Raw genomic sequence first — 57,671 nt, 5'->3', positions numbered from 1 at the left:
AGCTCTTTGCAGGCGGTGACGATGGCCTTGCTCTGCCCTTCGGAGATTTGCTTCAGCTCAAGGTTGGCCTGCGCGGCAGCGGCTTTGGCCAGCAGCAGCGCACGGACAAACTGGCGTGGCATGCGCAACTGGCTGATCGGGAAGTTGTTCACCGCACGCTGGGTTTGCGCGCCATAGAGGGCGTCAGTCGGGACCTGCAACTCGCCCATGCTGTCGCGTTCAATACGGGTATTGCTCATCGGTAGATCCTTGCATCAGTTCAGCGAGAGAAATCGAGGGCTGCAACACGCAGGTCGCCAGTTGATGGGCGAAGGCCTGCCAGCGTTGGCGTTGCGAGGAGGAGTGCGCGAGGACCTGCAAATCCCGTAACGGCCGCCAGGCCTGATCCAGACACAGGCAGCGCCAATGCCAGGGCAGGACGGTGTCGCGAGCGGTGTCGATCAGCAGTCGAAACGTGCTTTCGGCGATCAGTACGTGTGGGGTGGCCGTGAAACGCGCGAGATAGCGGCCTTCGGCGAGGTAATGCTCAATGGCCCGCGGCTCGTCGGGATGCAGGGCACAGCGAATCCGCAGACTCAGCGCACGCCAGTTTTCCAGATAGGGGGACTCGTGCAGAACTGTCGCCATGACCTCAGGCTCACTTAACGAATGAGATTCATTATTAAATGAGTTTAAGAATCAAAACAACCCCGACATTGGAGTCGGCTTGAGGGGATGATGTTGATTTCGCAGTCGCTGATGAGCTTTTTGTGGGAGCTTCTGGAGGTTACGACAGTGGCGAAACCGGTGTGTCAGAAGGACCGCATTCAGCCCATTCGTCACCGTCGTAACCTCCGGAAGCTCCCACAGGGTTAAGCAGTGTGTTTAAAAGCGCGGTAAAAAAAGGCCTGCGCGTGGCAGGCCCTTGGGGTGATGCTATGAAGTGGGGAAATCAGCTCCCTGCCACCATCATCTTCTCGATCAACACCGACCCCGTGCGGATATTGCTGCGCATCTCAAGATCGCTGCCAACGGCGACGATCTGCTTGAACATGTCGCGCATGTTGCCGGCAATGGTCACTTCCTGAACCGGGAATTGAATCTCGCCGTTCTCGACCCAGAAACCCGCCGCGCCGCGCGAATAATCGCCGGTGACCATGTTCAGGCCGCTGCCCATCAGTTCGGTGACCAACAGGCCGCGTCCCATGCGACGGATCAGTGCGGCCTGGTCTTCAGTGCCGTGGGAAACGAACAGGTTGTGCACGCCGCCCGCGTTGGCGGTGCTTGGCAGACCCAGTTTGCGGCCCGAATACGTGCTGAGGATGTAGGACACCAAGTCACCGTTCTCGACGAACGGCTTGGCGTAGGTCGCCAGGCCATCGCCGTCGAAGGCCGAGCTGCCCATGGCGCGCATCAAGTGTGGACGCTCGTCGATGGTCATCCACTCCGGGAACAGACGCTGGCCAATAGCGCCTTCAAGGAAGGACGATTTGCGGTACAAGTTGCCGCCGGAAATCGCCCCCAAGAAGCTGCCGAACAGACCGCCCGCCAGTTCCGCCGAAAACAGCACTGGCACTTCGCAAGTCGGCACCGGGCGTGCGCCCAAACGGCTCGCGGCGCGCTCGGCGGCTTTCTGGCCAATGAGTTTTGCGTCCATCAGCAGCTCGCCCTGACGATTGACGTCGTACCAATAATCGCGCTGCATCTGGCCGTCTTTTTCGGCGATCATCACGCAACTGAGGCTATGGCGGGTGGATGCGTAGCCGCCAATGAAGCCGTGACTGTTGCCATAGACGCGGCAGCCCTGATGCACGTTCAAGGTCGTGCCATCGGCGTTTTTTATCAGGCTGTTGGCATCGAACGCCGCCGCTTCGCAGATCAACGCGCGCTCGATCGCCTCTTCCGGCGTGATCGCCCACGGGTGAAACAGGTCGAAATCCGGCTGCTCCCGGGCCATCAGCGCGGCATCGGCGAGGCCCGAACTTTCGTCTTCCGAGGTGTGTTTGGCGATGGCGAGTGCCGCCGCGACGGTTTCGCGAATGGCGTCCGGGCCACTGGCCGAGGTGCTGGCCGAGCCTTTGCGGTGGCCGACGTACAAGGTGATGCCGAAGCCCTGATCGCGGTTGAACTCGACGGTTTCGACTTCGCGCTGACGAACCGACGTCGACAGCCCCTGATCCACAGACACTGCCACTTCGCAGGCGGTCGCGCCTTGGCGTTTGGCTTCGGCGACGATCTGCTCGACCTGCTGTTGCAGTGCCGGGAGGGCCTGTGGGCCGACGCTTTCTGATGCACTCATGACTTACTCCATCAAATTCCGATTTCGGCAGCCAGGCCGGACATTTGGCCCCTGACTGGTTATCATGGCGGCGTTTATTTGCGGACTGCCCCCATGGTTGATTCTTACGACGACTCCTTCGACGGAGAGAAAAGCAAAACCCAGATCAAGAAAGAGCTTCACGCTCTGGTGGACCTGGGCGAACGCTTGACGACATTCAAGCCCGATGTGCTGGCCAAGCTGCCGCTGACCGACGAATTGCGTCGGGCACTGGCCGATGCGCCCAAGCACACCGCGCACATTGCGCGTAAGCGCCACATCTCGTTCATTGGCCGGCTGATGCGCGACCAGAACCTGGACGAAATCCTGGTCCTGCTCGATCAACTCGACGCCTCCACGCGCCAGTACAACGAGCGCTTTCACAATCTGGAACGCTGGCGCGACCGGTTGGTGGGCGGCACTGACGACGTGCTCGAACAGTTCGTCAATGAGTACCCGGAAGCCGACCGTCAGCAACTGCGTTCGCTGATCCGTCAGGCTCAGCACGAGGCCAAGCAAAACAAGGCCCCGACCGCGACCCGCAAAATCTTCAAATACATCCGCGAACTGGACGAAACCAAGCGCGGATTGCGTTAAAACAGTCGCGCCGGGTGGGCATCCCAACCCGGCGCAACGACCTTCAGATCAGCCGCCTGTGCCGCCGACTGTGATCGCATCGATCTTCAGCGTTGGCTGACCGACGCCCACGGGCACCGACTGCCCATCCTTGCCGCATGTGCCCACGCCACTGTCCAGCGACAGGTCGTTGCCGACCATGGACACCCGGCTCATGCACTCCGGACCGTTACCGATCAGTGTCGCGCCTTTGACCGGGGCAGTGATTTTGCCGTCTTCGATCAAATAGGCTTCGCTGGTAGAGAACACGAACTTGCCGCTGGTGATATCGACCTGACCGCCGCCGAGGTTGGCGCAGTAGATGCCCTTCTTCACCGAAGCGATGATTTCTGCCGGATCGCTCTGGCCGCCGAGCATGTAGGTGTTGGTCATGCGCGGCATCGGCAGGTGCGCGTAGGACTCGCGACGACCGTTACCGGTACGGGCAACGCCCATCAGCCGTGCGTTGAGCTTGTCCTGCATGTAGCCCTTGAGCACGCCGTTCTCGATCAGCGTGGTGCATTCGGTCTGGGTGCCTTCGTCGTCCACGCTCAGCGAGCCGCGACGACCGGCCAAGGTGCCATCATCGACAATGGTGCAGAGTTTGGAAGCGACCATTTCGCCCATGCGACCGCTGTAGGCCGAACTGCCCTTACGGTTGAAGTCGCCTTCCAGACCGTGGCCCACTGCTTCGTGCAGCAGCACGCCGGACCAGCCGGAACCCAGTACGACTGGCAGCGTCCCCGCTGGCGCAGGAATCGCTTCCAGGTTGACCAGCGCCTGGCGCAACGCCTCGCGGGCGTAGCCCATGGCGCGGTCTTCCTGAAGGAAATAGCGGTAGTCGGTACGTCCGCCACCGCCATGGCCGCCGCGCTCGCGACGGCCATTCTGTTCGACGATCACGCTGACGTTGAAACGCACCAGAGGGCGCACGTCCGCGGCCAGACCGCCATCGGTCGACGCCACCAGAATGCGCTCCCAGACCCCGGCCATGCTCACGGTGACTTGCTGAATGCGCGGGTCCAGCGCACGGGTGGCCACGTCGATGCGCTTGAGCAACTCGACCTTTTCGGCGCGGGTCAGGACCTCCAGCGGATTATCGGGCGCATAGAGCTGGGCGACGTCCTGTGTGGTGAACGCTTGCACGCGGCCATTCTGACCGGCGCGAGAAATCGAGCGGGCGGCGCGGGCAGCCTGGCTCAATGCTTCAGGGGTGATCGCATTGCTGTAAGCGAAGCCGGTCTTTTCACCGGACTGCGCACGAACGCCGACGCCTTGATCGAGATTGAAGCTGCCTTCCTTGACGATGCCGTCTTCCAGCGCCCAGGACTCGGAAATCTGGCCCTGGAAATACAGGTCAGCGGCGTCGATTCCAGGACCGGCCAGCTCACCCAGCACCGATTGCAGGCTGTCGATGCTCAGGCCGCCGGGGGCCAGAAGGTGTTCGCTGACAGAGGACAAGTCGCTCATATTCACTCCGGGGTGTTGGCAGGCCGCAAAGCGTCCTGCGAAAAAAATCGCCGATGGTTCGTCACCGGCATTCGCGCCCGTATGGACGCTTGTTCTTCACTGTCTCGTTCGGCCAGCAGCACGGCTTCACCCTGTGCCTGCTCAGCCAGTACGCGGCCCCATGGATCTATGATCGCCGCGTGTCCAAATGTTTCCCTTGGCCCCGGATGAACCCCGCCCTGCGCGGCCGCCAGCACGTAGCACTGGGTTTCGATGGCTCGCGCGCGCAGCAGGATTTCCCAGTGCGCCGCGCCGGTCACGGCGGTAAAGGCCGACGGCGCGGTAATCAATTCGGCGCCCGCGTGTCGCAAGGCGGTGTACAGCTCGGGGAAGCGCAGGTCGTAACAGACCGTCAGCCCCAGTTTTCCAACGGGTGTATCAGCGACCACGACGTTGTTGCCATGAGCATAGTCGTCGGATTCGCGATAACGCCCGCGAGCATCCGCTACGTCCACGTCGAACAGGTGCAGCTTGTCGTAGCGCGCCACCTGTTCGCCCTGATCGTCGACCAACAGTGAACACGCCGTGACTTTGCCCTCTGGCCGGTCTCTCGGCGGCAGCGGCAATGTCCCGGCGACAATCCATAACTTGAGGTCGCGAGCGGCAAGTTTCAACCACGGCAGGATCGGACCTTCGCCAAACGCTTCGGCGCGGCCAATGGCAGCGATGTCACGACGGCCCATGGCGGCGAAGTTTTCCGGCAGCACCGCCAGCCTGGCGCCCGAGGCAGCGGCCTGTTCCAGCAGCTTGCGCGCTTGAACGAGATTGCCCGCGACATCGCTCTGACTGACCATCTGAATCACTGCGAAGGACATGAAACGCTCCTTGATCGGTAGGCTTCGTACTCTACTCCAAGCGTAGACATTGGGGTTGCCTGGAACGCGATTTGAAGGTCTACCGCGACCTGCTTCTGCCGAAGGCGTGGGAGCTGGCTTGCCTGCGATCGGCCCGGGGTCGCGTCCGACCGCAGCGGCAGTAAAACCTGTACAGGCGGTGTATCAGACAGATTGAATCCTCAGGTTTTACGACTGCTTCGCAGCCGATCGCAGGCAAGCCAGCTCCTACGGCCTCCGGCCAGAATCGAAAGCAGGAACCCCGCCGCGACCTGCTTCTGCTGCAGGCCGTCGGAGTGCCAGCCCGCTCACTGCGGCTTCTCAAACGGCTTGTCGAAGGTGATTTTGGGCTCTTTCCACGGGCCTTCGACCTTGTATTGCACACTCGCGAAACGCGCGACGCGGTCACCCAGCAGCTTGTCGACCAGGAACAACGCGCCGCCAATCGCAGGGGCGCCAACGATCAACGCGGCAATTGGCAGGTTGTTGGTCACCGGCAGGGTCACCAGCAATTTGGCATCGACCCGATCACGCACCATGTCCAGTGTACCGTTGAGCTCCAGGTTGCTTGACGGACCAATCATGGTGATCGGGTCGCGGGTCACGTACACCCCATCGCTGGCCACCAACAGGCCTTTGACACGGTCGTAACTCAGCCCTTTGTTCAGCAAGTCCGAGAAATCCAGTCGCAAACGACGGCCGATGGAGTTGAAGTTGAGCAGGCCGAACACCCGCAACGCCTGCGCCCCACCCTCCACTTCAACGAACTGGCCATTTTTGAGCGTGGCGTCGAGGCTGCCGGAATACCGCTTGAGCCCCACCCAAGCAGGCGAACCCGGCCAGCGGCCATCGGCATTCATCTCGAATTCCTGACTGGTCACCGTCGGCGCAAAACCCCATGCCTTCAGCACATCGGCGAGGTTTTTCCCCGCCACCTGGCCTTTGAACCAACTGCTCGTCGAACCCGGAGTGCCTTCCCAGCCGCCGTTGCCCACCAGGGAAATGCCCTTAAGACCCAGGTCCATGTCATTCAGTTGAAGGCCTGCAGGCGTGGGCCGAGCCTTCAATGTCCAGGCCCCCACCAGTTGATCCCCCTGAAACAGCTGGGTGATCTTGATGTTCATCGCAGGAATATTGTGCGGATCGACGTCCGCCAACGGGTCAGGCGCGTTTTCCACCACGGCGGCGTTCGGGTCCGGCGCGGGCAAACGGACGTACAGCAGGTTGATGTCAGCGGGTGTTGTCTTGTCGTCTGGCAGCGTCGCCGTGCCCTTGATCTTCGCGCTGTCCAGCGACAGGCCCCAACTGGCGTCATTGCGCTTGAGCTGCACGTTGGCTTGATCCAGCGTCGTGCCCATGGCGGTCAGCTTGCCAATCTGCAGATCAACGCTGTTGACCAACTGTTTGGCGCTGCCCCCCGGATCGTTACCCGCATAGCGCTGAACCATCGCCTGCCACGGCGCGATGTCCAGTTCGGGCAGCGAGCCGCGTACACGCAGGCCCTTGCTGTCCGGAATGATCGCCCCGCCCTCGCCAATGAACAGCTCACCACGGCCGTCCTCGAACTTGCCGCCGGGGGCCGCGAAGGCAAAATTGGCCAGGTTGCCATAGCCCACGCCGATGCGCCGTTCGGCCCCTTGCAGGTTCATACGGAAATCGGTGTCGCGGGTTTCATCGGCGGTTTTGCCGAACGGCGCAGGCAAGTCAATGGCCACGCCCTTGAGGTTGGAATTGATCAGCAGCGGGCTGTCGGCGCCATTCAGCGTCAGTTGCAACTGGTACGGCAGATCCCCGGACACTGGCAGCGGTTGGGTGACGTTCAGCCAGTCCGTCAGGCGTTTGGTCGCGATCTGGCTGCTGGCCGTGATGCGCGTCAGCGGCGCTCCCGGCTTGCCTTCGGCGAAGATTTCGGCATTGACGGGCTTGTCGAACGCCATGGCCTTGATGTTCTTGCCGCTCAGGCCTTTGGCGTAATCGAAACGGAAATTGCCCTTGAGTTGGGTCAGATCAAGCACCGGGTCAGGCAACCGCAAACGGGCACTGTCGGTGTTGAAATCCACAGCGACCTTGGGCTCCTGGCCCTTGACCAACGGGATGTCCAGATTGATATGCCCTTGCAGCGGCCCTTCCGCTTGCCAGCCGTTGAAGGTCTGGGCGGTGCCGATGGGCGCTTCCTGCAGAATCTTCATGCCGTCTTGCAGACTGCCGTTGAAGTCACCGTCCACCAGCAGATGACTCGATTGTCCCGACGGCACGTGAGGCACGTCCACCGCCACGTTGCTCACCTGAGTGCCGAGCAACTGGCCTTTGGTGGCTCGAATACGCACCCCGCTGTTCTCGACGAACACGTTGCCATCGACACCGGTGAGCTGCGGCCAGCCGGGCTGGAACGCGAGATTGGCGTTCCGCACCTTGAAGAACAGGCTGATGACCCGCGCCACGTCCTGCGCGTCGTGATTCAGCGAGCCCTGATACTGGAAGAAGCTCTGTTCGACGTTGCCGCTGAGAATGGCCGTGCGCAGCCAATGATCAAGCGACGGGCTGAGCACCGCAGGCAGGTATTTGGACGTGTAGCGACCATCGGCATCCACCAGCCCGACGCGCAGGTCCATGTAGTCTTCCTGAGCCTGATCGAAATGCAGTCGAATCAGGAAATCGCTGGCGATCTTGCCCTCGTCACCGACCACCTTGATGTACGGGGCGATCAGCGTGAAACCCTGATCGTCCAACGCCCAGGTCAGGCGTGCATCGGCGTGGTGATAATTCCATTCGTTCTTGAAGATCGGGTCCAGGTGCAGCATGAAATCGTCGGTGTTCAGGCGCAGTTCGCCCTGCCCCAAGTCGCCACTGATGGCGCCGCTGACATTTCCGGCCGCAGGCGCGCCGTGATAGGCGTCGAAACCGACCTTGTCCAGATTGGCAGCAAAGCTCAGACGCTTGGCGCTCTCGGCCTGCGGACGATAATCGACCAGCACGTTGCGCAGGCCGCCGGTGACGTTCAGGTGATCGAGCACCACCATCAGCTTGTCAGGCAACGGTGCGAGCGAATCGAGCAGCGGCGTCACCGGCGTCAGATCCAGCCGATCAGCCTGTACGTTCCATAGCTCCTGGGCGTCGGACGTCGCCGCCGTCTGCTTGAGCTGGAGTCGGCTTTCCCAGCGTTTGCCGCCAAGGTCCATGGCCAGGGAACTCACCGACACATTGAAGCCGGCGTCATCGCGCTGAAGCCATGCGTTGAGTGCCAGGTTGTCGATCTTCGTGGCCTTGCGGTCGGCATACGCACCTTTGAACTGTGGCGCATTGAGTCGGACCACGGCGGATTGCAGCGTGCCCTTGCCCCACGTCAACCAGAACTCGCCACCGGCCTTGAGGGTCTTGATCTTCCAGTCCCGTGTCAGGCTTTTTGGCAGCCACTTTGCCCACTCGCTTTGGGGCAGGCTCAGGTAAGCCTCGGCCTCCGCGTCTCGCCATGCATTGGCGCGAACTTTAGAGCGTACGTTCAGCGACAGCGGCTGGCCATCCGGCAGCGTCACCTTGGCGTCAAGACGCTGATGGAAGCGCCCGGTCTTGAGGGTCATGCTGGCGTAAGTCAGGGTCAGCGGGGCTTGCTCATAGGGCTGTAAGGTGATCTGACTGTCGAACAGCGACAGGGTCGAGATCATCTGCATCTGCGTCAGCACCTGTTCAGGGTCGAACGGCTTGTCATCCTGCACCGGTAACCCCTGGAGGGCCCAGTGCCCGTCCTTGTCTTCTTTGAGCCCCACTTGCAGCCCATCGAGTTCAAGCCGCGCAATACGCACCTGCCGCGCCTTGAGGGTGGCCCACAGGTCCGGCACCGCACGCACATGGTCCAGACGCACCGAGGCAGAACCCTGGCCTACCATGACGTCCCGCGCTGTGAAAATCGGCGCAAAGTCGCTCCAACTGCCTTCGAGACGGCCGATGCTGACCGGCATACCCACCGCGGCCTGCGCCTTGACCTCAACATCTGCACGGTACTCGGCGACCATCGGTACCAGTTGGCGGCCGAGGCTGACGTACAGCGCGATCAACACCAAAACCAGCGCGCACACGCTCAGCCCCCAACGCGTCAGGGTCGCGATGAAACGTGTCAGACGCTCCATGTCGCCGAACCTCCAGGCAGCGCGCCCTTCAATGGCATCCGGCTCAGTCGTGCGGTTACGGGTAGGTCCGGGAAGTGCTCATTCGCCACGCAAAATTCTCTTTGAAAGGCATCCTTGCCATCCGCCCGTCAATAGGCTCGGTTGTCTGGTCAACGACCGCGCGGCGCAAGGCGCGGCGGTTCAAGCGGTGTTTTGAGCCCAATCAGAGCAGCACAACGTCATATTGTTCCTGGGAATACATGGTTTCGACCTGAAAACGAATGGTCCGGCCAATGAATACTTCCAGCTCGGCGACGTTGCCAGACTCCTCGTCAAGCAGCCGATCCACCACTTTCTGGTTGGCCAGCACCCGATACCCCAAGGCCTGATAGGCCCGCGCTTCGCGCAAGATTTCGCGGAAAATCTCGTAGCAGATGGTTTCGGGCGTTTTCAGCTTGCCGCGCCCCTGACAGCTGCTGCACGGCTCGCACAGCACCTGCTCCAGGCTCTCGCGGGTACGCTTGCGGGTCATCTGCACCAGGCCCAGCTCGGTGATGCCGATGATGTTGGTTTTCGCGTGATCGCGCTCCAGCTGCTTCTCCAGCGTGCGCAACACCTGACGCTGATGTTCACCGTCTTCCATGTCGATGAAATCGATGATGATGATCCCGCCGATATTGCGCAGGCGCAGTTGCCGGGCAATGGCCGTGGCCGCTTCCAGGTTGGTCTTGAAAATCGTCTCTTCGAGATTGCGATGGCCAACGAACGCGCCCGTATTGACGTCGATGGTGGTCATCGCTTCGGCCGGGTCGATCACCAGATAGCCACCGGACTTCAGCGGCACCTTGCGCTCCAGCGCTTTCTGGATTTCGTCTTCGACGCCATACAGGTCGAAAATCGGCCGCTCGCCGGGGTAGTGTTCGAGACGGTCGGCAATTTCCGGCATCAACTCGGCCACGAACTGCGTGGTCTTCTGGAAGGTTTCCCGGGAGTCGATGCGGATTTTTTCAATTCGCGGGCTGACCAGATCGCGCAACGTGCGCAGGGCCAGACCCAAATCTTCGTAAATGACGCTGGCCGGGCCGATGGTCTTGATCTGCTCGCCAATCTGGTCCCAGAGGCGGCGCAGATAGCGGATGTCCATCATGATCTCATCGGCCCCGGCGCCCTCGGCTGCCGTGCGCAGGATGAAACCGCCCTTCTCCTTGATCCCTTCCTTGGCCACGCAATCGCTGACGACCTGTTTGAGCCGCTCGCGCTCGACTTCGTCTTCGATTTTCAGGGAAATCCCGACGTGGGCCGTGCGCGGCATGTACACCAGATAGCGGGAGGGAATCGACAGCTGAGTGGTCAGGCGTGCGCCTTTGCTGCCGATCGGGTCTTTGGTGACCTGCACCACCAGGCTCTGGCCTTCGTGGACAAGCGAACTGATGGTTTCCACCGCCGGGCCTTCGCGCATGGAGATTTCCGAGGCGTGAATGAACGCCGCGCGGTCCAGGCCAATGTCGATGAACGCCGCCTGCATACCCGGCAGCACGCGCACAACTTTGCCTTTGTAAATGTTGCCGACGATCCCGCGACGCTGGGTGCGCTCGACATGGACTTCCTGCAAAACCCCGTTCTCAACGACGGCCACGCGCGACTCCATCGGCGTGATGTTGATCAGAATCTCTTCACTCATGGTTTTTCACCTTCCAGGCATTGCCAGCAGGGTATGCCAAAACGCTGGAGGATTTCTGCGGTTTCGCACAAGGGCAGGCCGACGACGGCGGAATAACTGCCACTGAGGTTTTCCACGAACACGGCGCCCAGCCCTTGAATGCCGTAACTGCCGGCTTTGTCCCGTGGCTCACCACTGGCCCAGTAGGCACGGGCCTCTTCGGGGGAAATCGGACGAAAACGCACGCGACTGCTGACGATACGTGTTTCACAGTGCTGCTCATCGACCACCGCAATGGCGGTCAACACCTCGTGTTCGCGATTGGACAGCGCAGCGAGCATGGCCAGAGATTCGGCTTCGTCAGCGGGTTTGCCGAGAATACGACCGTCAAGAACCACCGCCGTGTCAGCGCCGAGAACGCAGGCGGTGGGGTAGGCGGGGTCATTGGCCAGTTGCAGCAAACCGGCGTCAGCCTTGCCACGGGCCAAGCGCTCGACATAAGCCGTCGGGGTTTCGTTGGGGAGCGGGGTTTCATCGATGTCGGCGCTGAGCGTGGTGAACGGCACGCCGATCTGCGTCAGCAATTCACGACGGCGCGGGGAGCCGGAGGCGAGAAGAAGTTGGGGCATGGGACGTCTCCGTGTCAGTGATCTTCAGCTTAGGCGTTGCGTGAAAACGGGTGACACTTGCTCTGAGACTCCACGCAGATCCCGCTTCTGCCCGGAGGGCGTAGGAGCAAGCTTGCTCGCGATCTGGCGCGTAGCGGCAGCAAAACCATACGACCTGGTTTTATCAGACAAACCGTATTCACCGGTTTTCCTGCCGCTACGCGCCAGATCGCAGGCAAGGTGGAGCGCCACCCCGGCAGCTCCTACGGCCTGCGGCCAGAATCAAAGGCAGTCCGGGGGCGACTCTTCAATTAATCTTCAAACGCAATCGCAACCCGCGCAAGCCGTAGCTCACCCACGGCCAGAGCAAGGCGCTGACCAGCGCGGGCAATACCAGCGCAAGGGTCGGCTGGCGGTTGCCGGTCAGGGCGCTGAGCCACAGCTGCACCAACTGCGCCAGGCCGAAGATCACCAGAATCACCAGGCATTGCTGCCACATCGGGAACATCCGCAAGCGTTGTTGCAACGACAGGACGAGGAAGGTAATCAGCGTCAGGATCAACGCGTTTTGCCCCAGCAACGTCCCGTAGAGTACGTCTTCGGCCAGGCCCAGCATCCACGCCGTGACCATGCCGATCTTGTGCGGCAAGGCCAAGGCCCAGAACGCCAGCAGCAACGCGAGCCACAGCGGGCGAAAGATTTCCATGAATTGCGGCAGCGGCGAAACGCTGAGCAGCAGGCCGATGGCGAAGGTCAACCAGACCACCCAGCCATTACGTGCAGGGGCATGACGCGCCATTATTCTTCCCTCTCATGCGTTGCGGCAGGGGCAGGCGCTGGCGTGGCCGGTCTGGTCGCAGCGGGCTTGGCGGGCGGCTTGGCCGGTGGTTTGCTCGCGGGCTTGGCCGGGGTGGCGGCTGGCGTCGCAACGGGCGTCGTTGCAGGCGCCGCGGCCGGGGCTGACGACGTGCTGTGGCCAGTCGCAGCGGGTTTCGGCACGGTCGCTGGGACAACGGGTTTGTTCGGGGTCGCAACCGGCGCAACGCCTGGCACGGTGGCAGACGGCACGGCAGACGGATCAGCAGCCTGACGGTCCAGCGACTCCTGCTGTTGCGCAGCGTCGGCGGCGCGCTCTTCCGGCGAACGGCCATCGGAGAACACCAGCAGCAGGTAGCGGCTGCGGTTCAGCGCAGCAGTCGGGACGGCGCGAACGATCGCGAATGGCTGGCCGGAGTCGTGAATCACCTCCTTGACCGTCGCCACCGGGTAGCCCGCCGGGAAGCGCTGACCCAGACCGGAACTCACCAGCAGATCGCCTTCCTTGATGTCGGCGGTGTCCGCCACGTGCCGCAGCTCAAGGCGCTCCGGGTTGCCGGTGCCGCTGGCAATCGCTCGCAGGCCGTTGCGATTCACTTGCACCGGAATACTGTGGGTGGTGTCGGTCAGCAGCAACACGCGGGAGGTGTATGGCATCAACTCGACCACCTGCCCCATCAGGCCACGGGCATCGAGCACCGGTTGACCCAGCACCACGCCGTCGCGCTCACCCTTGTTGATGATGATGCGATGAGTGAAAGGGTTCGGGTCCATGCCGATCAGCTCGGCGACTTCGACCTTCTCGTTGACCAGCGCGGATGAGTTCAACAGTTCGCGCAGGCGAACGTTCTGCTCGGTCAGTGCGGCCAGCTTCTGCAGGCGCCCCTGGAGCAGCAGGTTTTCAGTCTTGAGTTTTTCGTTTTCGGCAGCGAGTTCGGTGCGGCTGCCAAACTGGCTGGCAACGCCTTGATACAAACGTTCAGGCAAGTCGGCAATCCAGTAGGACTGCATCAGCACCAGCGACATCTGGCTGCGAACAGGCTTGAGCAGAGTGAAACGTGCGTCCACGACCATGACGGCCACGGAGAGGACGACCAGCACCAACAGACGAACGCCCAGCGACGGGCCCTTTGAGAAAAGCGGTTTAATGGGCCGCTCCTTCCAGGGATGCTTGTGTTTGGCTGTGCTTATTCATGCGACATGAAACCGGCCTGGTGCGGATTGACGGAAAGAAGGTGTGCAAGCCTTGCAGCGTCAAGAGAAGACGTCAACAGGTCAGGCACAAACGGGCAGCGCCGGAAGCGCCACCCGTTCGACAGCATGGGGCCATCCGGCGACTTATTCGCTGGAGAGCAGATCCATAGTGTGCTTGTCCATCATTTCCAGCGCACGACCACCACCGCGAGCGACGCAGGTCAGCGGATCTTCGGCGACGATCACCGGCAGACCGGTTTCCTGGGCCAGCAGCTTGTCCAGGTCACGCAGCAAGGCGCCACCACCGGTCAGCACCAGACCGCGCTCGGCGATGTCCGATGCCAGTTCCGGAGGGGATTGCTCCAGCGCGCTTTTCACGGCCTGAACGATGGTTGCCAGGGATTCCTGCAACGCTTCCAGCACTTCGTTGGAGTTCAGGGTGAAGGCTCGTGGGACACCTTCGGCCAGGTTACGGCCGCGTACGTCGACTTCGCGCACTTCACCACCTGGATAGGCGGTGCCGATTTCCTGCTTGATGCGCTCTGCGGTGGATTCACCGATCAGGCTGCCGTAGTTACGGCGCACGTAAGTGATGATCGCTTCGTCGAAACGGTCGCCGCCCACACGTACGGATTCGGCGTAAACCACACCGTTCAGCGAGATCAAGGCGATTTCAGTGGTACCACCACCGATGTCGACGACCATCGAACCACGGGCTTCTTCGACCGGCAGACCGGCACCGATGGCAGCGGCCATTGGCTCTTCGATCAGGAACACTTCACGTGCGCCAGCGCCCAGGGCCGATTCGCGAATGGCGCGACGCTCAACCTGGGTGGACTTGCACGGCACGCAAATCAATACGCGAGGGCTTGGCTGCAGGAAGCTGTTTTCGTGCACTTTGTTGATGAAATACTGGAGCATCTTTTCGCACACGCTGAAATCGGCGATGACGCCGTCTTTCATCGGACGAATGGCAGCGATGTTGCCCGGGGTACGGCCCAGCATACGCTTGGCTTCCATCCCGACAGCAACGACGCTCTTCTGATTTCCGTGGGTCCGAATGGCCACAACCGATGGCTCGTTCAGGACAATACCGCGCTCACGCACGTAAATAAGGGTGTTGGCAGTGCCCAGGTCGATGGAAAGATCGCTGGAAAACATGCCACGCAGTTTCTTGAACATGGGAAAGGGACCCTAGGGAACGCGTGGGTAAAAAAGTGCGGCAAACTCTAACAACGACAGGGATTTTGGGCAAGGAGCCAATATGCTAAATTGGCTGTTTTTCCGAGCACTACCCTCGACGATCGCGGCCTTATGACCGTCAAAATCGCGTAGTGTTCCGCAATCTGACGTACGGCTCATTCCGTGCGCCTTCCACTGGAGAACCCCATGGCGCTTGATCGCTCCGACGTGGAAAAAATCGCTCATCTGGCCCGACTGGGGCTCAATGACGCCGATATCCCGCGTACTACCGAAGCACTGAACAGCATTCTTGGGCTGGTTGACCAGATGCAAGCGGTGGACACCACCGGCATCGAACCACTGGCGCACCCGCTCGAAGCCTCGCAACGCCTGCGTGTAGACGCGGTCACCGAGGTCAATCACCGCGAAGCCTATCAAGCCATCGCACCAGCGGTCGAAGACGGCCTTTATCTGGTTCCGAAAGTCATCGACTAAGGGAATGAGCCTGCAATGCATCATATGACTCTGGCCGAGATCGCTCGCGGACTCGCCGACAAACAGTTTTCTTCCGAAGAACTGACCCGCTCCCTGCTTGCGCGTATCGCCCAGCTGGACCCGCAGATCAACAGCTTCATTACCGTCACCGAAGACCTGGCCATCACCCAGGCCCAGGCCGCTGACGCCCGCCGCGCCGCTGGCGAGAACGGCGCCCTGCTGGGCGCCCCGCTGGCGCACAAGGACCTGTTCTGCACCCAGGGCATCCGCACCAGCTGCGCCTCGAAGATGCTCGACAATTTCAAGGCCCCGTACGACGCCACCATCGTCGCCAAGCTGGCCGCCGCCGGCACCGTGACCCTGGGCAAGACCAACATGGACGAATTCGCCATGGGGTCGGCCAACGAATCCAGCCACTACGGCGCCGTAAAGAACCCGTGGAACCTCGAACACGTGCCGGGCGGTTCGTCTGGCGGTTCGGCGGCTGCGGTGGCTGCGCGCCTGTTGCCTGCCGCCACCGGCACCGACACTGGCGGTTCGATTCGCCAGCCTGCCGCGCTGACCAACCTGACCGGCCTGAAACCGACCTACGGTCGTGTGTCGCGCTGGGGCATGATCGCCTACGCGTCGAGCCTGGACCAGGCAGGCCCGATGGCGCGCACGGCCGAAGACTGCGCCCTGCTGCTGCAAGGCATGGCCGGTTTCGACATCAATGACTCCACCAGCATCGACGAACCCGTGCCGGATTACAGCGCCAGTCTGAATGGCTCGCTGCAAGGCCTGCGCATTGGCGTGCCGAAGGAATACTTCAGCGCGGGCCTCGACTCGCGTATCGCCGATCTGGTCATGGCCAGCGTCGAAGCGCTGAAAAAGCTCGGTGCCGTGGTCAAGGAAGTCAGCCTGCCGAACCTGCAACACGCGATCCCTGCTTACTACGTGATCGCCCCGGCAGAAGCCTCTTCCAACCTGTCGCGTTTCGACGGCGTGCGTTTCGGCTACCGCTGCGAAGACCCTAAAGACCTGACCGACCTGTACAAACGCTCCCGTGGCGAAGGCTTCGGCCCGGAAGTGCAGCGCCGGATAATGGTCGGTGCCTACGCGCTGTCCGCCGGTTACTACGACGCTTACTACCTGCAAGCGCAGAAGATCCGTCGCCTGATCAAGAACGACTTCATGAACGCATTCAAGGACGTTGACGTCATTCTCGGCCCGACCACGCCAAACCCGGCCTGGAAAATCGGTGCCAAGAACGCCGACCCGATTTCCGCCTACCTGGAAGACTTCTACACCATCACCGCCAACCTCGCGGGCCTGCCGGGCCTGTCGATGCCAGCCGGTTTCGCCGATGGCTTGCCGGTGGGCGTGCAACTGCTCGCGCCGTACTTCCAGGAAGGCCGCTTGCTGAACGTTGCTCATCAATACCAGCAAGTCACTGACTGGCATCTGCGTTCACCTGCAGGCTTCTAAGGAGAAAACACATGCAATGGGAAGTCGTCATCGGGCTGGAGATTCACACCCAGCTCACCACCCAATCGAAGATTTTCTCCGGTAGCGCCACCACGTTCGGCTCCGAGCCGAACACGCAGGCCAGCCTGGTGGACTTGGGCATGCCCGGTACTCTGCCGGTGCTGAATAAGGAAGCCGTACAAATGGCGGTCAAGTTCGGCCTCGCCATTGACGCCGAAATCGGCCAGCACAACGTGTTCGCCCGCAAGAACTACTTCTACCCGGACCTGCCGAAGGGCTATCAGATCAGCCAGATGGAATTGCCGATCGTCGGCAAGGGCCACCTGGACATCACCCTTGAAGACGGGACCATCAAGCGTATCGGCGTGACCCGTGCCCACCTGGAAGAAGATGCGGGCAAAAGCCTGCACGAAGACTTCAGCGGCATGACCGGCATCGACCTGAACCGTGCGGGCACCCCGCTGCTGGAAATCGTTTCCGAGCCGGACATGCGTTCGGCCAAGGAAGCGGTGGCCTACGTCAAGGCGATGCACGCGCTGGTTCGCTACCTCGGCATCTGCGACGGCAACATGGCCGAAGGCTCGCTGCGCTGCGACTGCAACGTGTCGATTCGCCCGAAAGGCCAGGTCGAGTTCGGCACCCGCTGCGAGATCAAGAACGTCAACTCGTTCCGTTTCATCGAGAAGGCGATCAACAGCGAAATCGAACGCCAGATCGAGCTGATCGAAGACGGTGGCAAGGTCATTCAGCAAACGCGCCTGTACGACCCGAACACCAACGAAACCCGCGCCATGCGTAGCAAGGAAGAAGCCAACGACTACCGTTACTTCCCCGACCCAGACTTGCTGCCGGTGATCATCGAGGACGCGTTCCTCGAACAGACACGCGCCACCCTGCCGGAGCTTCCGCCGCAGAAACGCGAGCGCTTCCAGTCGCAGTTCGGCCTGTCGCTGTACGACGCCAGCGTGCTGGCTTCCAGCCGCGAGCAAGCGGACTACTTCGAGAAGGTCGTGAGCATCGCGGGTGACGCGAAGCTGGCGGCCAACTGGGTCATGGTCGAGCTGGGTTCTCTGCTCAACAAGCAAGGCGTTGAAATCGACGAATCGCCGGTCAGCGCCGAGCAACTGGGCGGCATGCTGCAACGCATCACCGACAACACCATCTCGGGCAAGATCGCCAAAATGGTCTTCGAGGCGATGGCCAACGGTGAAGGCAGCGCGGACGAGATCATCGAGAAGCGCGGCCTGAAGCAAGTGACCGACAGCGGCGCCATCGAGTCGATTCTTGACGACATGCTGGCGGCCAATGCCGAGCAGGTCGAACAGTACCGCGCGGCGGATGAAGCCAAACGCGGCAAGATGTTCGGCTTCTTTGTCGGGCAGGCCATGAAAGCGTCGAAAGGCAAGGCCAACCCGGGTCAGGTCAACGAACTGCTGAAGCGCAAGCTGGAAGGCTGATTGCAGCGCTCTCTGGGGGGGCGGATTTATTCACGACTGGATGTGTCTGACACATCGCCATCGCGAATGAATTCGCTCCCACAGGGGTTCACGTCGCCGCCGATGTCGGAGCCTGGCTTTTGCCGTCTGTGGGAGAGAACCTATTCTGGGCGGCACCCCGACGAGGCATCATCCCAGGCAACGCAGAATTGCCAAAAAAAACACACACCAAAGGAATGCACCCCATGTGGCGGCTCTTCGGCGCTTGCGCCCTGCTCTCCCTGCTGGTCGGTTGTGCCAGCGAAGGCGTCATCGATCCCCACGGCTATAACGCCACCGGCGGAGCCTCGTATTACGGCTCTCGCCACCAAGGCAAGCGCACCGCCAGCGGTGAACGCTTCGACCAGAATTCCCTGACCGCGGCGCACCGCCAACTGCCGTTCGGCACCCGCGTGCAAGTCACCAACCTCGACAACGACCGCAAGGTCATCGTCCGCATCAACGATCGCGGGCCGCATACCCGTGGCCGATTGATCGACGTATCGCGCGCTGCCGCTGAACAATTGGGTATGCTGCGCAGCGGAACCGCCCAAGTGCGGGTGCAAGCTCTCGACGACTGACTCAGTGGTGCCCTGAATTCTCGCCCTCTCGACCCTGCCGCTGCCCACGCTGATCGAACTGATCGGTGGCCTGCTGATGATGATCGTCGGCGCCGAACTGTCGGTGCGCGCGGCGGTGGCCCTGGCTGCCCTGCTGAAAACCCGGCCGCTGTTTCTCGGCCTCACCGTCGTCGCCCTCGGCAGCAGCGCGCCGCAAATGGCCGTAGGCCTGCAAGCTGCGCTGACGGACAGCACCGACATCGCGGTGGGCAGCGTCATCGGCAGCAACATCTTCAACATTCTGGTGACCCTCGGCTTGTCGGCGTTGATCATCCCGTTGCGGGTGGCGCGGCAGTTGGTGCGCGTGGACCTGCCGCTGATGATCGGCGCCACGGCGTTGGTTGCCGGGCTGGCGTGGAATGGGGTGTTGAGCGGACTGGACGGCGTGGTGCTGTTGATCGCCATGGCCGGTTATCTGGTCGTGGTCGTGCGCCAGTTCGCCCACGGCGCCCGGCATTTCAACCCCACTGACGAAACACCAAAACGCAAAGTCTGGCAGATCCTTGGCCGCCTGGCGGTGATGTCCTGCGGGTTGGCCTTGATGATCTTTGGCAGTCATTTGCTGGTGGGCGCGGCCGCCGTTGTCGCCCAGGACCTGGGATTGTCGGAACGGGTGATCGGCCTGACCGTGATCGCCGTCGCCACGTCCCTCCCCGCCTTGATGACTTCGCTGATCGCAGCGCTGCGTGGCGAACGTGACATCGCGGTGGGCAACATCATCGGCAGCAACCTGTTCAACCTGCTGGGCGTGTTGGGGATCACCTCGCTGATCGCCTCGGCGCCTTTGTCGATCTCACCGAACGCACTGGACTTCGACCTGCCCGTGATGCTCGGCGTCGCGGTCCTGTGCCTGCCGCTGTTCTACTCCGGCTATCGCATCACCCGGCTGGAAGGCCTATTGCTGTTGGTACTTTACGCGGTGTACGGGCTGCACATCGTGTCGTTCACCACCGGTATGCCGCTGGCGGATCGGCTCGAACGGCTGATGATTCATTACGCGTTGCCGGTGTTGGGCATGGCGGTATTGCTCAGCACGGTTCGCGCGTGGCGTCGACAACACTGAGGGAAACGCCTGCACGTCTGCGGTCAGATCCACCCGCCCCACTGCAAAATGAAGATCCCGAGGTTGGTCGTCACCGCTGCTGCCAAGGTGGTCATGACGATGATCGACGCCGCCAGCTCATGATTGCCCTCGGCCGCGCGTGCCATGACGAAGCTGACGGAGGCCGTGGGCGCGCCGAAGTAAAGAAACAGAATCCCCAGTTCCGCGTGACGAAAGCCCAGCAGCCATGCGCCCGCGGTGCAGATCAGTGGCAACCACACCATTTTCATCAGGCCCGCGCTGACCGCCAGGCCGCCGCTCTCGCGCAACGATTTCAGCGACAAAGTCCCCCCGATGCACATCAACGCCAGCGGCAAGGTCATCTGCGCCAGGTAGCTGCCGGAGGTGTCGAGCCATTTCGGCAAGCTGATGCCGAAGTACGCGAAGGGGGTCGCGGCAATGATGCTGATGATCAGCGGGTTGGCGAAGACGCTTTTGCAGATGCTCCACGGGTCGGATTTGATCACCGGGCTGTAGACCGCCAGCACCACGGTCGAGAGCGTGTTGTAGAAAAGGATGACCAGCGCGGCGAGGATCGCGCCCAGTGAGATGCCGTAATCGCCGTACATGCTGGCCGCCAGCGCGAGGCCGATCACACCGTTGTTACCGCGAAACGCCCCTTGAACATAAATGCCGCGCTCGATGAAGGGCACGCGATAGATCGCCCAGCCCCAGACCAGCGCAAAGCCCACCAGGGTGGCGACGATAAAGTAGATCAAGACGCCCGGTTGCAGCGCCGCGTGCAGGTCAGCGTGGATGATGCCGAGGAACAGCAACGCGGGCATGGTGCAGTTGAACACCAGCGAAGACGCAGTGTGAATGAAGCTGTCATTGATCCAGCCGATCCGCTTGAGCAACACGCCAAGAAACAGCATGGCGAAGACCGGTGCGGTGATGTTCAGGGTTTCCCAAAAAATTGCCAGCATGCACACCAAACCCTGAGATGTCGTTAGGTGGCTAATGATAGGCGAGTGGCGAGCTAAGTGTTACCGGGATTTGCGTAGAGGTCGTACAACCGCAATAGGTGTGCCTTTGTTGAAGCACTGTCTGACACTGCGGAACCTGTAGGAGCCGGCTCGCTGGCGAATCGGTTGGGTCAGCCAACGTTTACGTCTCTGACACGACGCTTTCGCCAGCAATCCGGCTCCTACAGGTTTTACGGTGTTTTACATCAAGACGGAATCATAGACGCCAGCTTCTTCTCGAACACCGACACCCCGTCCAGATCCCGCAGCGTTACCGTCATCTCGCCGCTCTGCCCGTCGATGTTCACTTCGCCGAAAAACTGAAACCCGGCGAAGGGCGAGGTGTTCTGCGCAGGCGGGGCTTTCTGGAACACCAGCTCCGGGCCAAACGTCTTATCCAGTGTGTTCGGCCCAAAGCTCCCTGCATTCAACGGGCCGGCGACGAATTCCCAGAACGGGTCGAAGTCCTGAAACACGGCCTGATCCGGGTGATAGTGATGGGCCGCGCAGTAATGCACGTCGGCGGTTAGCCATACCGTGTTGCGAACCTTCTGCTGACGCAGGAACCCCAGCAGCTCGGCGACTTCCAGCTCACGCCCTTTTGGGGAGCCGTTGTCGGTGTTGGCGATGGCCTCCCAACGCATCACGCCGGGGCTGACCTCGCCGTCCGGCACACCGAGACCGATGGGCATGTCCGCCGCGATCACCTTCCACTGCGCGTTCGACGCCCGCAATTCGCGCTTGAGCCAGTCCAATTGCTGGCGCCCCAAAAATGCCGTGGTCGGCCCCGGTTTGTCGGCCAGGTTGGCGTCGTTGCCGTCGCGGTAGCTGCGCATGTCGAGGACGAACACGTCGAGCATCGGCCCGTAACTGAGCTTGCGGTACACCCGCCCGCCATTGTCGGCGCTCTGCAAACGCATGGGCGCGTATTCCAGAAACGCCTGACGTCCGCGTGAGGCCAACAATTGTATGTCTTTGACTTTGTAGCGCTCGTCGAGCTGTTTGCTTGGCGACCAGTTGTTGGTGACTTCGTGGTCGTCCCACTGCCAGATCTGCGGCACCTCGGCGTTGAACCGGCGCAAGTTCTCGTCCATCAGGTTGTAGCGATAGGCGCCGCGGTATTCGTCAAGGGTCTCGGCGACCTTGCTCTTGGCTTCGGTGGTGAGGTTGCGCCAGATCCGCCCGCCTTCCGTGACCACCTCGGCGGGCACCGGGCCGTCGGCATAAATGGTGTCGCCGCTGTGGATAAAGAAATCCGGCAGACGCAAGCGCATCGCTTCGTAGATGCGCATGCCGCCGATGTCCGGATTGATGCCGAAACCCTGCCCCACAGTGTCGCCGCTCCAGACGAAACGGATGTCACGGCGGGTCTGCGGCACGCTACGCAGGTGACCGAACCACGGCTCGCTGGCGACACCGGTTTGCGCGTCTTCGAAGAACACGCGGTAGAAAATGGCTTGATCGGTGGGCAGGCCGGTCAGTTCGACGCGAGCGGTGAAGTCAGTGCGCTGATCAGCCAGCAGCGAGACGGCGCGACGCGGATCAGTGAACATGCTGCGCGTGTCCCATTCCACGACCATGCGCGAAGGGCGGTCGCTGCGGCTCCAGACCATCGCGCGATCACCCATCAGATCGCCAGCCTGCACGCCGTCGGTCATCTTCGGGCGGTCCTTGACCGAGGCAATGACCGCTGGGGCCAGGCCCGGCAAGAGCAATCCGGCGCCAGCGGCTTGAATGATGCGTCGGCGTGTCAGGTCGAACTGAGTCATGTTTCATCCCTCTCCAGCGAATGCCAAAGACAGGAACCTAACAACCGAATGTTGGGGGTTTGTGACAGGCCGGAAGTCAGTGGGAAAGCGCATCACCTGTGGGAGCGAATTCATTCGCGAAAATTCGTGCATCCGACAGAGAACTGTCGGATTCAACACCACTTCGCGAATGAATTCGCTCCCACAGATAGAATCCCCGTCAGCCACAACATACTCGAATGCCCTACGCGCCAGCAGCCACCGCATCCAGTTCCACCACTTCCGGCCGTTTCAACACGGCATACAACACGCCCGTCACCACGCTGCCGACCACAATCGCCAGCAGGTACAGCAACGCATGGTTGATCGCATTCGGAATCAGCAGCACGAACAGCCCGCCATGGGGCGCCATGAGTTTGCAGCCGAAAAACATCGACAACGCCCCGGTCAGCGCGCCACCGACGATGCTGGCCGGGATCACTCGCAGCGGGTCTTTGGCGGCGAAGGGAATGGCGCCTTCGGAGATGAAGCACAGCCCCAGCACAAACGCTGCCTTGCCCGCTTCGCGCTCGCTTTGCGCGAATTTATGACGGGCGATGAGGCTGGCGATGCCCATGCCGATCGGCGGCACCATGCCTGCGGCCATCGCTGCGGCCATCGGCGCGTAGCTCTGGGAGGCCAGCAGCCCCACCGAAAACGCATAAGACGCCTTGTTGATCGGCCCGCCGAGGTCTACGCACATCATGGCGCCCAGCAACACGCCCAGCAGAATCGCGTTGGTGGTGCCCATGCTGTCGAGGAAGTGCGTCAGCCCTTCGAGCATGCCCGCCACCGGCTTGCCGACCACGTAGATCATCACCAGCCCCGTCACCAGACTGGCGAGCAGCGGAATGATCAGGATCGGCTTCAACGCCTCGACGCTGGCGGGCAGCCTTGCATAACGATTGATGGCCGCAGCGGTGTACCCGGCGATGAAGCCCGCGATGATGCCGCCGATGAAACCCGCACCCAGCGTGCTGGCCAGCAGCCCGCCGATCATGCCCGGCGCCAGACCCGGCCGGTCCGCGATGGAATAGGCGATGTAACCCGCCAGCAGAGGCACCATCAGCTTGAACGCCGCATCACCGCCGATCTGCATCAACGCAGCGGCCAGCGTGCCTTGTTCCTTGAACGCCGTGATACCGAACACGAACGACAGCGCGATCAGCAAACCGCCCGCCACCACCATCGGCAGCATGAACGACACGCCGGTCAGCAGGTGTTTGTAGACGCCGGTTTTCTCTTTCTTGGCAGGGGCTTTCGAGGTCGACGCAGAAGACTCGATCTCGGCTTCAGCCAAGGCTTTTTTAAGCGTCGCTTCAGACTGTTTGAGTGCGATGCCAGTGCCGCAGCGGTAAATTCGTTTGCCTGCGAAACGCTCGGTGGCCACTTCGATATCGGCTGCCAGCAACACAACGTCCGCATTGGCAATCGCCTGAGCGCTTAACGGATTGCGCGCACCGACCGAGCCCTGGGTTTCCACTTGCAGCTCGTAGCCCAGTTTTTTCGCCGCCTGCTGGATGGCCTCGGCGGCCATGAAGGTGTGGGCAACGCCGGTCGGGCACGCGGTCACGGCCACCAGTGTCGGGACTTTGCCCTGGCTGACAGCAGCAGGCTCGACGCGCTCGGTGGGCACATACACCTTCGCCAGTTCCTGGGCTGAATGCATGAAACCGTCGATGTCCTGCAACGCTCGGGAAGGCGTCGACTGATGCAGACGCTTGCCTGCAAACCGGCTCAAATCCAGAGGGCCGGTGTTGACGACCAACACCCAGTCGGCGCTCTGGATCTGATCAGCGGTGAGCTGTTTTTCAAGGTGACGCGGGTCGTGCACCTCGACACACGTCGTCCACCCCTGACGCTGCGCCGCGGCATCGAGCAGACGGGCGCTGAGGACACTGCTGATCTTGCCGTTGGGGCAGGCCGTGACAATGGCTAACTTCATCACTCTTCCTCTTTTCTTGTTCTGTCGAGGTTATTCGCCATGGCGCGAACGTTGACCCCGCCTTCCAGCCGTTTGAGTTGCAACGTGTCCGTGATACCGAACCCGATTTGGGTCACCGCCATCGCGGCAATCGCCGTCGCCGTGCGCAGCGTCCGTTCGGGCGTGTGGCCGCTCAACAGGCCATGAACCATCCCCGCCAACAGCGAATCCCCCGCGCCGACGGTGCTGGCGACGGTGACTCTCGGCGGCAATGCCTGCAACGCGACATCGGCGCTGAACCAGTGCACGCCTTCCGAGCCTTGTGAAATCACCACATGCTCAATGCCGCGCTGCCGCAAGGCTTCGGCAGCCTCGGCCTGCGCGGCGATGGAAATGATCGGTGCATCCAGCGCGTCGGCCAGCTCTTCGGTGTTGGGCTTGATCAGCCACGGTGACGCTTCAAGGCCTGCACGCAAAGCTTCGCCGCTCGTGTCCAGAGCAACCTTCAGACCCTTTTTGTTGAGCATCAGCAGCACGGCTTTCAGCCACTGCGCATCGACGCCACGGGGCAAACTGCCCGCCACGATCACCGCATCAAAGTCACTGGCGATCTGTTCGACGCGGGCCGCGAGCGCCTGTTGCGCCTGAACGCTGACTTCAGGTCCCGGCCCGTTCAGGTCAGTGATGCGTCCACTGCTTTCGGCAAGTTTGATGTTGCTGCGGGTCTCACCCGGCACGCGAACGAACTCGTCGACGAAATTGCGTTTGACGAACAGTGATTCGAACGGCATCTGATTATCGACGCCGAGAAAACCCGCGACGGTCAGCGTATGCCCCAAATCCGCCAGCACCTGCGCGACGTTGAGGCCCTTGCCGGCCGCGTGGGTGAGCATGCACTCGCTGCGGTTGACCTGGCCCACCTGCAACGGGCCCAACTGCACGGTCAGGTCCAGCGCCGGGTTCATGGTCAATGTCAAAATGTTCGCCATTACAGCCCCTCCACGAGGGCACGCACTTCAGCGGCGCTGCCGACGGCCAGCGCGTGTTGCGCCAACTGCCGGGCACCGATCAGATTCAACTCACGGACGCAGGCTTTGACTTCGCCCACACTGCGCGCCGCGACACTCAATTCATCGACGCCCAGCCCGACCAGCACCGGCACCGCCAGCGGGTCCGCTGCCAACTCGCCGCACACGCCGACCCATTTGCCATGGGCATGGGCGGCGCGAACGGTGATGTCGATCAGTTGCAGTACGGCGGGATGCAGACCATCCGCCTGGGCAGACAAGTTTGGATGGCCCCGGTCGATGGCCAGGGTGTACTGCGTCAGGTCGTTGGTGCCGACGCTGAAGAAGTCCACCTCTTTGGCCAGCACCGGCGCCAACAGCGCCGCCGACGGCACCTCGATCATGATGCCCAGTTGCAAGTCGGCCACCGGAATTTCCAGACGCAGTCGCTCGGTCATGTCACGCGCCTGACGCCACTCTTCAACGGTCCCGACCATCGGGAACATGATGCGCAATGGACGGTTGTCGGCGGCCCGCAGCAAGGCGCGAAGCTGGCTTTCCATCACGTCAGGACGCTGCAAGGTCAGACGAATGCCGCGCACGCCGAGGAATGGGTTTTCTTCCTTGTCGATTGGCCAGTACGGCAGCGGTTTATCGCCACCGACGTCGAGGGTACGAACCACCAATGGGCGGCCTTTGAGGTCGTCAAGCAGGCGACGGTATTCGGCTTCCTGAGTGGCTTCGTCCGGCGCGGAGCTGTGGGCCATGAACAGCAATTCGGTGCGCAACAGGCCGATGCCTTCGGCGCCCTGCTCTACCGCAGCGGGCGTACCGGCGCTGTCGCCAATGTTGGCGAACACCTCGACCGCGTGGCCGTCCTGAGTGATTGCAGGCTCCATGCGCAACGCGGCAGCGGCTTTCAGACGTGTCTCGCGGGTGTTGCGGTCAAGCAAGGCGCGCTCCAAGGTCGCGTCGTCCGGCGCCACATCAAGGCGTCCGCGCTGACCGTCTATCAGCAAAACGGTGCCGGACTTGATCAGCAGCACCGCGTCCCCGGCACCGACCAGCGCCGGAATACCCAATGCGCGAGCAACGATCGCGCTGTGGGCCGTGGCACCGCCGCGCGCCGTGAGAATCCCGGCGACGCGTACGGGATCGAGCCGCGCCACGTCGGACGGGCCGACTTCATCCATCACCAGAATGTACGGTTCTTGCGGTTCCACCAGATCCTGCACGCCACACAGTTGCGCCAGTACGCGACGGCCTACATCGCGCAGGTCCGCCGCACGTTCGGCGAGCAACGCATCTCTGAGCTGTTCCTGCTGGCGTGCCGCCGCGTCGATCACGTGCGTCCAGGCGGCAGCGGCACTTTCACCACTTTTGAGACGCAGGGCGACCTCATCCACCAGCTCGGGGTCGTCGAGCATTTCCTGGTGGGTGATGAAAATCTCGCGAATGGCCTTGGCGGTGCTGCGTTGGATCAGCCCTTCGATGTCGCTTCGGACCTGACTCAACGCCGAGTGCAGACGCTCGTATTCGGCGTGGTACGACTCGCCGCGCAGCGGGTAATCAAATACCGGCAACACGTGCACATGGGCAGGACCCGTGGCGATGCCGGGGGCGGCGGGAACGGCCTGAATCTGTGAACCGGCGCAGGGGGCGCTCAGGCGTTTTTCCACCACGGCCGCAATCGGGCTTGGGGCGGACTCGGTCGGCAGCGGCTCGATCTCCTCGCCCAAGCCTTCGCGGACGGCAGCGATCAGAGCAGGCAAGGCATCGCTGGCAATGGCCGGCTCGGCGATGAATTCCAGCACCTGCCCCCGACGCACGCCGAGGCTCAGCAGTTTGCTCAGACTTTTGACCGACACAGGATTTTCGGCGCTGTCGAGAATGCGCACGCGCACCTCGCCTTCAAAATTTTTCGCCAGTTGCGCGAGGATCTTTGCTGGGCGCGCATGCAGGCCATGAGCGTTGGCAAGGGCGACACGCTCGCTCGGCCAGTCGGGCGGCACGTCACCGCCCAGGGCTTGCAGCACGGCGCGGCTGCTGGTGGCCTGACCCAATTCTTGCCCACGGCCTTCGATCAACAGCGCGCACAGTCTTTCGAGCAACGCTTGATGGGACTCACCCAGGCTGGCGAGGCAGAACAGGCCGTTCAACGGTTGCCCCAGATGACGCATGGGCTTGTCCGGCGTGACAAACGCCAGCCCCGGTTTGTTGACCATCTGCTCGCTGTGCAGCCACCAGAGGCCGTCGCCCAACGGCAGCGGCTCGACCTGTTGCAGCACGGCGGCAAACCCGTTGTTCACGCATTCGGCACGACGCAGCAACCGGGCACCGCGCCAGACCAGCTCTTCGAAGTCATCGACTGACGCGCCGAGGCTGATCATTTGTGCATCCAGCGCCAGTTCCTGCGGAGCGCCTTGCAGCAGTTTGAGCAGCGCCTCTGGACTTGTGGCCTGACGCAACGCTTCGCCCAGATCGGTCTCGCCGAGAGCACGGGTCAGGAGTTGGAGGAGACGCAAGTGTTCGTCGGATTTGGCGGCAATGCCGATGGCCAGATAGACGATCTGCCCGTCGCCCCAATCCACGCCCTCTGGAAACTGCATCAAACGCACACCGGTGGCGTACACCTGATCGCGGGTTTGCGGCGTGCCATGGGGAATCGCGATGCCCTGGCCGAGAAAGGTCGAACCCTGTTGCTCGCGGGCTTGCAGCCCTTGCAAATAACCCGGTGCGACGAGTCCGTCAGCCACGAGCAGATCAGCGAGCAATTGCAGCGCGGCAGGTTTATCCACAGCCGTTTGGCCCATGGAAATTTGCTCAACGGTCAGTTCGAGCATCGCGTTCTCCTGTGATTCTTGTTTTAGAGCCTGAGGCACGTGGATAACACGGCATCAGACCAGCGTTCTTGCACGATTACGGCAATAAATGCGCTTGCTGAATCGTTTAATCTAGATTGCCGGGCACGTTACTCGATATCTTGCGCAGATTGAAGCGCATCCTGCTGACCGGCGCAGAAAGCATTCTGAAAACGTAATCGATAATGCTCTGCTGTAATGATGACTCTGAATCGGTGAAAATCCCGACCGCATTCCGTCCGTGCCAAAGAATAAAAGGAAGGTCCGCTTGAAACTCAGTGATATTGCGCGTCTGGCCGGCGTCTCCGTCACCACCGCCAGCTACGTGATCAACGGCAAGGCCGAGCAGCAACGCATCAGCAACGCGACCGTTGAACGTGTGCGGGCGGTGGTCGAGGCCCATGGATTTCGCCCCAATCCACAGGCTGCGGGGCTGCGCAGCCGCCACACCCGCACGTTGGGTTTCATTTTGCCGGACCTGGAAAACCCGAGTTACGCCCGCATCGCCAAGCAACTCGAACAAGGCGCCCGTGCCCGAGGCTATCAACTCCTGATCGCCAGTTCCGACGACGATCCCATCAGCGAGTTGCAGTTGTTGCAGTTGTTTCGCGCCCGTCGTTGCGATGCCCTCTTCGTAGCCAGTTGCCTGCCTGCCAGCGATGACAGCTACCGCGACCTGCAAAAACATGGCATTCCCGTCATCGCCATTGACCGGGAAATGGACCCCGCGCATTTCTGCTCGGTGGTCAGCGACGACCACGACGCCAGCCAGCAACTGACGCGCAGCCTGCTGGAAACCCGGCCCCGGCACGTTGCCCTCATCGGCGCCCGCCCTGAACTCAGCGTCAGTAAAGCCCGTGCCAGTGGCTTCGAAGACGCACTGGAAGGCTTCAAAGGCTCGGTGATCGTCGAGCATGGCGAAGCCTTCAGTCGCGATTGCGGCCTGCACATCGCGGGCGAGATGCTTGATCGCCTCGGCTATTTTCCCGACGCGCTGATCACCACGTCCTATGTTCTGTTGCAGGGCGTTTTCGACCTGCTGCACGCGCGCCGTCTCAATCCTGATCAACTGCACCTCGGCACTTTCGGCGACACGCAACTGCTCGACTTTCTGCCGTTGCCGGTCAACGCCATGGCCCAGCAGCACCAGTTGATCGCTGAAAAAGCGCTGGCATTGGCCCTCTCGGCCGTGGAACAGGATCTGTACGAGCCGGGCGTTCACGCCATCGTGCGCACGTTCAAACAGCGCATTCACGAGGCCTGACGTGCGGCTGATCGACACCCACACGCATCTGGACTTCGATGATTTCGATGCTGACCGAGACGCCGTTCTCAGCCGTTGTCGACAGCTGCAAGTAGACCGGATCGTGGTGTTGGGGGTCTATCAGCGCAATCTGCAGCGGGTGTGGGATCTGGCCCTCAATGAGCCTTCCATTTACGCAGCATTGGGCTTACACCCGATTTATCTTAATGAACACCGCACCGAGCACCTTCATGAATTGCGCGAGCGACTGGCCGAATTGGCGGGCCATCCAAAACTCTGCGCAGTGGGCGAAATCGGGCTGGATTACTACGTCGAATCGCTGGATCGGGATCGACAAAAAACCGTTTTCGAGCAACAGCTGCAAATGGCCGCTGACTTCAATCTGCCCGCCCTGCTCCACGTACGCCGCAGTCACGCAGATACCATTGCCACACTCAAACGCTTCAAGCTCAAACGCGCTGGCATCGTTCACGCCTTCGCGGGGAGCCGAGAGGAAGCGAAGGAATACATCAAGCTCGGTTTCAAACTCGGCCTTGGCGGCGCGGCGACCTGGCCGCAAGCGCTGCGCATGCACCGGGTCATTGCCGACCTGCCGCTGGACAGCGTGGTGCTGGAAACCGATTCGCCCGACATGGCCCCGGCAATGTACCCCGGAGAGCGCAACAGCCCCGCGCACTTGCCGGATATTTGCGGAGCCTTGGCCGGGCTGATGAATACGACGCCCGACACCCTCGCCAACGCCAGTACCGAGAACGCCTGCCAGGTCTTCGGCTGGGCATGAATCACGCCTGACTCACCACTCGCCCGATTTCATTTTGTAAAAAGAAATTTCAAACGCGACCAGCGGTCCTTTGCATACCTCCCCTCGATCGCTAAGGACACCGGTAATGAAATTCTCCAAGTTCGCGCAGGCGTTGTCGAAATGGACCGGCAACCCGAAGACCTTTGTCGTGGCCGTTCTGTTGATCTGCGTGTGGGCCGTGACAGGTCCTTTCTTCCATTACAACGACACGTGGCAGCTGATCATCAACACCTCCACGACGATCATCACATTCCTGATGGTCTTCCTCGTGCAGAACACCCAGAACCGCGACACGGACGAGTTGCACATCAAGATCGACGAGCTGTTGCGGGTCACCAAGGATGCCCAGAACGCGGTGTTGAGCCTGGACAATCTGGACCAGAAAGAACTGCACGCGCTGCGCAAGAAATACAAGGCCATGGGCGATCGTGAAGACACCGACCACACCCAGCCGTTTCCCGCGTGCGATGCCGATGTCGTCATCGACAAGTCTCAGTCGGCCACCGACCATTGATCAGAGGGCGAGGAACTGCACGGCGTCGGGTTTTTCTCAAATGGATGTGTCATCTGTGCTGACGCCTCGCGAATGAATTCGCTCCTACAGGTGATTTGGCGTACGCCTGAAACGGGTGGACGGACACAGCACCTGTGGGAGCGAATTCATTTGCGAAGAATGGGTCAGACAACAGAGATGCACGGGAAACCACTCGGCCTCACAGGGAGTTCGCCCATGAGCGGATCACGCAGCACTGCAAAGTCTGAAGTCGTTCTGCTGGCCACCCACAAGCGGCTGGCGACTCACGAAACGGTGGTGCAGCAGGCACTGGCCGAGAAGATTGCGAGGGTACTGGGCGCGACGTTCGTCGGGGCATATGACCCCGCCCTGCACCAAGGTCATGCGCTGTATTACATCCCGTCTGACACGCTCATCGGAAAACAGGATGGCAACGCGCTGAATATTCGCGGCGTCGATGACTTCTTTGGTGGGCTCATCGACTATCCCTTCATGGCCACCAAAGCCATTTCCCATCCTCTCCTCAAAGACGCAACCGCGAAACCGGCAGGCTGGTCTGATCGCTTTTTCGAAGATGCAGCCGATGCGGTGCTCGCAGGTTTCAGCGTGTTCAACGAGAAGGACGCGAGGCGCGCTGGATCGCTGCTGCTCAAAGACGGACCGGTGCGGGTGAAACCCGTTTTGGCCACAGCAGGTCGCGGCCAGTTGGTGGTGACGACCGAAGCTGAGCTCGACAGCGCCCTCGCTCAGCAAGACATGGCCGAGGTTGAAGAATGGGGGCTGGTGCTGGAGGAGGATTTGCACGACGTCATCACCTACAGCGTGGGCCAGATTCAGGTGGCGGGCATCACGATCAGCTACCACGGCACGCAAAGCCTCACCGAGGACAACAACGGCGAAACCGTCTACGGCGGCTCGCAATTATGGCTGGTGCGCGGCGATTACAACGCGTTGCTTAAGCTCGATCTTGACGACGATGTGCGGCGTTCGGTCACTCAAGCCATGAGTTACGAAAACGCCGCACTGGATTGCTTCCCGGATTTCCTCGCCTCGCGGCGCAATTACGACATTGCCCACGGCACCAATTCGCGAGGGGAAATCTGCTCTGGCGTTTTGGAGCAATCCTGGCGCATCGGTGGCGCCAGCCCTGCCGAGATCGAAGCGCTGGTAGCGTTTGCCGCCGACCCGACCTTGCAGCGAATTCGCGCGTCCAGCCACGAAATCTATGGGCCGACCACCTTGCCGGCCGATGCCCACCTTCTCTACGAGGGCGACGACCCTGACGTCGGCCTTATCAGCAAATTCACACAGGTCCAGCCTTATGACCGTACGCAGTGAAACCATCGACATCAACGTCAGCGACGACACCATCTCAGGCACCATCCTGGCGCCCGGCGCGAAGATGCCCGGCATTCTGTTCGTGCACGGGTGGGGGGGCAGTCAGCAGCGCGACCTCGCTCGGGCCAAAAACATCACCGGCCTGGGTTGCGTGTGTCTGACCTTCGACTTGCGCGGCCATGAACGCACCCATGAAATGCGCGCCTCGGTGTCCCGCGAACACAGCATGGAAGACCTGCTTGCCGCGTACGACCGACTGGCGAGCCACCCTGCTGTGGATAACAATGCGATTGCTGTGATCGGCAGCAGTTACGGTGGCTATCTGGCGACGATTCTCAGCGGGATGCGCCCGGTCAAATGGCTGGCCTTGCGCGTTCCGGCACTGTATTGGGATGCCGACTGGGACATGCCGAAACAGGCGCTGGACCGGGACAAGCTTGCGCATTACCGCCGCTCGGCCGTAACCGCCGCTGATAATCGCGCGTTGGCGGCGTGCAAGGACTTCAAGGGAGATGTGTTGCTGGTTGAATCGGAGCAGGACGATTACGTGCCCCATGCGACGTTGATGAGTTATCGCACAGCGTTCGATCTGGCGCATTCGTTGACCTATCGCCTGCTGGACGGCGCGGACCATGGGTTGAGCAGCGACACCAGCCAGCATGCGTACACGACGCTGTTGACCGACTGGATCAGCGAAATGGTCATCGGCTCGCGACTGGTCGATTACCCGCATCATTCGGCGGCTTACTCGTGATCCTGGAGGCGCCGCTCGCCCAGTGGGCGTCGGCTCCCACCCTGTAAATGGCGCCTAAGCGTCAGGTACCCGACAAATCCACATCGTTGGCCGATACATCCACCCGGCTGTCGAACCCCGGCGTGAGGATGATCTTGCGGCAGTCTTCTTCGCGTTTATCGAAGATTCTGTAGCCGTCCGCCGCCTCTTCCAGCGACAACCGGGGGGTGATGATTGCTTCCGGCGTCAGAGCGCCTTCTTCGATCAGTTTCAACAGCTCTGGCAGGTAGCGATGCACATGGGTCTGGCCCATCTTGAACGTCAGCCCCTTGTCGAACGCATCGCCGAACATGAAGCCGTGAATGAAGCCCGCGTAAACCCCCGGCACGCTGACAGTCCCCCCTCTGCGCACGGCCGCGATGCATTGGCGCAACGCCTTGCCGCTGCTGCCTTCGAGTTTGAGGGTCGCGAGGATGGTTTCGGTGGTGCTGCCTTTGGCCTCGAACCCTACCGCGTCGATGACCGCATCGACGCCGCGCATGCCCGAGGTCTGACGGACGATGGTGTCCGCCGGGTCGTCGTCCTCATCGAAGTTGATCGGAATCACGCCGTAGGTGAACTGCGCGTAGGCAAGACGGTAGGCGTGATGATCGACCATGAAAATCTTCTCGGCCCCGAGCATTTTCGCGCACGCCGCGCTCAGCAGTCCGACAGGGCCGGCGCCGTAAATCGCCACGCTTGAGCCCTGTTTCACACCCGCGTTGAGTACGGCCTGCCACGCCGTGGGCAGGATGTCCGAGAGGAACAAGACCTTTTCATCCGCTAACGTTCCCGGCACTTTGAACGGCCCGACATTACCCTTGGGCACACGCACGTATTCGGCCTGCCCACCGGGCACCCCGCCGTACAAATGGCTGTAGCCGAACAACGCCGCACCGGGCGCAATCGACTTTTTATTAAGAATCGCCCCACGCCCCGTGTTAGTGGTTTCGCACGCAGCAAAGGCCTCCATCTGACAGAAAAAACAGCTGCCACACGCGATGACGAAAGGGATGACCACACGGTCGCCGGGCTTGACGGCGGTGACTTGCGGCCCGACTTCTTCGACGATACCCATGAATTCGTGACCAAAAATATCGCCTTGTTCGGTGGCGGGAATCTTGCCGCGATACAGGTGCAGGTCCGAGCCGCAAATGGCCGTGGCGGTGACCTTCAAGATCACATCATCGGCTTCCTGGATGACGGGGTCGGCGACGGTTTCCACGCGTACGTCGTGGGCGCCGTGATACGTCAGTGCACGCATGAACTTCTCCTTGTCTAGCTGGCAAACCGCTGATGTAGACGGCTTCTGAGTCGGGCATTCAATAAGGATAGGCAGCTATGGGATGAAGTTCAGGAACCGGGTGGGCAAGTGACCAGCGGGTATCTCGAATCAGTGGCCGATGCCGGACCTGTGGGGGCATCTGTGTTTGCGCAAGCTCACATTCAGGCAATATGGTGCAACGACTTGAAACATTTTCCGCCTGCCTGGAGCCACCATGAGTTCTTCCCCCTTGCGCATTTGCATTGCTGGCGCTGGCGCCATTGGTTGTACGCTGGCGGCGCGCATCGCGTTGGCGGGGCACCCGGTGAGCGTCTTCGCTCGTGGCCGCACCCTGGCCGCGCTGCAACGCAACGGCATTCACCTGCAGGACTTGCAAGGCCGTCATCACGTAAAGGTCAACGCCAGCGACAGCGCCGAAACCCTCGGCGAGCAGGACATCGTTTTCCTGTGCACCAAAGCCCCTTCACTGAGCGGTCTCTTGCCGAACATCAGCCCTTTGATCGGTCCGAACACGGTTGTAGTGCCAGTGATCAACGGCGTGCCGTGGTGGTACTTCCATGGCGAAGGGGGTCAGTTCGAAGGCGAGCGCATCAACACCGTCGATCCCGACGGGCGCATCACTGACACGCTGGATCTGCACAAGGTCATCGGCTGCGTCGTCTTCATCACGGCGCAAAGTTCTGCCCCTGCTGTCGTCAAAACCCACAACCCGTATCGCATTATCTTCGGCGAATTGAACAATGAGCTGACACCGCGCTTGGAACAACTGGTGTCGCTGATTCAAAGCGCGGGCATCGAAGCCCAAGGCACTGACCGGATTCGCGATCAGCTGTGGACCAAGATCATCGCCAATCTCACGTCCAACCCGGTTTCAGTGGTGACCGGCGCAACGCTGGAGCAAATCTATGGCCTGCCGGACATGCGCGAGCTGGCGCTGGCGACCTTCAACGAGGCGGTGCAAGTGGCGGCGGCTTATGACGCGAAGCTGAGCATGGAGCCGACGACGTTCATGCAGTTCGGCGCCAGCATGGGGCCGGTGCGCACGTCGATGCTGCAGGATTTCGACAAGGGCTTGCCGCTGGAGCTGGCGGCGATTGGCGATGCGGTGGTGGAATTGGCGGCGAAAGTGAACATCCTGATGCCGATCACTAAAAGCGTGCTGACGTTGGCGCGGTTTTGCGGGGAGCATGCGCACCATAAGGAGCATGGGCGGCATTGAGAGGCGGGATTGGTTGCCGGATTTCCCTTGTGGGAGCGAATTCATTCGCGAGTGGCCGGTACATCCCACACATGTTTGCCGGATGTACCACCGTATCGCGAATGAATTCGCTCCCACAGGTTGAGACCCATGCCGATCTCGCGGGGCTTGTGATCAGGTAATCGGCGCCGGGTTGAACAGGGTGATGTCGTTGTGCAAGCGGTAGTACTCGGTCCAGGTCTTCTTCTTGCCGCTGGCGACATCGAGATAGAAATGGAACAGCTCCCAGCCCAAGTCCTCGATGCTGGCACGACCGGTGGCGATACGCCCCGCATCAATGTCGATCAAGTCCGGCCAGCGTTGGGCCAGCTCGGTCCGGGTCGACACCTTCACCACAGGTGACATCGCCAAGCCATACGGCGTGCCGCGCCCAGTGGTGAACACGTGCAGGTTCATCCCGGCTGCCAACTGAAGCGTGCCGCAGACGAAATCGCTGGCAGGCGTCGCGCAAAAAATCAGCCCTTTGCGATTGACCCGCTCGCCAGGGCCCAGCACCCCATTGATCGCGCTGTTGCCGGATTTGACGATCGATCCCAAGGACTTTTCGACAATGTTCGACAACCCGCCCTTCTTGTTGCCCGGCGTGGTGTTGGCGCTGCGGTCGGCCTCGCCCTTGGCCAGGTAACGGTCGTACCAGTCCATCTCCCGCACCAGTTCCTCGGCCACTTCCGTGGTTTCAGCGCGGGAGGTCAGCAGGTAGATGGCGTCACGCACTTCGGTCACTTCCGAGAACATCACGGTCGCGCCTGCGCGCAGCAACAGGTCGGAAGCGTAGCCCAGCGCCGGGTTGGCGGTGATGCCGGAAAACGCATCGCTACCGCCGCACTGCATGCCCAGAATCAGCTCGGAGGCCGGCACGGTTTCGCGACGACGCTGATCGAGCTTCTTCAGACGCACTTCGGCCAGCGCCATGATCTGCTCGATCATTTCGTTGAAGCCGTGTTTGGAATCCTGCAAGCGATACATCCACTCATCACTCAGGTCAACCGACGGGTCGTTCTGATGCATGACCTGCTCGGCCTGCAATTTCTCGCAGCCCAGACCGATCACCAGCGCTTCGCCACCCAGGTTTGGGTTGCGCGCCAGGTTGCGCACGGTGCGAATCGGGATGTACGCATCCTTGGCCGTGATCGCCACGCCGCAGCCGTAGGTGTGGGTAATGGCCACCACGTCATCAACGTTCGGGTACTTGGGCAGCAGCTCCTCGCGGATGCGCTTGACCGCAAAGTCCAGCACGCCGGTCACGCACTGCACGGTGGTGGTAATCCCGAGAATGTTGCGTGTGCCGACGGTGCCGTCAGCGTTGCGATAGCCCTCGAAAGTGAAGCCTTCCAGCGGCTCGCCCCGGCCCGGCACATCGGTGGACAGCGGCAGGCTGTCCAGCGGTGGCGCGCTCGGCATGCGCAGTTGATCTTCCTTGACCCAACTGCCGCGCGGAATCGGTTGCAGGGCATACCCGATGGTCTGCCCGTAACGGATCACCGCCCCGCCTTCGGGGATGTCCACGGTGTTGACCTTGTGGCTTTGCGGCACGTTGTCGAGGGTCACCAGACCATTGTCGAATTCAGTCCCCGCCGGTACGCCCTGGTCATTGACCACGACGACGACGTTATCGCGCTCGTGCAAACGGATGTAACGCGGCGAGTCGGCATGTTGAATCAAGTTCATCACGGTATTCCTCAGTTTTTTGCTTGCGGTCAGCTTTTCGCTTGGGACACTTCGCCAAGCTCGCTGGCCCGCACATCACCCTGCGTTGGGGTGTCTTTCAATTCCACGCGTTTGATTTCGCCCACGATGAACACATAGCTGATCACCGCCACCAGCGCGTTGGCGCCGACGAACACCAGGGCCCATTTGAACGAGCCGGTGGAGCTGATGATGTAGCCGATGACGATCGGGGTGGTGATCGACGCGATGTTACCGAACATGTTGAACAGACCGCCGCTCAGACCGGCGATTTGTTTCGGCGAGGCGTCCGACATCACCGCCCAACCCAGTGCGCCAACGCCCTTGCCGAAGAACGCCAGCGCCATGAAGCCCACGACGACCCATTCGATGTCCACGTAGTTGCAGGTCACGATGGAGGTCGAAAGCAACAGACCGCCAATGATCGGCGCCTTGCGAGCGAAGGTCAGGGACTTGCCGCGACGCAGCAGCCAGTCGGAAATGATCCCGCCGAGCACGCCACCGATGAAGCCGCAGACCGCAGGCAAGGAGGCGATGAAACCGGCTTTGAGGATGGTCATGCCGCGTTCCTGCACCAGGTACACCGGGAACCAGGTCAGGAAGAAATAGGTGATGCCGTTGATGCAGTATTGGGCCAGGTAAATGCCCAGCATCATGCGGTTGGTCAGCAGCTGCTTCACGTAGTCCCATTTCGGGCCGCCGCTTTTACCTTTGCCCTGCTCTTGGTCCATGTCGATCATGCCGCCGTTATTGGCGATGTGGTCGAGTTCGGCCTTGTTGATCATCGGGTGGTTGCGGGGGCTGTGGATGATTTTCAGCCAGATCAGCGAGAACACGATCCCGACGCCGCCCATGACCACGAACACATGCTGCCAGCCGAAGGTGAAGACGATCCAGCCCATGATCGGTGCGAACAACACAGTGGCGAAGTATTGCGCCGAGTTGAAAATCGCCGAGGCGGTGCCACGCTCGGACGTCGGGAACCAGGCCGCGACGATGCGTGCGTTGCCCGGGAAGGATGGCGCTTCGGCCAGGCCCACCAGGAAGCGCAGCATGAACAGCGCGACGATGGCGGTGGAGAGACCGAACTCACCGACATAGCCTTGCAGCACGGTGAAAAGCGACCAGGTGAAGATGCTCAGGGCGTAAATCTTTTTCGAGCCGAAACGGTCGAGCAGCCAGCCGCCCGGAATCTGTCCGGCCACATAGGCCCAACCGAAAGCGGAGAAGATATAACCGAGGGTAACGGCGTCGATGCCGAGGCTTTTTTGCAGACTGGAGCCAGCGATGGCGATGGTGGCACGGTCGGCGTAGTTGATCGTGGTCACCAGAAACAGCATGAGCAAGATCAAATAGCGGACGTGCGTCGGCTTGGTTTTTTGCATGTTCGAAAACTCCCACTCATTATTTTTTTACGCGGGTTAAACGATTTTTTATGTGTGTGTGTGTGCTGCTCGCCTCTGCCCCTAAAATCCAGATGCGATTGAAGCCTTTCAATGCGTAGCCACGGTACTGCCTGGGGTTGAACTCACGCGCAGGCGACCTTGCCTACGCGAATGGCATGAAGCGGAAAATGGGAAAACGTCTGCCCTTATTCCAGAACCTCGACGGCAAAAAACCGCTGATCGCTCAGCGGTTTTGCGGCAGGTCGAGTGTTACTGCTGACCTTGCTTGTCCATCAGTGCAGCGAGCATTTCGAACTCTTCTGGCGTCAGGTCGGTCAGTGGCGCACGCACCGGACCTGCGTCGTAGCCAGCGATTTTCGCGCCTGCTTTGACGATGCTGACCGCGTAGCCGGCTTTGCGGTTACGGATGTCCAGGTACGGCAGGAAGAAGTCGTCGATCAGCTTGCCAACGGTGACGTGATCGTCCTTGGCGATAGCGTGGTAGAAGTCCATCGCCAGCTTCGGTACGAAGTTGAACACCGCCGAGGAGTAGACCGGCACGCCCAGCGCCTTGTAAGCGGCGGCGTAGACTTCGGCAGTCGGCAGACCGCCCAGGTAAGAGAAACGGTCGCCCATGCGGCGGCGGATCGAAACCATCAGCTCAATATCACCCAGACCGTCTTTGTAGCCGATCAGGTTCGGGCAGCGCTCAGCCAGTTGCTCCAGCAGCGCAGGGGTCAGGCGACAAACATTACGGTTGTAGACGACCACGCCGATCTTCACCGATTTGCAGACCGCCTCAACGTGAGCGGCAACGCCATCCTGGCTGGCTTCAGTCAGGTAGTGAGGCAACAGCAGCAGGCCTTTGGCGCCCAGACGTTCAGCTTCCTGAGCCTGTTGAATCGCTTGACGGGTCGGACCACCGACGCCCGCCAGGATCGGCACGGTTTTCTCGCAGGTATCAACGGCGGTTTTGATGACGTCGGAGTATTCGCTGCCGGTCAGGGAGAAAAACTCACCTGTGCCGCCTGCTGCGAACAGTGCGGAAGCGCCATACGGAGCCAGCCATTCGAGGCGTTTGATGTAACCAGCGCGGTGGAAATCGCCCTGGGCATTGAAGTCGGTAACCGGGAAGGACAGCAGACCGTGGGAAAGGATGGACTTCAGTTCTTGTGGATTCATTATTCGAACACCCTGGGAAGCTAATTGTATGAATGGATCACCAGACCTGCGCTGATGTCGTAAGTCATCGTACAACTAGGAATGACATCTCTCAATAGGGGGGATGAATTATTTATGTCCGGACAGGATGAGTGGTGGTTGGGGGTGTTGCGGGGATGGGGGCAAACCTGTAGGAGCGAATTCATTCGCGAGAGGCCTGTACACCCGACGCAAGTCCGTCGGATGTGCCTTAGCATCGCGAATGAATTCGCTCCTACAGGTTTCGCTGCAGCATGGGACAGTGGGCGAACGATGCCTGAGTCCGATCACAGAATCTCGGGAAGCCGTCGCAGGTCATACGACCTCAAGCCCGCTGCGACTCTGCCTCTTCATGAGCATGACGCAGGCGTTCGCGGCTGTTGGTGAGGTGCAGGCGCATCGCGGCGCGAGCGGCGTCGGAGTCCTGGCGGGCGATGGCGTCGTAGATTTCTTCGTGTTCGCGGCTCAGACGGTTCATGTAGTGCTGATGATCGTCATGGGCCAGACGCGCCGAATTCAACCGGGTGCGGGGAATGATGCTGGTGCCCAGGTGCGTCATGATGTCGGTGAAATAACGGTTGCCGGTGGACAGCGCAATCGCCATGTGGAACTGGAAATCCGCCCCGACAGCATCGCTGGCGTGTGAAGCCCCTTCATTGAGGGCATCCAGCGCGGCACGCATGTCGGCCAGCTGTTCTGCGGAGCGACGTTGTGCCGCCAAGCCCGCCGACTCAACCTCAAGGCTGATGCGCAACTCCAGAATCGCCAATACATCGCGCAGCGTGACGATGGTGGCCGGATCGATGCGAAAGCCGCTTGGGCTTGGGGTGTCGAGTACGAAGGTTCCGATGCCATGACGGGTCTCGACCAGCCCCGACGCCTGCAACCGGGAGATGGCTTCACGGACGACCGTACGGCTGACGCCCTGCTCTTCCATGATCGCGGATTCGGTAGGCAGTTTGTCGCCGCGCTTCAATTCGCCGTTGCGGATGCGCTCGGAGAGTTCGGTGACCAATTCTTGAGCCAGGCTGCGGTGCTTTCGACGTGCGCGAGGCGGAGCACTCTGATTTTCCATATCCAACAGGCATCTCTAAATACGGTGAAAGCCTAATGATAGCTCAACCGGGTTGTACGATCACATAACAAACCCGGCGTGTTCGTAGGTTTTTGCGGCAGATGGGCCTTTCGATGCCGTATCAGATCGCCGTTTCGGTAAGGGATTGCTCCTTCAACTGGCCCTCGTCGATGCGCACATGGCGGCGATGGAAACGCTTTAGGCTGCTGCGGTGGCCGATGCTCAGCAATGTCACCCCTGGCAACTCGTCGATCAACGCCTGATACAGCGCCGCTTCGTCTTCCTCGTCCATCGCCGAGGTCGCCTCGTCGAGGTACAGCCAGTCTGGCGCGAACAGCAGCACACGGGCAAACGCCACACGCTGTTGCTCGCCCGGCGACAGCATGCGCTGCCAGTGATTGCTCTCGTCCAGGCGCGGCACCAGATGGCTCAAACGGCACGTTTCCAAAACCTGCGCGAAACGCTCGGCGGGATAGACCTCCGGCGCTTGTGGATAACTCAGGGCTTCGCGCAGGGTGCCAATCGGCAGATACGGTTTTTGCGGCAAGAAGAACGCACGCTTGGCCGACAGTTTCACCGCGCCATGGCCTTCGTTCCACAGCCCGCCCATCGCCCGCAGCAGCGTACTCTTGCCGCTGCCGGAGCGACCGCTGAGCATGACTTTCTCGCCAGCGGCGATGTCGATGTTGGCGTTGTTCAGCAACTGGCGACCGCCGATCAATGACAGGTCCAATCCCTGAACGTGCAGGGCGTTGCTCTGGTGCGTCACTTCAATTGACGGCACACGGGCTTCGTTTTCGTCCATGGCCTGACGGAAGCTGAGCAGACGGTCACAGGTGGCGCGCCACGACGCCAATTGGGTGTAGGCGTCGATGAACCAGCTGAAGTTCTCTTGTACGTTGCCGAACGCCGAGTTGATTTGCATCAGCTCGCCCAGTTCGATCTTGCCGGCAAAATAGCGCGGCGCAGCGACGACAAACGCAAACACGATAGCGATCTGTGAGTAACCGGCGGTGAAGAACGTCAGGCGTTTCTGCACTTTCATGATGGTCCAGAAGTTACTCCAGACCATGCCAAATCGTGCGCTGAGACGCTGGTTTTCGTTGGCTTCACCTTCGGACAAGGCGATGCTTTCAGCGTTTTCGCGAACCCGGACCAGCGAGAAACGCATGTCGGCTTCGTAACGCTGTTGTTGGTTGCTCAGCACGATCAACTTTTTGCCGATCAGGTGAGTCAGCCAACTGCCGACAGCGGCGTAGAGCAGCGCGGCCCAGAACATGTAACCGGGGATGGTGATGCCGAACAGCTCGATGCTGCCGGACACGCCCCACAGGATCACCGAGAACGACACCAGACTCACGACAGTGCGCAGCAAGCCGAGGCTCAGACTCAGGGTGTCGGAAGTGAAATTGTTGAGGTCTTCCGACAGACGTTGGTCAGGGTTATCTGTGTACCCGCCCTGCTCCAGCCGGTAATAATTCTTGTGGGCGAGCCACTTGGTGAAATGCTTTTCGGTGAGCCAGCGACGCCAGCGGATCGTCAGCATTTGCGTGAGGTAGAGGCGATACACCGCGCCGAGAATGGCGATGGCGGCGATGCCGCAGAAGTACAGAATCAGGTGGGTAAATGCCCCCAGATCCTTGTTTTGCAGCGCGTTGTAGAAATCCCGGTACCAGCTGTTGACCAGCACGGAGATAAAGACGCTGAACAGCGAAAGCACGATCACTGCAATCAGCAGCACCCAGGCCATGCCCTTTTCTTCGCTGCGCCAGTACGGCGTGACCAGTTTCCAGACTCGGGAAAAAAAGCTCCCGTTCACAGCGTCATTGACCCTGGATTCATCGATATCAACATTCATGGCAACGGCTCGGCGGCAGGCATTTAGTAGCGTTGACACCAATGTGCCAGACGCTACACGCGGTCTTCCATGAAAAAAACTTTAACTGGCAATCCTCGCTCAGCGGCGGACCGGTCGCTTCTGCAACTTCCGCTGCAACGTACGTCGATGCATCCCCAAGGCCCGCGCCGTGGCCGAAATATTGCCCTCATGTTCAGTCAGCACCCGCTGGATGTGTTCCCACTGCAGGCGGTCCACGGACATCGGGTTTTCCGGCACCAGCGTGTCCAGATCGGCGTGCTCGGACAGCAGCGCAGCCAACACGTCATCTGCGTCCGCCGGTTTGCACAGGTAGTTGCAGGCGCCGCGCTTGATGGCCTCGACAGCGGTGGCGATGCTCGAATAACCGGTCAGTATCAGGACACGCATTTCCGGGTCCAGTTCCAACAGTTTGGGCAGCAGCACCAGACCCGAGTCACCTTCCATTTTCAGGTCGACCGTGGCGTAGTCGGGGATGTCCTGCTGCGCAAGCACCAAGCCTTCCTCGGCGGAACCGGCGGTGCTGACACGAAAACCACGGCGGGCCATCGCACGGGCCATCACGCGAGTGAAGGTGGCGTCATCGTCCACCAGCAACAGGTGCGGCAGTTCTTCGCCCTCGACCTGGATGTCATCAGTCATGCTTCATCTCCTGTTGCGTTCCGGGGCAGGCGCAGCTCGGTGAGCGTGCCGCCTTCCTCGTGAGGATAGAGTTTCACCGAGCCACCGGCGCGGGTCACGCTGGCCTTGCTCAAGAACAGGCCCAAGCCGAAGCCTTTGCCCTTGGTGGTAAAAAACGGTTTGCCGATCTGCTCGGCGACCGCCAGCGGCACCCCGGCCCCGTGGTCGCGAATGGTGATGCTGATTTCCACGGCGCTCCAGTCCAGGCTCACTTCCAGCCCTTCCGGACAGGCATCGGCGGCATTGTTCAGCAAGTTCAGCAGGGCTTGGGTCAGATCGGGAGGCGGCGCGACCATCGGTACGTCGCCTTGCCCCAGACGTTGAAAACGATAGCTGGCTTCGGGCCGCATCAGGTGCCAGCGATTGAGTGCCTGATCGAGCCAGTGGGTGACGGTCTGTTCCTGCACCGCGAGACGGCGGTTGGCTTCGGCGGCACGAACCAGCTGTTGAAGGGTTTCCTTGCACAGCTTGACCTGGTCTTGAAGCACCGACAGGTCTTCTTGCAGCGCCGGGTCTTTGTGGTCCTGCTGCATCTCTTTGAGCAGCACGCTCATGGTCGCCAGTGGCGTGCCCAGTTCGTGGGCAGCGCCAGCAGCTTCAGTCGCGACAGCCAGCAGTTGCTGATCGCGGGCACCCTCTTCACGCCGCAGGGCGCGCATCTGTTCCTGACGGCGCAGTTCTTCGGCCATCCGCGCCGCGAAGAAGGTGATCACCCCCGCTGCCAGCGCGAAACTCAGCCACATGCCGTAGATCTGCATCTTCTCCCGCGCGATGGCGAAGGCCTCGACAGGATAGAAATTCGCCAGCATCAAGGTGTACAAGGCCAAGGCGATGCCCGAGAGAATGAGCGAATAGCGCCACGGCAGGGTCACGGCGGCAATCGTCAGCGGCACAAGATAATAAGAGACGAACGGGTTGGTCGACCCGCCGGAGAAAAACAGCAGCGCGCTGTGAATGAACAAGTCGAACGCCAGTTGCACGGCGTATTCCAGTTCGGTCACGGGCCAGGACGTGCGAAGTCTGATCGCCGTCAGCAGACAAACGATGGCGGAAAAGCCCAAGGTGATGTCCAACTGGAGCCAAGGCAAAGGCAGCAGATTGAACAGGTAGGCGAACCCCACCGAACCGGCTTGAGCACCGAGCACCAGAATGCGGATGAACGTCAGTCGCCAGAGATTCTGGCGCGTGGCAGACAGCAATTGAACGGGGGCGAGCATGAGCTCTCCTGATGAGCGCTCCAGGGAATCTGAGCGAGTATAACCAATGCGACAGCGGTTTCCGTCAATGTGCGTCAAAGCGCCACAGTGATGAGGGATCTTCAGGCTGCAAACACTTTCTGTGGGAGCGAATTTATTCGCGAATGGACAGTTAACCCGACGTATCCCTGTCACCTGAGCCATTTTTTCGCGAATGAATTCGCTCCCACAGTGAGGTTCTGCGTTTGTGCTTCGCTGGAACAAGATTCCGGAATGGCAGTCTGATGGGCATCCGTCCAGCAACGCTCCCAACCTGCGCTCAGGACGGTTCGCCCAACAAGGAGTTTCACATGTTCAGCCTTCGCCCCACTGCCACTGCCCTTACCTTTGGCGCCGCCGCTCTGGCCAGCGCCTGCGTCATGGCCGAAGACGTTCATTACAATCAGGTGTCCGTGCGCGCCGAGGTCAATCAGGAGGTCCAGCGCGACCTGATGACCGTCACCGTGTACACCGAATCGCAAAATACCGATCCGGCCAAGCTCGCTGCCGGGATCACCGAATCCCTCAACAAAGCCCTCGGCGAGGCCCGTCAGGTCAAGGAAGTGACCATTCGCCAGGGCAGCCGCAACAGCTACCCCATCTATGATGACAAAGGTCAGAAAATCACCGGCTGGCGTGAGCGCGCTGAACTGCGACTGGAGAGCCCCGACTTCGCTGCTCTCTCCACACTCACCGGAGAACTGCTCGGCAGCGATATGAAAATGGGTGGCATGGACTTCTCCATCTCCGACCCGGCGCGCAAAGCCAGCGAAGACACCTTGCTGAAAAACGCCGTCACCGCATTCAAAGCCCGCGCGCAACTGGTCACTGATGCTCTGGGTGGCAGCGGCTATAAACTGGTGAACCTGAACCTCAACACCTCGGGCTACCCACAGCCTTATATGCGTGCACCGATTATGATGATGAAAGCGGCCCGCGCCGATGCCGCGCCAACGCCGGATGTCGAGGCCGGGACCAGCCAAGTCAGCGTCACCGCCGATGGTGTGATCGAAGTCGCGATCCCTTGACGCATGAAGCGGCGGCAGCCCCGAGCTGCCGCTGTCTGTCTTTTATCTCCCCTCCTCGCGAACACCTTCCTCGCCTCTTTGACGTCCCCTCCTACGCGAAGCGATAACCCGTCCGATTTATAAAAAACTCGCCTGCTCTAAAATCGGACCTGCGACACCAATGACTGTTTGCGCATTGAAAGGCTCGTTCTCGCCAACGAGGCGATGCCAGGCGCAACGAACTTTTCAAGGAAGAACCCCTCATGGATTTCAAGCCTACACTCCGCTTCGAAGCCGGCAGCGAAGACGCCCACGGCCACACTCATCAGAGCATCGAAGCGGTCCTGGAAGAACTCGGCTTTCACAGTGGAGAAAGACAAGCGACCTACTTCGGTAACTGGCTGCGCGACTACTCCCAGGTCATCGACCCCAAACTCGTCCGCGCTCCCGACATGCCCAAAGAGTTTCCAACCGTCCTGTCGCGTCAGGCGTGGACCGATCTGGTGGACGTCCTCGCCGTGAAGAAATTTCAGGAGCTGCGGGAAGGCAACCCTAATCACATGAAGGTCACCACTGCCAAACTCGGTGTCTACGTACCCGCCGAACACATCGACAATCCACTCGCGATCGACCCTCCGTTCCCTGATCCAACGGTGCGCGACCCCGACTTCCAGCCATGGGTGCTGCCGGGCGATCCGGTTCTGGACGTCAACCCTGACACCTCGATGAAACGCTACATCTCCAGTGCCATCGATTACATGAATCAACAGCTGGAAGTGGCGAAGTTTGGCAAGCGCTCGCTCAAAGGCCTGCGTTCATTCGGCGCCGCCCTGCATGTGGTCGAAGACTTGTTCGCCCACTCGAACTTCGCTGAGCTTGCGCTGATCAAGGCCGGTCACAAGGATGTGCTGCCGTGGACCACTCCGGTGGAAGCCACCCACGCGCTGGCGCTGGTGACCGGCACCTTCGGCGGCAGTGACATCATCGCGAGTCTGGCTTCCCCATTGGGGCGCATCCTCTACTCGACCAAAGAGCTGGAGTTCGAACTGACCCAGGTGGAATACCGGTCGGACCGCGACAAAGTCATGCTCATCATGCTGAGCGAACACCCCGATCAGGATTACTACCGCGCATTCAACGCTCTGCTTTCCGCCAGGGATCAAATGGTGGTGCTGGCTCAGAAAGCAGGCATCGACACGGTTCGCTTCTATCGCTGGTTGCTCGCAACCCCGGCGGGCATTGTGCTCAATGCGTACAACACCGCCGCGCAGAGCGTGCTGACCTGGATCGGCAACAGCGTCGACGATGCGCAGTTGGCGCTGGGCAGCGACCCCAACACCGACCCTGGCGTTGAGCCCTCGCATTCGCAGTTGTCGAAAGACCACGCCGAACATCCCCTTCACGACCTTACGGCGCGCCTCGCGACCGAGGCCGTCCGCCAAGTGGCTCAGGCGATCATCGATCACTGGGAAGGCAATCCTGACGCAGACCCTGTCGCCGTCGCATCGTCTTTCTTTTGCCATCCGGAAGACTCTGAATGGCAAGACGCAATCGTCGAAGCCTGGGCAGCCGAGCACCCTGAGCAAATCAAGCGCGCCGAATCCAAGTCCGATCTGGATCAGGTTCATCAACAGGCCGTCGCTGAACTGACGAGCATCCATGACCAAATGATCCACGACAGCGAGCAGTTCCTCGATTACCTGTTCAACAGTCAGGACGAACTCCCCACCGGCTTTCAAGGATATGCCGAACAGGCCTTCATGACGCTCCTGTCCAATACGCAATGGGGCCAGGCGCTTCTGAGCCTCGTCAAGGAATAACCGTCCCGCGCTGAGCGTCATGGCAGGCATTGGTTCGTCATATTGCTTCGTCATGACGCTCAGGGCATCACCTCTTTATCTCAAGGATCAAGGATGAACCTCCCTATCGACACTGCGCCGACCGATGACGGCGATTACGATGCCTGGCTTGCCATGAACGAAGACAGGATACCCACGGCATTTCGCAGCAGCTTTGCCTACCAGCAGATTTCGCAGGCCGCGCGCCGAGGAGATCTCGCTGGGTTTACGCTCGCGCTGGTTCCGGTTTTCGGCTACGACCTCCCGCCCACGATCTACAACGCCTTGCGCGAGGAAGTGCTGGCCGGCAACGTCCAGCCTCCTCCTATCGAGCTGGTCACGGACGGCCCGCAAGCCGCTGTATACGATCACTCGGATCGCATCATTCGTCTGCACGTCGGCCCGCTAATCCGCGCTATTGACGACCCTGCTCAGGCCTGGGAACTGGCTGCGACGTTACTCGAGGCGTTCGAGCACCATCTGCATAACATCGTGCGCAACGATTTGGTCCCGGCTTTATCCGGCACCACCGATAACCCGATGCCCGATCTGACGGATGAAAACAGGCCCTCTTACACCCTCTCGATGGCCGAGATATCGCCGCCGCGTCGAGACGATGTCCGGATCGGCAACTACTCCACCGCCGACCAGGAAGATGCGCACATCCGGACGTCGTTCCGGAACATCATCGCGAAGATCACTGGCACCCATGCCGGGCACACGGATATCTCCGACGGTGACGCGCCGCCAGCACCCCACGCACCCAGCGCACGCTTTGGAGCCGGGGCCGGCAGCGCGCATCACCATACCCATGAGTCGATTGAAAAGATCCTGGAGGAACTGGGCTTTACGCCTGAGGAGATGCAATCAGTCACGTTTGGCAATTGGCTGCGGGACTACTCGCAGGTCGTGGACCCAAAGCTGGTGCGTGCCGCCGATTCGCCCCCCGATTTCCCATCCGTAGCGGGTCGAGAGGCGCTGACGCAAATGGTCGACGTGCTGGCAGCGCGCAAATTCAACGCTGCCCGTGTCCGAAACCCGGAAGCCTTTACCGTCACCCCGGAGATATTGGGTGTCTATCGACCCAGCGAGCACATCGACAATCCGAAAGTCGACACCACGCCACCCGAAGACTCGCCCTACGATCCCGACTTCGAGCCGTGGGTGTTCCCTGAAGACGAACTGCTGGAAGTCGATTACGACGAGTCGATGAAGCGCTATATCCAGCGCTCCATGGACACCATGCGTGAAGACCTCGAAGCCGCCATGGCGCTGGGACGAACCGAGGAAGGTCTTCGTCGATTCGGTTCGGCGTTGCACATCCTCGAAGATTTTTTTGCCCACACCAACTACGTGGAGCTGGGTCTGATCAAACAGGGCCATGACGTATTGCCATGGACCGCACCCGGCCAGTGCCGGAACGGATACCCGATCGTGACGGGCACCTTTGGCTCTATCGACGCGTTTGCCAGTCTCGTGACCGCGTTTGCGAAATTGCTGAAGCCAACGATCGACTGGCGCTTTACGCCCAGCGAGCCCGGCTATCGCTCGGACAACGAAAAACTGGTCCTCATTCTGCTGAAGGAAAGCGAGCGGCATCAGGAGCTTGCGGCGTTCGATACCTATCTCACGTTGCGTGACGAACTGGCCGCTACGCCTGGGGGCGAGTGGGTCGAACTGCTCGTTTGGGTGACGAGCATTCCGGCACGCCTGATAGGCAGCGCGTTTCTCTCAATGTTCGCGTCAGTGATCACGCTGATCGCCAACCGGCTCGACGACATCCAGACAATCTCGGGTTCAGACCCGAACATGGATGCCTCTGTCGACCCGACCCACACCCAGCTGTCCAAGGATCATTCCGAACATCCTCTTCATGAACTGGCCGCCATGCTGGCCTCAATCGCGATTCGAGACGTCGCCAAAGCGATGATCCAGCGCTGGAAAGAGGGGCCGGACGGGCCCAACCCCGTCATCGTGGCCTCCTCTTACTTCATTCACCCCAATGACACGTACTCCGTGTTCGACGGGTCCATACGCAACTGGGCGGCGCGTAACGAACACCGAATTCGTCGGGCGGCCTCGAAGACTGAAATGGAGACCGTGCAGGAGAGCCTTGAGCAGGCGACGCAACGTGCGTTTGGGCAGCTGACGCACCAAGGAAAGTCGACCCTTGAATACTTGGCTGAACACTTCATCGCGTTTTTCAAACGGCTCTGAAATCCTCCTTCTTATACCCAAATGACTGATCAAAACGGTCTAACGGTTTTCTTGTAGGAGCGCTCAACGCTGCGGCATTCTGCGCGGTCTATCATCCGTCGATGATTCCGGCATGAATGCCGCACTTGCATGAGGTTCACATGGAGAAAACCTTCAAACCGCTGTTTCTGGCTGCCGCCGTGGCGTTGTGCGTGCCGTCTGTGCACGCCGCCAGCACTTTGGTCTATTGCTCCGAAGCCAGCCCCGCCGGCTTCGATCCCAGCCAGTACACCAGCGGTACGGAGTTCGATGCATCGGCTGAAACCGTGTTCAACCGCCTGACCCAGTTCAAGCGCGGCGGTACGGAAGTCGAGCCAGGCCTGGCAACAAAATGGGACGTTTCCGAGGATGGCCGCACCTACACGTTTCATCTGCGCGCAGGGGTGAAATTCCACACCACGGACTACTTCAAGCCGACGCGGGACTTCAACGTCGACGACGTGCTGTTCACCTTCAATCGGTTGCTCAATGCCGACGACCCGTTTCGCAAGGCTTACCCGTCCGAGTCGCCGTACTTCACCGACATGGACATGAACAAGACTATCAAGCAGGTGGAGAAGGTTGACGACTACACCGTCAAATTTCACCTGAACAACATCGACGCCGCGTTCATCCAGAACCTGGCCATGAGCTTCGCCTCGATTCAGTCCGCTGAATACGCCGCGCAGTTGCTCAAGGAAGGCAAGGCCGAAGAGATCAACCAGAAGCCTATCGGCACCGGTCCTTTCGTGTTCAAGCGTTACCAGAAAGACGCGCAAATCCGCTTTACCGGCAACAAGGATTACTGGAAGCCGGAGGACGTGAAGCTCGACAACCTGATCTTCTCGATCAACACCGACGCGGCCACTCGCTTGCAGAAGCTCAAGACCGGCGAATGCCAGATCAGCGGCTATCCGCGGCCACAGGACATCGAGGAAGCGCAGAAGGACCCGAACCTGAAAGTGCTGAGCCAACCCGGCTTCAACCTCGGGTTTCTCGCGTACAACGTGACCCATCCGCCGTTGGATCAACTCAAGGTGCGTCAGGCGCTGGACATGGCCATCGACAAGCCGGCGATCATCAAGGCGGTGTACCAAGGGGCCGGTCAACTGGCGCAAAATGCGCTGCCGCCTGCGCAATGGGGTTATGACCCGAACATCAAGGACGCGCCTTACAACCCGGACAAGGCAAAACAACTGCTCAAGGAAGCAGGCGTCGCGCCGGGCACGCAGGTCAATCTGTGGGCCATGACCGTGCAACGCGCGTCCAACCCGAACGCACGGATGTCAGCGCAGATGATTCAGTCCGACTGGGCGAAGATCGGCATCAAGGCCAACATTGTCAGTTACGAATGGGGCGAGTACATCAAGCGCGCCAAGGCTGGCGAACACGACGTGATGATCTATGGTTGGACAGGTGACAACGGTGACCCGGACAACTGGCTCGGCGTGCTCTATAGCTGTGCGGCGGTGAAAGGCAGCAACTACGCCAAATGGTGCAACCCGAGTTACGACAAACTGGTGACCCAGGCCAAGCTGACCAGCAACCGCGACGAGCGAATCAAGCTGTATCTACAGGCGCAGAACATCCTGAAAAACGACGTGCCGATTACGCCAATCGCCAATTCCAAAGTGTTTCAGCCCATGCGCAAGGAGGTGCAGGACTTCAAACTCAGCCCGTTTGGCCTGACGCCCTTTTATGGGGTGAGCGTGGCCAAATAGCACCATCGCATATCAACAGCGAAGTAACACTTGCGGGACATTCGGGTGCATTTGCCACGGCACGATGCACCAGAATCGCGCAACAAAGATGCCGATATGCGACACGCAAACGTTCAACCGCGTCAAAAATTATACTTTTGCGACATTCGTGTACGTTCGTGCCACTCTTTGACACTTGTTTGGCGCCAGCATCTTGCTTTGGGTATGGCGCCTGCATAAGTATCCGCGGGACCGACCCATAAGGTCGTACCCTCAACTAAAAAATGACAACAACTGAGGCCACCATGCTCAAAAAAGCGGTCATTCCGTTTCTCCTCGGCGCAGGTTTGATCGCCAGCGCTCCCTTCGCTCAAGCAGCATCGAACCTGGTGTTCTGCTCCGAAGGCAGCCCCGCTGGTTTCGACCCAGGTCAGTACACCACCGGCACCGACTTCGACGCTTCGGCCGAGACCGTTTTCAACCGTCTGAGCCAGTTCGAACGCGGCGGCACCGCCGTCATTCCAGGCCTGGCCACTAGCTGGGACGTGTCCCCGGACGGCCTGACTTACACCTTCCACCTGCGTGAAGGTGTCAAGTTCCACACCACGCCATACTTCAAACCGACCCGTACCTTCAATGCCGATGACGTGCTGTTCACGTTCAACCGCATGATCAACAAGGACGATCCGTTCCGTAAGGCGTACCCGACTGAATTCCCGTACTTCACCGACATGGCGATGGACACCAACATCACCAAGATCGAGAAAGTCGACGATCACACCGTCAAGATGACCCTGGGCGTGGTCGACGCCGCGTTCATCCAGAACCTGGCCATGAGCTTCGCGTCCATTCAGTCCGCTGAATACGCCGCTCAACTGCTCAAGGAAGGCAAGCCGGAAGACATCAACCAGAAGCCGATCGGCACTGGCCCGTTCGTGTTCAAGAGCTACCAGAAAGACTCCAACATCCGTTTCACCGGAAACAAGGACTACTGGAAGCCTGAAGACGTCAAAGTCGACAACCTGATTTTCGCCATCACCACCGACGCCTCGGTTCGCGCTCAGAAGCTGAAGAAAGGCGAATGCCAGATCACCGCTTATCCGCGGCCAGCCGACCTGAAGCCGTTGAAAGACGATCCTGCGCTGAAGATGCCTGATCAGGCGGGCTTCAACCTGGGCTACATTGCCTACAACGTGATGCCGGAAATCAAAGGCGAGTCCAAACCTAACCCACTGGCCAAACTGGAAGTGCGTCAGGCGCTGGACATGGCGGTCGACAAGAAAGCCATCATCGACGCCGTGTACCAGGGTGCAGGCCAACTGGCGGTGAACGCCATGCCGCCGACCCAGTGGTCTTACGACACCACTATCAAAGACGCGCCGTACGACGTCGCCAAGGCCAAGGAACTGCTGAAAAAGGCAGGCGTGGCCGACGGCACCGAAATCACCCTGTGGGCGATGCCGGTTCAGCGTCCGTACAACCCGAACGCCAAGCTGATGGCTGAAATGCTCCAGAACGACTGGAAGAAGATCGGCATCAACGCCAAGATCGTTTCCTACGAGTGGGGCGAGTACATCAAGCGCGCTAAAAACGGCGAAAACGGCGCGATGCTGATTGGCTGGAGCGGCGACAACGGTGACCCGGATAACTGGCTGGGCACCCTGTTCGGTTGCGACGCGGTCAACGGTAACAACTTTGCCAAATGGTGCGACAAGGACGGCTTCGACAAGCTGATCCACCAGGCCAAGGAAACCACCGACCAGTCCAAGCGCACCGAGCTTTACAAACAGGCTCAGCACTTGCTCAAGGCCGCAGTCCCTATGACCCCTATTGCGCACTCGACTGTTTACCAGCCGATGCGTAAAGAAGTTCAGGACTTCAAGATCAGCCCATTCGGTCTGAACTCGTTCTACGGCGTGAGCGTCAGCGGTAAGTAATACCTCTCAATGACTCCACGGTCGCGTTGCCTTCGGGTAACGCGACCGTGTCGTTATGTGCGAGATTCAGAAACGAAAATGAATATCGTTAGACGAGTAAGTTGAAGCTGAAAGAAATTACCTACTAACGATATGCACTTTTCCTACAAACATTGAAGAAGTCTGAAGTATTTACTGTGCGGCCGGACGGACATACCGTTCTGAGTTCCCGTACCTGATAGTTATCGTTTTCCCGTCGGTCGGTTTATCTGATCGGACAATTCCATTTGCGCGAACGATTGCCCCGGAATTTTCCGCATCATCAAAAGTGATACACGCCCCAGACGATAAGGATTGTCATGCGTAAAAACATTGTTGTGTCCTCGTTAATCACTGCTGGGCTATTAGCCACTATTCCAACCGTTCAAGCGGCTACCAAGAGTCTGGTGTTTTGTTCGGAAGGCAGCCCCGCCGGTTTCGACATCGCCCAATACACGTCGGGCACTGACAACGACGCCGCCGAGCCGATCTACAACCGCCTCGCCGAGTTCGAACGCGGCGAGACCAGCGTGGTGCCTGCGCTTGCGGCGAGCTGGGATATATCGCCCGATGGCCTGACTTACACGTTCCATCTGCGTCCGGGCGTGAAATTCCACAGCAACAAGCTGTTCACGCCGACCCGCGACTTCAATGCCGACGACGTGCTGTTCACGTTCAATCGAATGTTGCAGAAGGACCATCCCTTCCGCGTCGCCTACCCGACGGAGTTCCCGTACTTCACCAGCATGGGCCTGGACAAGAACATCAAGTCAGTGGAAAAGACTGACACCATGACGGTCGTATTCACACTGAACAAAGTGGACGCGGCTTTCATTCAAAACATTGCAATGAACTTCGCCTCCATTCTGTCGGCTGAATATGCTGACAAACTGATGGCATCGGGTAATGCTCGCGAGATCAATAATTCGCCCATTGGTACAGGCCCGTTTGCATTCCAGCGCTATCAGAAAGATTCGCAAATTCGCTACGTCGCCAATAAACACTTCTGGGACCCGAGCCGCGTGAAGATCGATCAATTGATCTTCGCCATCAATACCGATGCCTCGGTGCGTGTGCAGAAGCTCAAGAAAAACGAGTGTCAGGTGACACTCAATCCGCGCCCCGCCGACGTCGAGTCGATCAAGGCAGACAAAAATCTTCAGGTGATCGAGAAACCCGGCTTCAACCTCGGTTACATCGCCTATAACGTGCGTCATGCGCCGCTGGACAACCTGCAGGTTCGTCAGGCGCTGGACATGGCGGTGGACAAGAAGGCGATCATCGACGCGGTGTACCAGGGTGCCGGCCAACTGGCGCAGAACGCCATGCCGCCGACCCAGTGGTCCTACGATGAAACCGTCAAGGACGCGCCCTACAACCCGGAAAAAGCCCGCGAGCTGTTACGCGCTGCCGGTGTCAAGGAAGGCACTGAACTCACCCTCTGGGCCATGCCCGTGCAGCGGCCCTATAACCCGAACGCCAAGCTGATGGCGCAAATGCTTCAGGCTGACTGGGCCAAAGTGGGCATCAAGGCCACCATCGTCAGCTACGAGTGGGGCGAGTACCTCAAGCGCAGCAAGAACGGCGAGCACGACATCTCGCTGATCGGCTGGACCGGCGACAACGGTGACCCAGACAACTGGATGGGCACGCTGTACAGCTGCGCCTCCATTGGCGGTAACAACTACTCGATGTGGTGCGATGAGAAGTACGACGCATTGATCAAGTCGGCCGTGTCCACGGCGGACAAAAACCAGCGCATCGACCTCTACAAGCAAGCCCAGCACTACCTCAAGAGCCAGGTGCCGATCACGCCGATCGCTCACTCCACGGTCATTCAGCCGTTGCGTAAAAACGTTCAGGGGTTTCAGGTCAGTCCGTTCAATCGCAACAACTTCTCCGGCGTCAGCATCGCCGACTAACCCGAGCAACTGTGCCAGAGGTGAATGTTCGCCTTTGGCACTGCTTTATCCGCAATCCGCGGAACGAGCGAAAAAAGGCCCACAAGGCCGCTTCATCAAAGCCGGTCCTCCATAAAAACCGGCCTCTATAAAAGATGTAAAAGGGAGCTTCAACACGTGAAAAAAGCCAGCACCGCTGTATTCGCCCTCTCCGCCCTCGCCTTGAGCGTCGCGGCCCAGGCAGAGCCAACCAGTCAGGAATTCGTCCCGACGACACTGGCCACCACCAACGCCCAGAGCGAAGCCAAAGGCTTTCTGGAAGACTCGAAAATCACCGGTTCGACCAAGAACTGGTACGCCAATGAACTGCTGCGTCGCGGCGGCAATTTCAGCCGCAGCGAGAACGGCGTCGTGGTCGATCGCGACCCACGTCGTATCAACTGGGTGCAAGGCACCATCGTTGACTACAGCTCGGGCTTCACTCAGGGCACCGTCGGGTTCGCCACGCAGATGGCGGTCTACAACGCCGTTGCGTTGGACCGTGACAAGGATGACCTGATGGGCGGCGCCAACCGCACGTTGACCAAGAACAACGGCGACCCCGTTGGCCAGTGGAGCAAGCTGGGCCTGGGCAACATCAAGGCACGCGTCTCCAACACCACGCTGACCGCCGGCCGCCAGTCGTTGAACACGCCGGTACTGGCCTACATCGGTAACCGTGCGCTGCCGTCGAGCTTCGAAGGTGTGAGCATCCTCAGCGAAGAATTCAACAACCTGTCGTTCACCGCTGGCAGCTTCGACCGCGTCTCACCGCGTTCCGAGCAGAGCCTGACCAAGTTCCGCTCCGAGTACACCGCCAACGCGAACATCGAAGCCGACCGCGTGGACATGGCCGGTGTCGACTACAAGCCGTTCAAAAGCCTGACGACCAGCTTCTACGCTTCGAACGTCCAGGATTTCTGGCACCAGTACTATTTCTCGTTCCTGCACGAGCTGGGCGACACCGACGTCCTGGGCCTGAGCACCAACCTGAACTACTACAAAACCAAAGATTCCGGCTCGAAGAAAATGGGCCCGATCGACAACGACACCTACTCCCTGTCGTTGACCGCGACCCACAAGGCGCACAGCTTCAGCATCGCCTATCAGGAAGTCGAGGGTGACACCTACTTCGACTACGTGCATGACAGCAACGCCATCTTCCTCGCCAACTCCCTGCTCTCGGACTTCAACGGACCGAACGAGAAGTCGGTGCAACTGAGCTACCTGCTGAACATGGCCGACTACGGCGTGCCAGGCCTGAAGTTCAACGTCTATCAAGCCCGCGGTTTCGACATCGACGGTACGCACTACAAGGGCACCGCGTATGACGTTCGCAGCATGGACGGCGAAACTCACTACGAATACGGCGTCGGCGCGTCGTACACCCTGCAGTCCGGTCCGCTGAAGGCCTCGACCATGCGCGGCACGTACACCACCCACCGCGCGAGTGCGAACCAGGCTGACGGCAACATCAACGAGTTCCGTCTGGTGACCACCATCCCGTTCAACATCCTTTAATCAACCGCTGGGCAGTTTCGGGGCAAGGTTCATACAGAACTTAATGCCCCGAAACACCCACTGAGTAATGGCTTCATCACTTGCGGAGGGCGTTTTCTTGAAATCGACATTCAAACTCGCAACATTGCGCAACGCAGTCGCACTGGCAATGGGAATGACACTGCTCAGCGCCGCGGTCGGCGTTCAGGCCAAGCCTCTTGTGGTCTGCACCGAAGCCAGCCCGGAAGGGTTTGACATTGCGCTGTACACCACCGCCGTCACCGCTGACGCTGCGGCGGAAACCATTTACAACCGTCTGGTGGACTTCAAGCCCGGCTCCACTGACATCCAGCCGGCCCTGGCCGAGTCGTGGGAAATCAGCGACGACGGCCTCAATTACACGTTCCACCTGCGCAAAGGCGTCAAGTTCCACACCACCGATTACTTCAAACCGACGCGCGACATGAATGCCGACGACGTGGTCTGGAGCTTCCAACGCCAGTTGGACCCGAACCATCCGTGGCACAAACAATCGACCGTGGGTTTCCCGTACTTCGAAAGCATGGGCTTCAAAGACCTGCTGAAGAACGTCGAGAAGGTTGACGA

The 57,671-nt window shown here is 60.3% G+C and carries 44 protein-coding genes (2 of these 44 cut by a window edge); 20 read left to right on the top strand and 24 right to left on the bottom strand.

Annotated elements, in window-relative coordinates:
* The 3 genes from ACIQAL_RS00440 to pmbA all read right to left on the bottom strand — a co-directional run.
* A protein-coding gene (locus tag ACIQAL_RS00440; RefSeq protein WP_401141296.1) for a class II fumarate hydratase crosses the window boundary here: on the bottom strand, positions 1-239 show its start. The gene continues 1,138 nt to the left of window position 1, outside the view; the window shows 239 of its 1,377 coding nt (coding positions 1-239); its start codon is at positions 237-239; the stop codon falls past the left edge of the window.
* Positions 220-627 (bottom strand): FagA protein, encoded by a 408-nt coding sequence (locus tag ACIQAL_RS00435; RefSeq protein ID WP_401141294.1) that lies wholly within the window; start codon positions 625-627, stop codon positions 220-222. Before ACIQAL_RS00435 ends, ACIQAL_RS00440 begins: the two co-directional genes overlap by 20 nt.
* 304 nt (positions 628-931) lie before the next feature.
* Positions 932-2,278, bottom strand: coding sequence for a metalloprotease PmbA (pmbA, locus tag ACIQAL_RS00430; RefSeq protein WP_166593713.1), 1,347 nt, complete (start codon positions 2,276-2,278; stop codon positions 932-934).
* Positions 2,279-2,371: 93 nt separating this feature from the next.
* On the opposite strand from pmbA, the gene yjgA reads away from it, so the two are divergent.
* Positions 2,372-2,893: a ribosome biogenesis factor YjgA gene (gene yjgA / locus ACIQAL_RS00425; protein ID WP_166593714.1), complete on the top strand. Its 522-nt coding sequence runs from the start codon at positions 2,372-2,374 to the stop codon at positions 2,891-2,893.
* A 48-nt stretch (positions 2,894-2,941) separates the two neighbouring features.
* Here the strand turns inward: yjgA and tldD are convergent, their stop codons facing one another.
* From tldD to mreB, 8 genes are all read right to left on the bottom strand, one after another.
* Positions 2,942-4,381, bottom strand: coding sequence for a metalloprotease TldD (gene tldD, locus ACIQAL_RS00420; protein ID WP_401141291.1), 1,440 nt, complete (start codon positions 4,379-4,381; stop codon positions 2,942-2,944).
* Positions 4,382-4,383: 2 nt separating this feature from the next.
* Positions 4,384-5,235 (bottom strand): carbon-nitrogen hydrolase family protein, encoded by an 852-nt coding sequence (locus tag ACIQAL_RS00415; RefSeq protein WP_401141289.1) that lies wholly within the window; start codon positions 5,233-5,235, stop codon positions 4,384-4,386.
* A 326-nt stretch (positions 5,236-5,561) separates the two neighbouring features.
* A complete protein-coding gene (locus ACIQAL_RS00410) occupies positions 5,562-9,377 on the bottom strand; it encodes a YhdP family protein (protein WP_401141286.1) in 3,816 nt (1,271 codons plus the stop codon).
* 202 nt (positions 9,378-9,579) lie between these two features.
* Entirely contained in the window at positions 9,580-11,037 is a 1,458-nt protein-coding gene (rng, locus tag ACIQAL_RS00405; RefSeq protein WP_166593718.1) for a ribonuclease G, read from the bottom strand.
* Positions 11,034-11,645: a Maf family protein gene (locus ACIQAL_RS00400; RefSeq protein ID WP_401141283.1), complete on the bottom strand. Its 612-nt coding sequence runs from the start codon at positions 11,643-11,645 to the stop codon at positions 11,034-11,036. The genes rng and ACIQAL_RS00400 overlap by 4 nt, the downstream gene beginning before the upstream one ends.
* A gap of 286 nt (positions 11,646-11,931) precedes the next feature.
* A complete protein-coding gene (gene mreD / locus ACIQAL_RS00395; protein ID WP_065990112.1) occupies positions 11,932-12,423 on the bottom strand; it encodes a rod shape-determining protein MreD in 492 nt (163 codons plus the stop codon).
* Positions 12,423-13,559 carry a rod shape-determining protein MreC gene (mreC, locus tag ACIQAL_RS00390; RefSeq protein WP_401142358.1) on the bottom strand — a complete coding sequence of 379 codons (1,137 nt, stop codon included), beginning with the start codon at positions 13,557-13,559 and terminating at the stop codon, positions 12,423-12,425. The genes mreD and mreC overlap by 1 nt, the downstream gene beginning before the upstream one ends.
* A gap of 219 nt (positions 13,560-13,778) precedes the next feature.
* Entirely contained in the window at positions 13,779-14,816 is a 1,038-nt protein-coding gene (gene mreB / locus ACIQAL_RS00385) for a rod shape-determining protein MreB (RefSeq protein ID WP_020292894.1), read from the bottom strand.
* Between the two features lie 207 nt (positions 14,817-15,023).
* Here mreB and gatC point away from each other — a divergent pair, with 207 nt between their 5' ends.
* The 5 genes from gatC to ACIQAL_RS00360 all read left to right on the top strand — a co-directional run bounded on the left by gatC (position 15,024) and on the right by ACIQAL_RS00360 (position 19,936).
* Positions 15,024-15,311 (top strand): Asp-tRNA(Asn)/Glu-tRNA(Gln) amidotransferase subunit GatC, encoded by a 288-nt coding sequence (gene gatC / locus ACIQAL_RS00380; RefSeq protein WP_401141280.1) that lies wholly within the window; start codon positions 15,024-15,026, stop codon positions 15,309-15,311.
* 15 nt (positions 15,312-15,326) lie between these two features.
* Positions 15,327-16,778 carry an Asp-tRNA(Asn)/Glu-tRNA(Gln) amidotransferase subunit GatA gene (gene gatA, locus ACIQAL_RS00375; protein ID WP_401141277.1) on the top strand — a complete coding sequence of 484 codons (1,452 nt, stop codon included), beginning with the start codon at positions 15,327-15,329 and terminating at the stop codon, positions 16,776-16,778.
* An 11-nt stretch (positions 16,779-16,789) separates the two neighbouring features.
* Entirely contained in the window at positions 16,790-18,235 is a 1,446-nt protein-coding gene (gene gatB, locus ACIQAL_RS00370; RefSeq protein WP_256665045.1) for an Asp-tRNA(Asn)/Glu-tRNA(Gln) amidotransferase subunit GatB, read from the top strand.
* 224 nt (positions 18,236-18,459) lie between these two features.
* Positions 18,460-18,834, top strand: coding sequence for a septal ring lytic transglycosylase RlpA family protein (locus ACIQAL_RS00365; protein ID WP_401141274.1), 375 nt, complete (start codon positions 18,460-18,462; stop codon positions 18,832-18,834).
* A 49-nt stretch (positions 18,835-18,883) separates the two neighbouring features.
* Entirely contained in the window at positions 18,884-19,936 is a 1,053-nt protein-coding gene (locus ACIQAL_RS00360; RefSeq protein WP_401142355.1) for a calcium/sodium antiporter, read from the top strand.
* 23 nt (positions 19,937-19,959) lie between these two features.
* Here ACIQAL_RS00360 and ACIQAL_RS00355 read toward each other — a convergent pair whose 3' ends face one another.
* The 5 genes from ACIQAL_RS00355 to ptsP all read right to left on the bottom strand — a co-directional run bounded on the left by ACIQAL_RS00355 (position 19,960) and on the right by ptsP (position 28,501).
* Positions 19,960-20,901 carry an AEC family transporter gene (locus ACIQAL_RS00355; RefSeq protein WP_401141271.1) on the bottom strand — a complete coding sequence of 314 codons (942 nt, stop codon included), beginning with the start codon at positions 20,899-20,901 and terminating at the stop codon, positions 19,960-19,962.
* Positions 20,902-21,146: 245 nt separating this feature from the next.
* Positions 21,147-22,709, bottom strand: coding sequence for an alkaline phosphatase D family protein (locus ACIQAL_RS00350; protein ID WP_401141268.1), 1,563 nt, complete (start codon positions 22,707-22,709; stop codon positions 21,147-21,149).
* 223 nt (positions 22,710-22,932) lie between these two features.
* Complete coding sequence (locus tag ACIQAL_RS00345; RefSeq protein ID WP_401141265.1) at positions 22,933-24,672, bottom strand: PTS fructose-like transporter subunit IIB; 1,740 nt, start codon at positions 24,670-24,672, stop codon at positions 22,933-22,935.
* Positions 24,672-25,640 carry a 1-phosphofructokinase gene (gene pfkB / locus ACIQAL_RS00340; protein ID WP_401141263.1) on the bottom strand — a complete coding sequence of 323 codons (969 nt, stop codon included), beginning with the start codon at positions 25,638-25,640 and terminating at the stop codon, positions 24,672-24,674. The genes ACIQAL_RS00345 and pfkB overlap by 1 nt, the downstream gene beginning before the upstream one ends.
* Positions 25,640-28,501: a phosphoenolpyruvate--protein phosphotransferase gene (gene ptsP / locus ACIQAL_RS00335; RefSeq protein WP_401141261.1), complete on the bottom strand. Its 2,862-nt coding sequence runs from the start codon at positions 28,499-28,501 to the stop codon at positions 25,640-25,642. The genes pfkB and ptsP overlap by 1 nt, the downstream gene beginning before the upstream one ends.
* A gap of 286 nt (positions 28,502-28,787) precedes the next feature.
* Between ptsP and cra the strand changes: the two genes are divergently transcribed.
* The 5 genes from cra (at position 28,788) to ACIQAL_RS00310 (ending at position 33,191) form a co-directional block, all read left to right on the top strand.
* Positions 28,788-29,783, top strand: coding sequence for a catabolite repressor/activator (cra, locus tag ACIQAL_RS00330; RefSeq protein ID WP_166593729.1), 996 nt, complete (start codon positions 28,788-28,790; stop codon positions 29,781-29,783).
* Between the two features lies 1 nt (position 29,784).
* Positions 29,785-30,564: a TatD family hydrolase gene (locus tag ACIQAL_RS00325; RefSeq protein WP_401141258.1), complete on the top strand. Its 780-nt coding sequence runs from the start codon at positions 29,785-29,787 to the stop codon at positions 30,562-30,564.
* A gap of 106 nt (positions 30,565-30,670) precedes the next feature.
* Complete coding sequence (locus ACIQAL_RS00320; RefSeq protein WP_401141257.1) at positions 30,671-31,099, top strand: low affinity iron permease family protein; 429 nt, start codon at positions 30,671-30,673, stop codon at positions 31,097-31,099.
* Between the two features lie 216 nt (positions 31,100-31,315).
* Positions 31,316-32,437 carry a DUF3182 family protein gene (locus ACIQAL_RS00315; protein ID WP_401141254.1) on the top strand — a complete coding sequence of 374 codons (1,122 nt, stop codon included), beginning with the start codon at positions 31,316-31,318 and terminating at the stop codon, positions 32,435-32,437.
* Entirely contained in the window at positions 32,421-33,191 is a 771-nt protein-coding gene (locus ACIQAL_RS00310) for a S9 family peptidase (RefSeq protein WP_166593732.1), read from the top strand. Before ACIQAL_RS00315 ends, ACIQAL_RS00310 begins: the two co-directional genes overlap by 17 nt.
* 61 nt (positions 33,192-33,252) lie before the next feature.
* On the opposite strand, the gene ACIQAL_RS00305 is transcribed toward ACIQAL_RS00310, so the two are convergent.
* Positions 33,253-34,473, bottom strand: coding sequence for a zinc-dependent alcohol dehydrogenase (locus tag ACIQAL_RS00305; RefSeq protein ID WP_401141251.1), 1,221 nt, complete (start codon positions 34,471-34,473; stop codon positions 33,253-33,255).
* Positions 34,474-34,708: 235 nt separating this feature from the next.
* Between ACIQAL_RS00305 and ACIQAL_RS00300 the strand changes: the two genes are divergently transcribed.
* Positions 34,709-35,713: a ketopantoate reductase family protein gene (locus ACIQAL_RS00300; protein ID WP_401141245.1), complete on the top strand. Its 1,005-nt coding sequence runs from the start codon at positions 34,709-34,711 to the stop codon at positions 35,711-35,713.
* Between the two features lie 153 nt (positions 35,714-35,866).
* Here the strand turns inward: ACIQAL_RS00300 and garD are convergent, their stop codons facing one another.
* From garD to ACIQAL_RS00265, 7 genes are all read right to left on the bottom strand, one after another.
* The gene (gene garD, locus ACIQAL_RS00295) at positions 35,867-37,420 is read right to left on the bottom strand and encodes a galactarate dehydratase (RefSeq protein ID WP_401141243.1); all 1,554 of its coding nucleotides are present in this window, start codon (positions 37,418-37,420) and stop codon (positions 35,867-35,869) included.
* Positions 37,421-37,449: 29 nt separating this feature from the next.
* Complete coding sequence (locus tag ACIQAL_RS00290) at positions 37,450-38,823, bottom strand: MFS transporter (RefSeq protein WP_401141241.1); 1,374 nt, start codon at positions 38,821-38,823, stop codon at positions 37,450-37,452.
* Positions 38,824-39,093: 270 nt separating this feature from the next.
* Entirely contained in the window at positions 39,094-40,005 is a 912-nt protein-coding gene (gene kdgD, locus ACIQAL_RS00285; RefSeq protein WP_401141238.1) for a 5-dehydro-4-deoxyglucarate dehydratase, read from the bottom strand.
* 343 nt (positions 40,006-40,348) lie between these two features.
* The gene (locus ACIQAL_RS00280) at positions 40,349-41,098 is read right to left on the bottom strand and encodes a FadR/GntR family transcriptional regulator (protein WP_166593738.1); all 750 of its coding nucleotides are present in this window, start codon (positions 41,096-41,098) and stop codon (positions 40,349-40,351) included.
* Positions 41,099-41,219: 121 nt separating this feature from the next.
* On the bottom strand, positions 41,220-42,956 hold the full coding sequence (locus tag ACIQAL_RS00275) for an ABC transporter ATP-binding protein/permease (RefSeq protein ID WP_401141235.1): 1,737 nt from the start codon (positions 42,954-42,956) through the stop codon (positions 41,220-41,222).
* A 99-nt stretch (positions 42,957-43,055) separates the two neighbouring features.
* Positions 43,056-43,616, bottom strand: a complete 561-nt coding sequence (locus ACIQAL_RS00270; RefSeq protein ID WP_401141233.1) for a response regulator transcription factor — start codon at positions 43,614-43,616, stop codon at positions 43,056-43,058.
* Entirely contained in the window at positions 43,613-44,872 is a 1,260-nt protein-coding gene (locus ACIQAL_RS00265; protein ID WP_341959818.1) for an ATP-binding protein, read from the bottom strand. The genes ACIQAL_RS00270 and ACIQAL_RS00265 overlap by 4 nt, the downstream gene beginning before the upstream one ends.
* 329 nt (positions 44,873-45,201) lie before the next feature.
* Here ACIQAL_RS00265 and ACIQAL_RS00260 point away from each other — a divergent pair, with 329 nt between their 5' ends.
* From ACIQAL_RS00260 to ACIQAL_RS00225, 8 genes are all read left to right on the top strand, one after another.
* Positions 45,202-45,918, top strand: a complete 717-nt coding sequence (locus tag ACIQAL_RS00260; RefSeq protein ID WP_401141230.1) for an SIMPL domain-containing protein — start codon at positions 45,202-45,204, stop codon at positions 45,916-45,918.
* A 242-nt stretch (positions 45,919-46,160) separates the two neighbouring features.
* Entirely contained in the window at positions 46,161-47,717 is a 1,557-nt protein-coding gene (locus ACIQAL_RS00255; RefSeq protein WP_401141229.1) for an HET-C-related protein, read from the top strand.
* Between the two features lie 93 nt (positions 47,718-47,810).
* Positions 47,811-49,952: an HET-C-related protein gene (locus ACIQAL_RS00250; RefSeq protein WP_401141228.1), complete on the top strand. Its 2,142-nt coding sequence runs from the start codon at positions 47,811-47,813 to the stop codon at positions 49,950-49,952.
* 140 nt (positions 49,953-50,092) lie between these two features.
* Positions 50,093-51,691, top strand: a complete 1,599-nt coding sequence (locus ACIQAL_RS00245; RefSeq protein ID WP_401141226.1) for an ABC transporter substrate-binding protein — start codon at positions 50,093-50,095, stop codon at positions 51,689-51,691.
* 284 nt (positions 51,692-51,975) lie between these two features.
* Positions 51,976-53,607, top strand: coding sequence for an ABC transporter substrate-binding protein (locus ACIQAL_RS00240; RefSeq protein WP_401141224.1), 1,632 nt, complete (start codon positions 51,976-51,978; stop codon positions 53,605-53,607).
* A 338-nt stretch (positions 53,608-53,945) separates the two neighbouring features.
* Positions 53,946-55,547: an ABC transporter substrate-binding protein gene (locus tag ACIQAL_RS00235; protein WP_401141222.1), complete on the top strand. Its 1,602-nt coding sequence runs from the start codon at positions 53,946-53,948 to the stop codon at positions 55,545-55,547.
* A gap of 156 nt (positions 55,548-55,703) precedes the next feature.
* Complete coding sequence (locus tag ACIQAL_RS00230) at positions 55,704-57,086, top strand: OprD family porin (RefSeq protein WP_401141219.1); 1,383 nt, start codon at positions 55,704-55,706, stop codon at positions 57,084-57,086.
* A gap of 148 nt (positions 57,087-57,234) precedes the next feature.
* Positions 57,235-57,671: the start of an ABC transporter substrate-binding protein gene (locus tag ACIQAL_RS00225; protein ID WP_401142353.1), read on the top strand. The gene runs 1,132 nt beyond the window's last position; 437 of the gene's 1,569 nt are visible here — the first part of the coding sequence; it begins with the start codon at positions 57,235-57,237; its stop codon lies off the right edge, out of view.

It is taken from the genome of Pseudomonas sp. NPDC088368 (assembly GCF_044753445.1).
In the GTDB taxonomy this organism is placed as follows: Bacteria; Pseudomonadota; Gammaproteobacteria; order Pseudomonadales; family Pseudomonadaceae; genus Aquipseudomonas; species Aquipseudomonas bambusae.
This window is presented reverse-complemented; position numbering and strand designations above follow the sequence as displayed.

Coding starts and splice junctions, on each gene's coding strand:
- ACIQAL_RS00435 (WP_401141294.1), bottom strand. CDS start 627: ATGGCGACAGTTCTGCACGAGTCCCCCTATCTGGAAAACTGGCGTGCG.
- pmbA (WP_166593713.1), bottom strand. CDS start 2,278: ATGAGTGCATCAGAAAGCGTCGGCCCACAGGCCCTCCCGGCACTGCAA.
- yjgA (WP_166593714.1), top strand. CDS start 2,372: ATGGTTGATTCTTACGACGACTCCTTCGACGGAGAGAAAAGCAAAACC.
- tldD (WP_401141291.1), bottom strand. CDS start 4,381: ATGAGCGACTTGTCCTCTGTCAGCGAACACCTTCTGGCCCCCGGCGGC.
- ACIQAL_RS00415 (WP_401141289.1), bottom strand. CDS start 5,235: ATGTCCTTCGCAGTGATTCAGATGGTCAGTCAGAGCGATGTCGCGGGC.
- ACIQAL_RS00410 (WP_401141286.1), bottom strand. CDS start 9,377: ATGGAGCGTCTGACACGTTTCATCGCGACCCTGACGCGTTGGGGGCTG.
- rng (WP_166593718.1), bottom strand. CDS start 11,037: ATGAGTGAAGAGATTCTGATCAACATCACGCCGATGGAGTCGCGCGTG.
- ACIQAL_RS00400 (WP_401141283.1), bottom strand. CDS start 11,645: ATGCCCCAACTTCTTCTCGCCTCCGGCTCCCCGCGCCGTCGTGAATTG.
- mreD (WP_065990112.1), bottom strand. CDS start 12,423: ATGGCGCGTCATGCCCCTGCACGTAATGGCTGGGTGGTCTGGTTGACC.
- mreB (WP_020292894.1), bottom strand. CDS start 14,816: ATGTTCAAGAAACTGCGTGGCATGTTTTCCAGCGATCTTTCCATCGAC.
- gatC (WP_401141280.1), top strand. CDS start 15,024: ATGGCGCTTGATCGCTCCGACGTGGAAAAAATCGCTCATCTGGCCCGA.
- gatA (WP_401141277.1), top strand. CDS start 15,327: ATGCATCATATGACTCTGGCCGAGATCGCTCGCGGACTCGCCGACAAA.
- gatB (WP_256665045.1), top strand. CDS start 16,790: ATGCAATGGGAAGTCGTCATCGGGCTGGAGATTCACACCCAGCTCACC.
- ACIQAL_RS00365 (WP_401141274.1), top strand. CDS start 18,460: ATGTGGCGGCTCTTCGGCGCTTGCGCCCTGCTCTCCCTGCTGGTCGGT.
- ACIQAL_RS00355 (WP_401141271.1), bottom strand. CDS start 20,901: ATGCTGGCAATTTTTTGGGAAACCCTGAACATCACCGCACCGGTCTTC.
- ACIQAL_RS00350 (WP_401141268.1), bottom strand. CDS start 22,709: ATGACTCAGTTCGACCTGACACGCCGACGCATCATTCAAGCCGCTGGC.
- ACIQAL_RS00345 (WP_401141265.1), bottom strand. CDS start 24,672: ATGAAGTTAGCCATTGTCACGGCCTGCCCCAACGGCAAGATCAGCAGT.
- pfkB (WP_401141263.1), bottom strand. CDS start 25,640: ATGGCGAACATTTTGACATTGACCATGAACCCGGCGCTGGACCTGACC.
- ptsP (WP_401141261.1), bottom strand. CDS start 28,501: ATGCTCGAACTGACCGTTGAGCAAATTTCCATGGGCCAAACGGCTGTG.
- ACIQAL_RS00320 (WP_401141257.1), top strand. CDS start 30,671: ATGAAATTCTCCAAGTTCGCGCAGGCGTTGTCGAAATGGACCGGCAAC.
- ACIQAL_RS00315 (WP_401141254.1), top strand. CDS start 31,316: ATGAGCGGATCACGCAGCACTGCAAAGTCTGAAGTCGTTCTGCTGGCC.
- ACIQAL_RS00310 (WP_166593732.1), top strand. CDS start 32,421: ATGACCGTACGCAGTGAAACCATCGACATCAACGTCAGCGACGACACC.
- ACIQAL_RS00305 (WP_401141251.1), bottom strand. CDS start 34,473: ATGCGTGCACTGACGTATCACGGCGCCCACGACGTACGCGTGGAAACC.
- ACIQAL_RS00300 (WP_401141245.1), top strand. CDS start 34,709: ATGAGTTCTTCCCCCTTGCGCATTTGCATTGCTGGCGCTGGCGCCATT.
- garD (WP_401141243.1), bottom strand. CDS start 37,420: ATGAACTTGATTCAACATGCCGACTCGCCGCGTTACATCCGTTTGCAC.
- ACIQAL_RS00290 (WP_401141241.1), bottom strand. CDS start 38,823: ATGCAAAAAACCAAGCCGACGCACGTCCGCTATTTGATCTTGCTCATG.
- kdgD (WP_401141238.1), bottom strand. CDS start 40,005: ATGAATCCACAAGAACTGAAGTCCATCCTTTCCCACGGTCTGCTGTCC.
- ACIQAL_RS00280 (WP_166593738.1), bottom strand. CDS start 41,098: ATGGAAAATCAGAGTGCTCCGCCTCGCGCACGTCGAAAGCACCGCAGC.
- ACIQAL_RS00275 (WP_401141235.1), bottom strand. CDS start 42,956: ATGAATGTTGATATCGATGAATCCAGGGTCAATGACGCTGTGAACGGG.
- ACIQAL_RS00270 (WP_401141233.1), bottom strand. CDS start 43,616: ATGACTGATGACATCCAGGTCGAGGGCGAAGAACTGCCGCACCTGTTG.
- ACIQAL_RS00265 (WP_341959818.1), bottom strand. CDS start 44,872: ATGCTCGCCCCCGTTCAATTGCTGTCTGCCACGCGCCAGAATCTCTGG.
- ACIQAL_RS00260 (WP_401141230.1), top strand. CDS start 45,202: ATGTTCAGCCTTCGCCCCACTGCCACTGCCCTTACCTTTGGCGCCGCC.
- ACIQAL_RS00255 (WP_401141229.1), top strand. CDS start 46,161: ATGGATTTCAAGCCTACACTCCGCTTCGAAGCCGGCAGCGAAGACGCC.
- ACIQAL_RS00250 (WP_401141228.1), top strand. CDS start 47,811: ATGAACCTCCCTATCGACACTGCGCCGACCGATGACGGCGATTACGAT.
- ACIQAL_RS00245 (WP_401141226.1), top strand. CDS start 50,093: ATGGAGAAAACCTTCAAACCGCTGTTTCTGGCTGCCGCCGTGGCGTTG.
- ACIQAL_RS00240 (WP_401141224.1), top strand. CDS start 51,976: ATGCTCAAAAAAGCGGTCATTCCGTTTCTCCTCGGCGCAGGTTTGATC.
- ACIQAL_RS00235 (WP_401141222.1), top strand. CDS start 53,946: ATGCGTAAAAACATTGTTGTGTCCTCGTTAATCACTGCTGGGCTATTA.